Source organism: Streptomyces sp. UC4497 (assembly GCF_054871485.1).
On the sequence record NZ_JBTYHB010000006.1, the window covers coordinates 288,050 to 330,324 of the forward strand.

A 42,275-nucleotide genomic window follows, 5' to 3' on the forward strand; every position below is an offset into this window, starting at 1 on the left:
GATCGGTGTCGCGCAGGACGCCATCGGCACGCTGCCGGGCCTGTCCTCCGGGGCGGCCAAGAACGAGGAGAACCTCGTCGCGATCGGCTACGCGGTGACGTATCCGCTCGGCACCATCCTGTGCGCGATCCTGCTCGCCACGATCCTGCCGAAGCTCTACAAGAGGGACCTCGCCGCCGAATCGGCCCAGCTCGCCGCGGAGTTGGACGCGCCCGAGAACGACCCGGACCTGGCCGAGGGCTACTACGAGGTGGTGCTGCGCGCCTACACCATCGAGCGCCCCGACATCGTCGGCCGCACCATCGACGACTTCGAGAACCAGCAGAAGGAGCTCGGCCACCGCATCTACATCACGCGGGTGCGCCGCGACGGGCAGATCCTCGACCACACCCAGCGGACCACGCTGCGCGAGGGCGACGTCGTCGCGCTGAGCGCGCTGCGCGGCTCGCTCGTCGACTACGACGCCCGCACCCACATCGGCATGGAGACCGACGATGTGGAGCTGCTCGGCTACGAGACGGAGTCGCTGCACGTGGTGGCGTCCGAGAAGGCCCAACTGGGACGGACGGTAGCGGAGCTCAGGCGCGAGCCGTTCATGGTCGGCGTCTACATCGACAAGATCTACCGCTCCGGCGCCGAGTTCCCCTACCGCCTCTCCACGAAGATCGAGCGCGGTGACACGCTGATCCTCACCGGGCCCAAGCGCCTCGTCGACCCGGCCGGCGCGGCCATCGGCAAGCCGGTCCCCACCTCGTTCGCCACCGACATGATCTGGGTCGGCATCGGCATCTTCCTCGGCGGCTGCATCGGCATCCCGGCGCTCACCGTCTCGGGCGTCCCGATCTCGCTCTCCACCTCCGGTGGCGCGCTCATCATGGGCCTGATCTTCGGCTACATCCGCGGCAAGTACCCGACGTACGGCAATGTGCCGCCCGGCGCCCAGTGGTTCATGGACACGCTCGGCCTGTGCATGTTCGTCGCGATCGTCGGCATCAACGCGGGGCCGAGCTTCACCTCGGGTCTGTCCGAGGCCGGCTGGGGGCTGTTGCTCTTCGGCGCGGTCGCCACCGTCGTCCCACTCCTGATCGGCTTCGTCTTCGGCCACTACGTGCAGAAGATCCGCTTCCCGATCCTGATGGGCGTCCTCGCGGGCGGCCAGACCACCACCGCGGCGATCGGCGCGATCAACGAGTCCTCCCGCTCCCAGGTACCGACGCTCGGCTACACGATCCCGTACGCCGTCGGCAACGTGCTCCTGACCATCTGGGGCGCCGTGATCGTCCTCCTCCAGCACTGAGCCCCCGCACCGCACTTAAGGACCCCTCATGACCAAGACGACGTTCACGCGCGAAGAGATCCAGCAGTACGCCCAGCTCTCCCCCTTCGAGCTGAAGAACATCTTCATCGACCTCGCCGAGCAGGCGCAGGCCGACAAGCCCGGCCAGAAGGAGAAGTCCAGCCGCCAGATGCTCAACGCGGGCCGCGGCAACCCGAACTGGATCGCCACCGGCCCCCGCGAGGCGTACTACGCGCTCGGCTACTTCGCCCTGGAGGAGTCGCGGCGCGTGTGGACCGCCGACAACCTCGGCGGGATGCCGGAGAAGCACGGCGCGTACGAGCGCTTCGACGCGTTCGTGCGCCGCCACCCCGACCTGCCGGGCATCGAACTGCTCGCCCAGTGCGTCCAGCACGGCATCCAGCGCTTCGGGTTCGACAAGGACGAGTGGGTGCACGAGCTGACGGACGGCATCACGGGCGACAACTACCCGGTGCCCGACCGCATGTTGACGCACGGCGAGCAGGTGGTGCGCGGCTACCTCGCGGACGAGATGTTCGACAAGAAGGCGCCCGCGGACAACAACTTGTCGCTGTTCGCCACCGAGGGCGGCACGGCGGCCATGTGCTACATCTTCGACTCCCTCATGAAGAACGGGCTGTTGAAGAAGGGCGACAAGATCGCGCTGATGGTCCCGGTCTTCACGCCGTACATCGAGATCGCCGAGCTCGACACCTACGAGTTCGACGTCACGTACATCTCGGCCAGCAAGTTCGCCGAGACGGGCGTGCGCGAGTGGCGGTACCCGGAGGAGGAGGTCGCCAAGCTGGAGGACCCGGAGATCAAGCTGGTCTGCCTGGTCAACCCCTCCAACCCGCCCTCCCTGGCGCTGAGCACCCGCGTCGCGAACCAGATCAAGGAGATCGTCGCGACGAAGAACCCGAACCTGCTGCTCGTCACCGACGACGTGTACGGCACGTTCGTCGAGGGCTTCCGCTCGATCGCCGCCGACCTGCCGCGCAACACCCTGCTCGTCTACTCGTACTCGAAGCACTACGGGTGCACGGGCTGGCGGCTCGGCGTGATCGGGCTGCACGACGACAACATCATCGACGAGCGGATCGCCCAGCTCCCCCAGGAGGAGAAGGACCGCCTCAACAAGCGCTACGGGTCCCTCACCCTGGAGCCCGAGAAGATCAAGTTCATCGACCGGCTCGTCGCGGACTCCCGGCAGGTGGCGCTCAACCACACGGCGGGCCTGTCGCTGCCGCAGCAGGTGATGATGACGCTCTTCTCCCTGTTCGACATGCTGGAGGAGGGCCAGGCGTACAAGGAGAAGATCCGCTCCATCGTCCACCAGCGCCTCGACCTGCTCCTCGAAGGCGCCCAGATGAAGATCCACGAGGATCCCCACCGGGCGGCCTACTACATCGAGCTGGACCTCCTCGCCGAGGCCGAGCGCGTCCACGGCAAGGAGTTCGCCAGCTTCCTGGAGAAGAACTACGAGCCGGTCGACGCCCTGTTCCGGCTCGCCCAGCAGACCGGCGTGGTGCTCCTCAACGGCGGCGGCTTCGAGGGCCCCACGTGGTCGGTCCGCGTCTCGCTGGCCAACCTCGACAACCTGGACTACCTGAAGATCGGCCACCATTTGCGCAGCATCTTCAACGACTACGCGGAGGAGTGGCAGGCCTCAAAGGCGTAGCCCCAGCGGTCAGTTGAGCGAGGCGAACGCCTTCTGGAAGGCGTTCGCCTCCTGCTCGATCGAGCTGCACGTCGGCTGCGCCGAGTCGGAGGCCCCGCCCTCGCAGGCCTTGTCGCGGGTCGCCGACCACATCGACAGGCCGCCGAGGCCCTTCTCCTTCGCGAAGGAGACGAGCTGCGTGGCGTCCTCGACCTTGAAGACCTCGGACGAGACGTCGTTGACTCCGATCATCGGAGTGATCGCGAGAGCCTTCCAGGCGTCCGCGTCCGACAGGCCGAGCGCCGACTTCACCTGCGCCTGCGTGGCGGTCGCCGCCTGCTCGGCGTAGTCGCCCATGTCGCCGCTGTACGACGCCCCGTAGTCCATCGCCATGATGTTGACGAGGTCGGGCGAAGCGCCGTTCTCCTTGGCGTTCTTGAGGAAGTTCACGCCGTCCTGGGTGAGCCCCTCGGGCATCACCGGCAGCGTCACCGACACGTTCAGGTCGGGGTTGTTCTTCTGCAGCGTCGCGATCGCCTCGGCGCGCTCGGTGTTGGCGGCCGTGTCGGGCAGCGCGCCGCCCTCGATGTCGAAGTCGACCTTGGTGAGGTCGAACTGGTCGATGACCTTCTGGTACGCCGCCGCAAGATCGCCCGCCGAGGAGCAGGCCTGGGCCAGCTCGGTGCCGGACGCGCCACCGAAGGAGACGCGTACGTCGCCGCCCGCCGACCTCAAGTCGCCTATCTGCGCCGCGACTTCATCGCTGCCGAGGTCGGTGACGCCGCCCCACTTCGGGGCACAGTCGCCGCCGGAGGTGATGAAGGCGAGGTTGTACTCCTTGACGCCGGTGACCTTGGAGGAGTCGACCAGGTCGAACTTCGGCTGCAGCGAGGTGTCGACGTACGGAGCGAAGGAGGCGCCCGCGTCCGCGTCCGTCACCTCGGCGGAGGCGCCGGAGGCGAAGAGGAACGCGCCGCCGCCCACGAGGGCGGCGGCCACGACACCGCCCACCGCCTTCTTCCTGCCGCTGATCCTGCGCCGGTGCATGCTGCTGCTCATCGCGTGCCTGCCTTAGGTCTACGTGGGGGGTGGATGCGCCCACGAGGAGGTGGGGCGCAGCAGCACGCTAGCGATCGACAACCCCGCAATTCGGGCAAGCGGCAGGGGCGTTGAGGATCTTAGGGTTGGCTTAAGTGAGGGATCGGGACCGGTTAAAGGTAGATACCAATCCTTTGCGTTCCCGGCCCCGCCGCCCGTGCCCGCGGCGCCCCTGGGCGGGCCTGCACCCCTCCAGCTGCAGCCAGATCCGCACCTCGGTGCCGCCGAGCACGGACGAGCCGATCCGCACGTCGCCACCGGTGGACTCGGCGACCCGGCGCGCGATGTCCAGGCCGAGCCCGGTCGAGCCGACCTCCACACCCTCCGTGCCACGAGCCAGCGCGGCCTCCGGGTCGGCGATGCCGGGGCCCGCGTCGGAGACGAGCACGATCACGGCGCCCTCGGCCCGGTGCACGTCGACCGCGAACGCCGTGCCCTCGGGGGTGTGCCGGAACACGTTGCCGAGCAGTGCGTCGAGCGCGGCCGCCAACTCCCCGCGGGCGACCGGCAGTCGCACGGGCCGGTCGACTCCGGCGACCCGCACCTTGCGCCCCTCGTCCTCGGCGAGCGCCGACCAGAAGTCCATCCGCTCGCGGATCACCTCGGCGGCGTCGCAGCCCGCGCCGGGCCCGGCCGCGGCGGTCTGGGGCTTGGCCTCCCTGGCCGTACGGATGATGGTGTCGACCTCATGCTCCAGCTGTTCCACGGCGGCCCGGGTCTGCTCGGCGGCGGGCCCGTCCCCGAGCGAGGCGGCATTGAGCCGCAGCACGGTCAACGGAGTCCGCAGCCGATGCGACAGATCCGCCGCCAACTCACGCTCATTGGCGAGCAGTTGAACAACCTGATCAGCCATCGAGTTGAACGCCACGGCGGCGAGCCGCAGCTCGGTCGGACCGTCCTCGGGCACCCGCGCCCCGAGCTTCCCGTCCCCCAGATCGTGCGCCGCGCCCACGAGCCGCTGCGCCGGCTGCACCATCCGCCCGCCGAGCCGGTCCGCGACCGCCACGGACCCGATGATCAACGCGATGCCGACACCACCGAGCACGACCCACGCGGTCGTCACACCATTGGTGACCTCGGCCTCGGGCACGTACACCTCGACGACGGCGATCTTGCCCGTGCTCACCGCGATGGGCTGGAGCCACACCGAGCCGCCCGGCACGTCCACGACGGTGGCCTGCCGGATGTCGAGCCGGTCGGCCCCGACCCGCTGCTCCCCGAGCCGGATCGCCTCGTTCCCGCCGCCGGCCGGGACGTACACCGACATCCGGTCCTCGCCGCCGGTCTGCGCGGTGGCGAGGGCGCGGGCGAGCTGGTCGCGGTCGGTGGTGATGGAGAGGGTGGGGCCGATGGCGGCGGCGGTCCGCTCCGCGTTCGAGAAGGCCCGGTCCCGCGCCATCTCCTTGATCACGAGGCCGAGCGGTACGGCGAAGGCGACCACCACCATCGTCGTAACGGCGAGGCACACCTTCACCAGAGCCCACCTCATGCCGGCGGCTCCACGCGAGGGGGCTCCAGCTTCACGCCGACGCCGCGCAGGGTGTGCAAATAGCGCGGCCGCGCGGCGGTCTCCCCGAGCTTCCTCCGCAACCACGACAGATGAACATCAATGGTCTGGTCATCGCCGTACGACTGCTGCCACACCTCGGCAAGCAGCTCCTTGCGCGCGACGACCACGCCGGGCCGTCCGGCGAGGAAGGTCAGCAGGTCGAATTCGCGCCGCGTCAGATCCAGCGGCGCACCGTCGAGCTCGGCCTGCCGCCGCAGCGGATCGATGGCGAGCCCCCCGACCCGGATCACCCGCGAGGGCGGCTCGGCGCCCGTGTTCCCCCGCGAGCGGCGCAGCACGGCGGCCATCCGGGCGGACAGGTGCTCGGGCGAGAACGGCTTGGTCAGATAGTCGTCGGCGCCGTCGTTCAGCAGCCGCACGATCTCGGCCTCGTCGTCCCGCGCAGTGGCGATGATCACGGGTACGTCGGTGATCCCGCGCAGCATCTTGAGCGCCTCGGCCCCGTCGAGATCGGGCAGACCAAGATCCAGAATTACGACGTCGAACCGGAAATGAGCGACCTCGCGCAGCGCCTCCAACGCGGTGCCGACGCTGCGCACGGTGTGCGCGGCGTCGGTCAGGTGCCGGATGAGGGCTGAGCGTACGAACTGGTCGTCCTCGACCACGAGCACACTTGCCATGGGACGGCACCGTACGCCATCCGGCGGTTTTCGGGCCTCTTCCGGGTGACTGCGGGACCTGCGGGACAGCCGGGGCCGGTGTGGTGCAGTATGGCCCGCGATGCACGAGAGCCCGCCCCCGCCTTCCCCGAGCCAGGACCACCCCGGCCGCCGACGGCTCACCCACGGCGCCGCATGGCTGCTCGCCACCGGGGCCGCGGTGACGCTGTCGTGGTGGGGCGTCCACACGGTGATGTCGGGCACGGTGTACGACCCGCCGCAGGCGCTCCCCGTCGCGGCGACGCAGGACGAGCCGGATGCGAAGCCGCCGGTGTCCTCCTCGACGCACCGGCCGTCACCGTCGACGTCGACGCGCAAGCCGTCGGCGTCACCGAGCCGTACGTCACCGTCCCCGTCGAGGTCGGCGTCGTCCTCCTCGCCCACCCCTCGTACGACGTCCCCCGCGTCGCCGGCCTCCGGCTCCGTCAAGAGTTACGCGACGACCGGCGGCCGCGCGGTCTTCGACCTCCAGAAGACCTCGGCCACCCTCGTCTCCGCGACACCCGCCGCGGGCTGGTCGGTCCAGGTCTGGAAACAGCCGACGTGGATCCGCGTCGAATTCACCTCGGGCGAGAAAAAGGTCTCAGTCTTCTGCACGTGGCACGACCACGAGCCGACGGTGGAGATCGCGAAGTACTGAGCCATTCCAGCCCCGCCCTGGGACGAGAGCCCGCGGGGTCCGGGGCTTTCAAGCCCAGCGGCGGGTGGGCAAATCCAGCCCCGCCGGCGATTGAGGCGCGGGGCCCGGGGCGGAGCCCCGCGACGTGGGCCACGACTAGCGAAACACCGACGGCGGCGGAGCCGGAGACGCCTTCGCCGACGCGTCGGTGACCGCAACCACCCCACCCGCAAAGTCCACAAGCTCCTTGCCGTGCAAGACCCGCCCGGGATGCGGATCCCCCGCCGCCCGCCGCGTCAACTCCGCCACCCCCAACACCCCCGCGGACGCGACCAGCACCGCATTCCCGAACCGCTTCCCCCGCAACACCGTCGGATCGGCGACGAGCGCAAGCTCGGGAAACACGGCCGCCGCGGTGGCGATCTGCCCCCGCAGATACGCGAGCGGCGGCCCGTCCGCGATATTCGCGACGTACGTCCCCGCCGACCGCAACACCCGCCGCACCTCCGCCAGGAACTCCGTACTGGTGAGATGCGCGGGCGTCCTGGCCCCACTGAACACATCGGCCACGAGCACGTCCGCCCAGTCGTCGGGCAACTTGGCCAGCGCCTCACGCGCGTCCGCGGTCCGCACCCGGATCCGCTGCCCCGGGTCCAACGGCAGCGTCCCGCGCACGAGTTGGATCAGCGCCCCGTCGCGCTCCACGACCTGCTGCGTGGACCGGGGCCGGGTCGCGGCGACGTAGCGGGCCAGAGTGAACGCCCCGCCGCCGAGGTGCACGGCCTGCACGGGACGGCCCCGCTCGGCGGCCAGATCGATGACGTGCCCGATGCGGCGCTGGTACTCGAAGGAGAGGTGGCCCGGGTCGTCGAGGTCCACGTGCGACTGCGGCGCACCGTCCACGAGCAGCGTCCAGCCGGCCGGGCGGTCCCGGTCGGGCACCAGCTCGGCGAGCCCGCCGTCGACCTTCTCGACCACGGCTTCCCGCCCCGCGCGCCCCTGCCCCTGTTTCCCTCGCGACCTTCCCATTCGGCCATTATCGACGGCCAGGCCCGGAACGGCTCAGCGGTGGTTGTCCGCCGCCTCGATCATGCGCGCCGCCTCGTCGAGCGCGGCCCGCAGCACCGCGGGGTCGGTGACCAGGTCCGTGGGCCGTTCCACGGGGTCCGGCGGGAGCAGCCAGCCCGTGCCCTCGACCGGCGGGTCGGGCCGGGCGCCGATCGAGAGGCCGCGGCCCTGCGTGTGCGTGCAGTCGCTGCCGGGCAGGTCCCAGCCGTCGGCGGTGCCGGGCGGGACGAGGAAGCCGAGGGTCTCGCCGCCCCCGTCGTGCAGCACCGGGCCAACCGTTTCCGTACAGCCGCGGCGCAGGATGTCGACCGCCTCCAGGCCCTGCCGGGCCGGCACGGTGACCAGGTCGCAGTCGCCCGGCGGCGATGCGCTGCACTCCTCGCTCGGTCGATGCCGCACCGTCGTGGGGGTCGTTGGGGTCGTGGGAAGTGACAGCATGGGCTTGGTCGCGTCCAACACGTCGGTCCCTCCTCGCTCGTGGGGTTCCGCCGCAAGGTTCAACGCGTACGCGCCGTCAACAGCTACGGCGGCACGCCGCCGCAAAGGATGGCAGTTCATGGCGGATCGTGGGTGAGATATCCGGTTTGTAGCCAAACCCAGCGTGTCGCGGTCGTGACAGCCGGTACCTTCGAGCCTCGCCGGAACAAGGAAGTTGCGGCTGCCCTCCCCCTCCCGGGATCTCCGGGATGCCGGGCGCGCTCCCAACTTCCCTGCCGTCCGGCACGGTTCGCACGGGAGGACCCGCTCATGACGTCGTCGCCGATCGCCTCGGACATCTCGACGCCGCAGTCTCCACGACCGAACCTCGCCTTCCGGGAGCTGCGCGGTCAGCGCTCGCCGGGCGAGTTCGCGGCCGCGGTGCGGCGCGCGGCGCGGGAGATCGGTGAGCAGGTCAGCTGCGACGCGCGCTACATCGGACGTGTGGAGGCCGGCGAGATCCGCTGCCCCAACTACGCGTACGAGCGGGTGTTTCTGCACATGTTCCCGGGCCGGACCCTCGCGGACCTGGGGTTCGCGCCCCGCTCTGCGGTACGTGGCCGGGGTGCGCGCCCCGCCGCTGCCACCGCCGACCCGCAGTATTCGTACGACGAGGAGAGCGACGTGCGACGTCGCGCATTCATGACCGGCATGACCGGCTCGACTGCCACCGTGGCCGTCGCCGCCCTGGCCCCCTTCGGCGTCCCCACGCTTCCCGCGGACCTCGACCGGCATCCGGCGCGGGCCGGGATCAACGCCGTCGAGGAGGCGATCCGGCGGATCCGGCTGCTCGACGACCGGCACGGCGCGGACGGCCTGTACCGGCGGGCCTCGACCCCGCTGCGGACCGCCTTCGAGCTGCTCGACGCGGGTCCTGGCCGACGCGAGGTCACCGAGCGGTTGCAGGCCGGGGCGGGTGAACTGGCCATCTCCGTCGGCTGGTTGGCCCATGACTCGGGCCGTTTCGACGACGCGCGCTCGCACTACGCGGAGGCGCTCGCGACGGCGCGGATGGCGGGCGACGAGGCGCTGGAGGCGCACGCGTTCTGCAACACGGCGTTCCTGGCGCGCGACGCGGGGCGCCCCCGCGAGGCGGTACGCGCGGCCCAGGCGGCGACCCGCGTGGCGTCCCACCTCGGTTCACCCCGCCTCCTGTCCCTCCTCGCGCTACGAGAGGCAGGCGGCTGGGCGGGGTTGGGCGACCAGCCGTCCTGCGAACGCTCCCTCGCCCGCGCGCAGGCGCTGTTCGCGCGGGGGGCGTCGGACGCGGATCCGGAGTGGATGTCGTTCTACGGCGAGGCCGAGTTGGAGGGCCTCGAGGCGCAGTGCTGGTCGGCGCTGGGCGGCTGGGACCGGGCGTCCCTGCACGCGCGGCGCGCGGTGGCCCTCCAGGATCCGCACTTCACCCGCAACATGGCGTTGTACACGGCCGAGTTGGCCGACGACCTGGCGCGCGCGGGCCACCCCGACGAATCGGCTGCCGCCGGTCTGCGCGCCCTCAACCTGCTCCAGGACGTCCGCTCCTCGCGCATCGAGGGCATGCTGGCCACGACGGCCCGCGTCCTCCTCCCCCACCGCCGCGCATCAGGCGTCTCCACGTTCCTGACCACCCACGCGACATCGCGGCGCTCGGCTTGACCACCCGTCCCCTACGCCACGGGCCTCCACCCCGGCCCCCGCGCCTCAATCGCCGGCGGGGCTGGAAAGATCGGGGCTCCGCCCCGTAGTACCCCGCGAGTCTCATCCGTAGAGCGAGCCTTCAAAGACCGGGACTCCGCCCCGTACCCCGCAGGCCCCCGTCCGTAGAACGGGACTTCAAAGATCGGGGCTCCGCCCCGTACCCCGCGCCTCAATCGCCGGCGGGGCTGATTGTGCCGAACCGGCGTTACGGCCTCGGGGCCCCGCCCCGAACCCCGCGAGTCTCGTCCGTAGAGCGGGGCTTGAAAGATCGGGGCTCCGCCCCGGACCCCGCGGGCTCCCGTCCCAGAGCGGGGCTGAAAATGCCCACCCGCCGCGAGGCTCGAATTGCCCCGCCCGCAGGCAATCACCCGGCTCCCGCCCATCTCCCACCACCCGCCCCCTCCGGGGGCGTCGGCCCGACGGGGTATCGCACCACGCCTTGGGCGACCCGGCGACGGCCACGGCTCCCCACCCGCCGCAGTCGACACCGCACCCCGCCTCGGGTAACGCCACCCACGGCTCCACACCCCCTGCGGTCGACCGCACGCGCCTCGGGCAACCCGCCGCCAACCACGGCTCCCCACCGTCGCGGTCGACACCGGCCCGCATTGGGTAACACCAACCCCGGCTCCCCACCCGAGACGGCGAGGACCGCCCCCTCCTTGGGCGACCTGCCGCCCAGCACGGTCCCCCACCCGCTGCGGTCGACCGCACGCGCCTTGGGCAATCGGCCGCCGCCCACCACGGCTCCCCACCCCGGCGGCTGGCGCCCCCGCCTTGGGTAACACCCACCACAGCTCCCCAACCGCTGCGGTCGACCGCACGCGCCTTGGGCGACCTGCCGCCTGGCACGGTTCCCCCCTGCGGTCAGCCGCCCCCGCCTTGGGCAATCCGCCGCACGCACGGCTCCCCACCCACTGCGGTCGGCCGCACCCGACTTGGGCAATCTGCCGCCTTGGGCGGCAGGGTGGGCAAGGCGGCACCCCGGTGCCGCGCACCCCTCACAACGGGCCCCGCCCCCGGCACAGCAACCCGGACCCGGGACGGGCCGAAGCCCCCGGAGGGGGCGGGCGGGTGGGAGACGACTGGGCAACCGGCACAGCCGGACAAGGACCGATGCCGCGCGCCGAGCGCAAGGGCGCCCACCCCGGCACAGCGACCCGGCCCCAGGCGGGCCGAAGCCCCCGGAGGGGGCGGGCGGGCGGGAGATGACCGGGCACCGGCACAGCCGGACATGGACCGATGCCGCGCATCGAATGCAGGGGCGCCCGCCCCGGCGCAGCAGGACAAAGACCGGTGCCGCGCGCCTAGGACGGGAGGCGCCGACCACGGCACGGCAAGCCCCCGGTGCCGCGCAACAGTTACGACAGGCGCCCACCCCGGCACAGCAACCCGGCCCCGGACAGGCCGAAGCCCCCGGAGGGGGCGGGCGGGCGGGAGATGACCGGGCACCGGCACAGCCGGACATGGACCGATGCCGCGCGCCGAGTGCAAGGGCGCCCACCCCGGCACCGCCGGATAAGGACCGGTGCCGCGCACCCAGGACGGGAGGCGCCGACCACGGCACGGTGGGACCACGGTGCCGCGCAACAGCTACGACAGGCCCCGGCCCCGGCCCCGCTCAGCCCACCGCCAGGTGCCCCGTCTCGTTCCACGACTCCAACGCCGGCTCCCCATACGCCCACCCGAGCACCGACAACGACGTCGGGTTCAGCCGGATCCGCGCCGCGAAGTCCAGCGGGAAACCGAGCCACCGCGCCCCGATCGACCGCAAAATGTGCCCGTGGGCGAAGACCAGAACGTCCCGGTCGGCCGACCGCGCCCACTCCACGACCTCGTCCGCCCGCGCCGTCACCTCCGCGAGCGACTCCCCCTCCGGCACCCCGTCCCGCCAGATGAACCAGCCGGGCCTGCGCTCCTGGATCTGCGCCGGCGTCAGCCCCTCGTACGCCCCGTAGTCCCACTCCATGAGCGCGTCCCACGCACTCGCCCGCTCCCCGAACCCGGCAAGCTCGCACGTCTCGCTCGCCCGCACCAGCGGCGACGTCCGCACCTCCACCCCGTCGAGCCCGTCGTACGGCGCACGCCCGAGTCGCTCACCGAGCAGTTTCGCGCCGCGCCTGCCCTCTTCGAGGAGGGGAATGTCCGTCCGCCCGGTGTGCCGTCCGGACAGCGACCATTCGGTCTGTCCGTGCCGGGCCAACAGGATGCGCGGTGCCATGAGCGGGGCCTCTTTCGAAACTGCAAGCAACTACAAGGGTTCAAGGGTGAACATAGGGCGAGCGGGAAGGATCGCCCCGTCCATCATCGCGCAACCCACAGGGAGGACGCCCGGCGGGCAACCCGCAGCGTGATCGCTGCGTCTAGGAGGGTCAAGGGTCGCCCACGCACAGGCCCATGTACACCGTAAAAGTGAGGCCGTGGCCAGAGGCCGCCGCACGAACGAAGAGGGGGAGCGGCCCGCATGTCGCAGACCGACGAGGCACCGCGCACGGAAGCGATACCCGGCGCCGGGCTCCGCTGGTGGACGGAACTGCCGCTGATCCTCCTGGTGTACGGCGCGTACTCGGCGGGCCGACTGCTCGCCCGTGGCGACGTGGAGCAGGCCGTCGACCACGGCCTCGCGATCCTCCGGGCCGAACAGGCCGTCCACCTCAACCTCGAGCACCCGCTGAACCGTCTCTTCACCCGCGAACCGTGGATCGGCATCCCCGCCGACTTCTGGTACGCCTCGCTGCACTATCTGATCACGCCGATCGTGCTCGTCTGGCTGTTCCGCCGCCGCTCCGAGATCTACCGCACGGCCCGTACGTGGCTGATGACCTCCACGGTGATCGCCCTCGTCGGCTTCGTGCTGCTGCCGACCAGCCCGCCCCGGCTGCTCGCCGCGCACCACGGCTTCATCGACACGATGGCCTACTACAGCTCGTACGGCTGGTGGGGCGGCGCGGCCAGCGCCCCCAAGGGCATGGGCGGCCTGACCAACCAGTACGCGGCGATGCCCAGCCTGCACGTCGGCTGGGCGCTGTGGTGCGGCGTCCTGCTGTGGCGGCACGCCCGCTCCCCGTACGTGAAGGCGATGGGCGTCGCGTACCCGCTGCTCACCACGGTCATCGTGATGGGCACGGCCAACCACTACTTCTTCGACGCGCTCGCCGGGGTCGCGGCGATGGCCCTCGGCCTGCTCCTGACCAAGCCGGTACGGATCGTCGCGGCACGCCTGAAGGACCGCGCGTACACCGTGTTCGCGGGGGCGCAGGCCACCCCTTCCGCCACGCACGCCCCGATTGTCAGTGGAGAATGCCAGACTTCCCAGGGTGAGCGAATTCCCCGACAGCGCAAGGCAGCCGCATCGCAGGACAGCGACGACGGGGCTGCGGCACCGGCTCGCTGAACTGCGCGGCCCGGACCATCCGCCGCGTCCACTGGACGCCCGGGCCCTGGCCGCGCTCGCGGCGAACCCGGGCTGCCGAAGGCGGGCGCTCCTGGACGGCGCGGGGGTCGACAAGGCGCGCGTAGCGGATGCCCTGGGCTCACCGTCCTCGTTCGGCCAGTCCCAGTTCGCCCTGGCCCGCGGCAATGTGTTCGAGGCGCGGGTGAAGTCGGACGGCGGCGCGGAGCTGCTGGGGCTGGTCCACGCGCGCGTGGACGGCACCGCGCCCGAGCCGACGCCCGATGTCGTACGGGCCCCCGACCTGTCGGCGATCGGTCCCGAGGGCCGCACGGCGCGCACCGCGCTCGCCCTCCGGGAGGCCGTCGGGTCGCCGGGGACCTGGACGTTCCTCGACCACCCGATGCTGGCGCTCGACGTGGCGGGCAGCCCGGCGTTCCTGGAGCCGGACGCGGTGGTGGTGCATCCGGACGGCAGCTGGACGGTCGTCGAGATCAAGTCGTTCCCGATGATCGACGGCGCGGCGGACGCGTCGAAGGTGGGCGCGGCGGCCCGCCAGGCGGCGGTGTACGTGCTGGCCCTTGAGGAGGTCGCGGCGCGGATGCCGGACGCGGAGGTGCGGGTCAGGGACCGGATCGTCCTCGTCTGCCCCAAGGACTTCTCGAACCTGCCGGCGGCGTCGGCCGTCGACGTACGTAAGCAACGGTCGGTGACGCGGCGCCAGTTGGCACGCCTGACCCGCGTGGAGGACATCGCGGCGGAGCTCCCGCCGGGCACGGTCTTCGACCCGGAGCTGCCCGCGGCCGAGCTGACGGCGGCGGTCGAGTCGGTTCCGGCGACGTACGCGCCGGAGTGCCTGGCCGCATGCGAGCTGGCCTTCCACTGCCGTGACCACGCGCGCGGGGAGGGCGCGGTGACCGCGCTCGGCCGCCCCTTGCGCGCCGAACTCGGCTCGCTGACCTCGGTCGACGAGGTGCTCGCCGCCGCCCACGGCGAGGCGGGCGACCCCGCGGATCCGACGGTGGCGGCGCTGCGCCGTGCGGCGGCGCTGCGGGCCGAGGCGCTCGGAGGTGCGCACCAGTGAGCCTCATCAACCATCTGGCCCGGCTGGAGGCCACCCGATCGGGCCGCGCCCAGCGCACGGCAACGGTCCGGCACCGCCACTTGTCCCAGCGCCCCCTGGTGCTCGTACCGCTCACGACGGCCGGTGAGACCGGCGCTCCGCTCGGCGCGCTCGTCGGCACCGAGCGCACGTCACCGCGCCTCCTGGTCGTCCCGCAGCCCCGCGACCGCGACCTCCGCTTCGCGTTCCTGACGCAACTGGCCGATGAGGTCCTGCCGTACATCGACACGTACGCCACCGATGTCGAGGCCGCGGAGCGCAGCGAGGTCGACCCGGAGACCGGCAAGAAGGTCAAGGTCGAGGTCGAACTGTGCGCGGACGCACCGCAGTTGATCGTGCCGGGCCGCGCGGGCATCGAGTTCCTCCGTCTCCTCGGCCGCTCCATGCGCTTTCGCCGCACCGCCGAGCAGGACCCGGAGACGCCCTACCCCGCGCCGCCGCACGTCCCGCTCCTCGGCCGCTGGCTCACGCACTTCGGGGAGCGGGCGCGGGTCCCCGGCTCCGCCCTGCTCCTCGCGATGACCGACCTGCTGTCGCGGCACTGGGCGACGGGCCAGTCGAGCCTGGAGGACCAGCACTTGGGCGCGCTGCTCGCCTGGATCGAGGCACCGGAGGGCACCTCGGGCGCGGCGGCCGCGCTCAGCGCCGAGCTGGACCGCGACCGGCACGGGCAGCTGCTCTGCCCGCCGGCGGGTCCCGCCACGGACCCCGCATTCGACAACAAGCTGCTCGCGCCCGCGATCGAGCGCTACGACAAGGCCCGTACGCGGCACGCGGCCGCCGAGGACGCCGTCGAGGCGGAGGGCCGCCTCGCCGAACTGACCGCGGCCGAACGGGAGATCAACGCCCTGGTCGAGTCCCGTACGCGGCCCACGTGGGACGCGGTGTGGCGCGGCCTCGACCAGCTGTGCACGCTGCCCGAGGGCGCGTACGCGGCGGAGCGCTGGACCCGCGACCGCTGGTCGTTCACCGGGCACCGCGACCGGGTCCTCGCGGGCGAGCCCCCGCAGCCGCGCCGCGACGACGCGGTGACGGCGGCGAACAAGCTGGCCACGCGCGAGCGCGAGCAGGCCCGCCTGGACGCGCAGGAGGCGCTGGACGACCCGCTGGTGATGGCGGGCCGCCGCCTGGCGGGCGAGGCGTTCACCGGTGAGGTGACCGAGGTGGTGGCGGCGTACAACGAGAAGAAGCGGCCCCGCCCGCTCGTCACGCTCCGCACGCAGGACGGTCCGCGCCTCGGCGTGGGCGTGAAGGTGTACCGCACCCTCGAAGGCAAGCCGCAGACGGCCGAGTTCGTGGGATACGAGGACGAGGGAGCCGAGGGTGCCGAAGGCGGGGACGCCCCCGTCGTACTGCGGATCCTGGACAAGATGGGGCGCGGCAAGGAGCCGGCCGAGGGCTCGCTTCCGGAGAAGGGCGAGCAGGTGTGCTGGACGCTGTTCGAGCACGAGCAGCGCGGCGGCCCCAAGCTGCCGGAGCCGGAGGAGACACCGTGGACGCACGGCGGCCCGCCTGGGACGGGCGCGGAGTCGCCCGACACCGTGACTTCGGAGGACGTGCTGTGACCACGACGACCATGACCACGACCACCGCCCTCAGCCCGTCGGACGCGGCCGGGCAGGCGACCGCCGCCATCCTCCACGACACCCTGCACGGCACGGCGCGCGGCATCGTCGTCGACTCGCCTCCCGGCGCAGGAAAGTCCACCCTCGTGGTGCGCGCGGCGCTCGAACTGGCCGACGCGGGCCGCCCGTTGATGATCGTGGCGCAGACGAACGCTCAGGTGGACGACCTCGTCCTCCGCCTCCACGCGAAGAACCCGGAGCTGGCCGTCGGCCGGCTGCACAGCAGTGACCCGGACGCGTACGAGAAGGCGCTCGACGACCTGCCGAACGTCCGCCTGTCGACGAAGGCCGGCGACCTGGCCCCGCTCCCGATCGTCGTCTCGACGGCCGCGAAGTGGGCGCACGTCAAGGACGTCGAACCGTGGCCGCACGCGATCGTCGACGAGGCGTACCAGATGCGTTCCGACGCGCTGCTCGCCGTGGCGGGGCTGTTCGAGCGGGCGCTGTTCGTGGGCGACCCGGGGCAGTTGGACCCGTTCGCGATCGTCGGCTCGGAGCAGTGGGCGGGCCTGTCCTACGACCCGTCGGCCTCGGCGGTGTCGACACTGCTCGCCCACAACCCGGATCTGCCCCAGCACCGCCTCCCGGTCTCCTGGCGCCTCCCCGCCTCGGCGGCGCCCCTGGTCTCCGACGCCTTCTACCCGTACACGCCCTTCCGCAGCGGCACGGACGAGGGCGACCGGGAGCTGAACTTCACGGTGCCGTCGGACGGTTCGGGCCCGGACCTGGTCATCGACGAGGCGGCGGCCTCCGGCTGGGGCCTGCTCGAACTGCCCGCCGCGCACACGCCGCGTACGGACCCGGAGGCGGTACGGGCCGTGGCCCAGGTGGTCCGGCGACTACTCGACCGCGAGGGCGTCACTCGCTCCGAGTCCGGCGAGGGCTCCCTTACGGCCGACCGGATCTGCGTCGGCACCGCGCACCGCGACCAGGCGGCGGCGGTACGGGCGGCGCTCGCGGACCTCGACGTCCAGGACGTCACCGTCGACACGGCGAACCGGCTCCAGGGCCGCGAGTTCGACGTCACCGTCGTCCTGCACCCACTGTCCGGACGCCCCGACGCGACGGCGTTCCACTTGGAAACGGGCCGCCTGTGCGTCCTGGCCTCCCGGCACCGGCACGCGTGCGTGGTGGTGTGCAGGGCCGGGGTCGCGGACCTCCTGGACGAACACCCGTCGGCGGACCCGGTCCAACTCGGGGTGACGGTGAAATTCCCGGACGGCTGGGAGGCAAACCACTCGGTCCTGGCCCGCTTGGCGAAACACCGGGTCAGCTGGTCAAGCCCCTCCGGCACATCGGACCAATCAAGCCCCTCCGGCGGATCGGGCCAATCAAGCCCCTCCGGCGATTGAGGAGCGGGGTCCGGGGCAGCGCCCCGAATCTTTTACCCCGGACCAGCCCCACCCCACCACCCGCCCCCCGGCGGAGCCCCCCGCCCTCTTGCGGGCCGAAGGACAATGGAAGGTGGCCCGACACCGAACCGCGGGTCACCCCGGCAACAGGAGGCCGCACAATGGCGGAGCCCGACCGTACTCACCAGCCCCGGCTGCGACCCGCCCCGCTGATCTTCGAACCCGCGGAGGCGTCCGCCGACCCGGAGCACTTCTTCGACCTGGAGTCCATCGAGGACCCCCGCGACCTGCTCACCCGGGCCACGGAGCTGACGCACGCGTTCCGCTCCGCGGCGGACCGGTCCATGGAGTTCCAGGCCGTCGCCGCGGCGCAGCTCGCGGACCCGCGCCGCTTCGACCGGCTCACCACGGCGGACATCGCGGAGCGCGCGGACTGGACCGAGGACTATGCGAAGAAGATGGTCGAGTTCGGCCGCGATCTGCTGCGCGGGGCCCAGGACCGGACGACGTAAACGAGGCCGCGTCGGGGCCGCATCACGGGACCCTAAAGATCATTTGGCATATGCCAGGTGGGCAAGATACTCCACCCCGCCCGCCCCTGTCCCGATTTTCCGCAACCCTTGGCGATCGCCCCCTCACCGCCTGTAGATGTATGAGGCATGAGCACCGCGACGCCTCCGTACTCCCTCCGCGCCCCGTCGGCTACGGCCCCTGGCGCGCGTGACCACTTCGACATCTGCGACGTCACCCCCGAGGGAGCCGCCTGGCTCGCCTCCGCGGGGGCGTACCCCCGCTCCACGCTCGCGCACTGGGAGGCGCGGCCCACGGCCCCCGTCGTCCTCCCCTGCGGATCCGTCTTCGACGTGGTGAACGTGCCGGCGATCTTCGGCCGGCGGATGTTAGACCGTCTCTGGTCCGAGGGGCCCGGCTCCGGGCCCGTCGCCACGCACCGGGGCCGCATGCTCCTGTTCACCGCGCCGGGCACGGCCCAGCGCCTGCCGTCCCTCCTCCACTGGGAGGAGTGGGGCCACGCGGTGCCGCCGCTGCTGTACCACGGCGCCGGCGACGCGGTCACGGGCCCGGCCCCCACGACCAACGCCGCGCTCCGACCCGACCAGCGCCAGGAGTCCCGCTGGGTCGTCGCCCCCGACACCCGTCACCCCTGGCTCCCGGGACCCGAGGTCATGCGCTGGGCATGCGTCCGGGCGGCTCGCGCGAGTGCGCAGGCGGCGGTACGTATTTCGATTTTTCCTGCCCCGGATCCTGATGCTAATGTCTACGACGTCAACCGGCGCCATTAGCTCAGTTGGTTAGAGCAGCGGACTCTTAATCCGCGTGTCCGGGGTTCGAGTCCCTGATGGCGCACAGACCGAAGGCCCTCGCTTCCGCGGGGGCCTTCGTCGTTGTTGCTTCAAGCCCCGCGCTCGGACGAGAGCCAGCGGGGCCCGGGGCAGAGCCCCGAGGCCGCAACCACGGTGCCGTGTGGGATCACCCCGCCGTCGTCACCTTCACCGTCCACGCCCCCGAACCCGTACGGCCCTCCGCCTCGACGCGGATGTCGTCGCCCGGCACCGTGAAGGTTTCGCCCACGCCCACCGGGGCGTCGGCCAACGGGGGGTAGACGGATTCGCCGTAGCAGGCCTCCGTGCGGGGGTGCGCGTCGAGGACCTCCATGGGGCCGCCCCCGGACGGGGAGTCGCTGCGTACGCGGTAGACGAGAACACCCCGGCTGCAGGTCGCGGCGTCATTGCCGGAGCCACCTCGCGCCTCCAGGGCGATGGCACTGTCGACGCCCGTGCGGATGACGGCGAGCTTGGTGCCACCGCCCGTACCGAACGGGGAACCCGGCCCCCGCGACCCCGTACTCAGCGGTTCCAGGGTCAACCGGGTCTCACCACTGCGCTTCACACACGCCACCTGCCGCCGCTCCAGCCACCCCAGCTTCCACTTGTGCCAGCCGAACAGGTCCGGCGAGAGGCCGAACTGGCTGCCCATGACGTCCCAGTCACCGACGTACGTGTCCCAGTCCCCCTTGCCGTCGGTGGGCCGGTGGTAGAGGTCGGGCAGGTCGAAGACGTGACCCGTCTCGTGCGCGAGGACATTGCGGTCCGGCGGGTGCCGCTCGAAGACCGTCACGATGCGGCGGATGTCCGTGCCGTCCGCGCGCATCGGCCGGTCGAAGTTCACGACCTTCGTCGCGTCGGAGTCGACGCCCGGCGCGTCCGGGTCGGCGACGAAGTACACGACGTCGTACTTGCTGAAGTCCGTGTGCGGATCCGCCGCCTTCAGGGCGTCCTGCAGATACGCGCTGCGGTGCGCGGCGTCCCAGTCGCGCTGTATGGCGTACGCGGTCGAGGCCTGCGGCATCTGGACCCACTGCCGCTGCGGATGCGGCACCAGGGAGAACTTCCCGTACGAGGCCCGGTCGAAGAAGCGGCTGGTGGACGGGAAGTAGTCGGAGGCCAGCTCGTCGGGCGTGGTCAGGGGCTGCGAGTCGGGAAACGAGAGGAAGACCATCACGGCGTTGAGGGTCTTCTTCGGCTTCGGGTACGCCGGGTTCCAGGTGTCCAGGCCCTCGGAGTGGTGGGCCGCGGTGCGCTCCAGGGCGCAAGGCCCCGCGAACGGTACGGCCGCGGCCGGCCCGGCGACGAGCCCCATGGCCGCCACGGCCGCGAAGGCGGTGAGCCCCGCCGCGAGTGCGCGCGGGCGCGGCTTGTCCACTCCCGCGAGTGGCTGCGGACGCGGCAAGTCGACCTCCGGGACGGGAAAGCGGGACACCCAACCCAGAATGTTGGTGTTTGATGTGACTTGCCCTGTTTATCTGGCCCGGACGAGTGACCGGACGACACTCCGGTCGATCACGGAACGTCACAGTCGATCGCCTGCGATCGGGCCATGACAGAAGGTCGGTCCCCGGCGAGCAGAAACGATCTACCGGGGAGGGGTTCGGCGGCCCGGAACCCGGATGCACCGCGATCCAGGCTGGATAGGCCGTCCGACCTGCCTCTATGATCGGCACACTTTCCAGCCGGGACCCGGCGCAGCAGACCACGCAACCATCCGACGCACCACGGGAGCGAGCGGTGAGCGCACAGCCCGAAGGGCCCACGACCGCGCGCCGGGTGGCCCCGCCCGGCCTACGCCACGATCCCCTCGCGGGGATCCAGGGGCTCACTGAGACCTCGGAGATCACGGAGGGTGATGACGTGGGGTCGGCTTCACGGCCCCCTTCCGCCCAGGCCCTCTACCGGCCGGCGTTCGCGACGTCACCGCTGGCCATGGCGGTCGTCGACCGCGAGGGCGCGATCGTCGGCGCCAACGACGCCGCGTGCGCGCTGCTGTGCGGGGAGGACGCCGAACAGGACACCGGGCAGCTCGCCGGCCGCTCCGTCGACGAACTGCTGGACCTGCACTCGGACCCGCGCACCGCGGACGCCTACCAGGAGATCCTGCGCGGGCGGCAGGCCCGGCTCAGCCGCACCCGCCGCCTCAAGCACCCCTCGGGCCACTCGATGTGGCTGCGCGTCACGGTGTCACCGCTCCCGGACGCGGAGGCCGTGCTGCTCTCGCTCAGCGACATCACCGCGCACCGCGGCCTCCAGGACCGGCTGCACCACCTGGAGCTGCACGATCCGCTGACCCGGCTGCCCAATCGCGCGCTGTTCTTCGAGCGCGTCTCGGCGGCCCTGGAGTCCGGGACGTGCGAGAGCACGGGGGCGACCGGGCGCGTGGGGCTCTGCCTGCTCGACCTCGACGGGTTCAAGGCGGTCAACGACTCCCTCGGGCACCCGGTCGGCGACCGGCTGCTCGTCGCCGTCGCCGAGCGGCTCACGCACTGCGCGGACCGCGCGCAGAGCACCACGGGCGCCCCGCTGGTGGCCAGGCTCGGCGGCGACGAGTTCGCGCTGCTCGTCGAGGACTCCACCGGTACGGAGCAGGTGGCCGAGCTCGCCCGGGCCGCGCTGGACGCGCTGCGGGAGCCCTTCGACCTGGCCGGTGAGCAGGTGTCGGTCTCCGCCTCGATCGGCGTGGTCGAGCGGCAGGTCACGGGCGTCAGCACGACGGCCCTGATGCAGGCGGCCGACACCACGCTGTACTGGGCGAAGGCGGACGGCAAGGCCCGCTGGACCTTCTTCGACCCGGAGCGCAATGCCCACCGGATGACCCGCCAAGCCCTGTCGTCCAGCCTGCGGCCCGCGGTCGACCGGGGTGAATTCGCCCTGGAGTACCAGCCGTTGGTGGAGATGGCGGACGGTGCGCTGCGCGGGGTCGAGGCGCTGGTGCGCTGGCGGCACCCGCAGTTCGGCCTGCTGACGCCGAATCGGTTCATCCCACTGGCCGAAGAGGACGGCTCCATCGTCGAGTTGGGGCGGTGGGTGCTGCGGACGGCCTGCGCGCAGGCGCGGCGCTGGCAGGTGGAGCACCCCGAGACGCCGCCGGTCTTCATGAGCGTCAATGTGGCGGTGCGTCAGATGTGGGACTCGGACCTGGTGGCGGACGTCGCGCAGATCCTCGCCGAGACCGGACTCCCGCCGGAACTCCTCCAGTTGGAGCTGATCGAGTCCGCCGTGATGGGCTCGACCGGGCGGCCGCTTCAGGCGCTCCGGGCGCTGAGCGACATGGGTGTGCGCATCGCCATCGACGACTTCGGCACCGGGTACTCCAACCTCGCGTACCTCAGCCGGCTGCCGGTGTCGGTGCTCAAGCTCGACGGGGCGTTCGTGCGGGGGTTCCAGGACGACGGTTCCGCGCCCGCGGAGCCGGCGGACGCGATGATCGTCGAGGCGCTCGTGCAGCTGGCGCACCGGCTCGGGCTCACCGTGACCGCCGAGTGCGTGGAGACGGCGGAGCAGGCGGAGCGGCTGCGCCGGCTCGGGTGCGACACCGGGCAGGGGTGGCTCTACTCGCGGCCGGTGGCGGCGGATCGTATCTCTGGGCTCCTGGCCGAGCGCAAGTGAAGCGCAGATGATCCGCCGCCGGGGAGCGGTCAGGGGCGCGGCAACTCGTAGGCGTCCGCGATGAGTTCGTAGGAACGCAGGCGTACGTCGCCGCCGTGGGCGTTGGCCGTGAGCATCAACTCGTCGGCGCCCGTGCGCTTTTGCAGCTCGTCGAGGCCGGAGCGGACCTCGTCGGGGGTGCCGTGGATGACGTTGGAGTTCCAGGACTGGACGAAGTCCCGCTCCATCTCGTTGAACTGGTACGCCTCCGCCTCCTCGGGCGTCGGCACGAGGCCGGGGCGGCCGGTGCGCAGCCGGACCATGTTGAGGGCGGCGGCGAGCACCTGGCGGCGGGCCTCGGTGCCGTCGTCGTCCGTCGCGAGCGCCGATACGCCGATGAGGGCGTAGGGCTCGGAGAGGATCTCGGACGGGCGGAAGTTCTCGCGGTACAGGTCGAGCGCCGGGATGGTGTTCTGCGCCGAGAAGTGGTGCGCGAAGGCGAACGGGAGGCCGAGGGTCGCGGCCAGGCGGGCGCTGAAGCCGGAGGAGCCGAGGAGCCAGACCGGCGGGCGGTTCGGGTCCTGTACGCCGCCGGGGGACGTGGCCTGGACGGGGCCGGGGACGGCGTGGATGCGGGAGTACGGGTGGCCGTCGGGGAAGTCGTCGTCGAGGAAGCGGGTGAGCTCGACGAGCTGCTGCGGGAAGTCGTCGGCGCCTTCGTTGAGGCGGTCCGATCGGCGCAGGGCGGCGGCGGTCGCGCCGTCCGTGCCGGGGGCGCGGCCGAGGCCGAGGTCGACGCGGCCCGGGGCCATCGCCTCCAGGGTTCCGAACTGCTCCGCGATGACCAGCGGGGCGTGGTTCGGGAGCATGACGCCGCCGGAGCCGAGGCGGATGCGGTCGGTGTGGGCGGCCAGGTGGGCCAGGATCACGGCCGGGCTGCTGGACGCCACGCCGGGCATGGAGTGATGCTCGGCGACCCAGTACCGGTGGTACCCACGGTTCTCCGCGAGGCGGGCGATGTCGACGCTGGTGCGGAGGGCGTCGGTGGCCGTGCGGCCCGCTCCGACGGTGACCAGGTCCAGGACGGAGAGGGGGGTCGGGGCAGTGCCCTGGGCTGCGCCGCGGATCACGGGTCCTCCTGCGTACGTACGGGTGTATTGCTTGACCCCGTGGTAACGGAGGCCTACTCCGCTTTATTCCCGCACCGTGGCGGGGCCCCTCTTAACTGTCACGCCGCACCGGGGCGCCGCCTTGCCCACCCTGCCGCCCAAGGCGGCAGATTGCCCAAGGCGGTGGCGGCCGACCGCAACGGGTTGGGAGCCGTGGTGGGCGCTGCCCAAGGCGGGGTGGCGCCGACCGCAACGGATTGAGGCCCGTGGTGGGCGCTGCCCCGGGCAGGGGCGGCCGACCAGGCGGGGAGTTGTGGCCGCCGCCGGATCACCCAAGGCGGTGCGGAACCCCGTCGGGCCGACGCCCCCGGAGGGGGCGGGTGGTGGGAGGTGGGCGGGGCACATCAAGCCCCGCTCCGGGGGCGAGACTCGCGGGGTAGGGGGCCGAGCCCTGATCTTTCGAGCCCCGGCGGCGCGTGGGCAAATCAAGCCCCGCCGGCGATTGAGGCGCGGGGGCCGGGGCGGAGCCCCGTGGCGTAGGACCGGGGGCCGCCACCCGCCCCAGTCACACCTGCACCACCGGCTCCTTCGTGAAGAGCGCGCCCAGGGCCGGCGCGTTGACTCGCCGGTCCACGAGGCGCAGCGCCTCCCAGACCGTGACCTGGTTCGCCGTGAGGACCGGCTTGCCGAGCTCGGCCTCCAGGTCACGGACGAACGCCGCCGTGTGCAACGCCGTATCCGGCAGGAGCACCGCGTCCGCGTCGGGGTGGTCGCCGCCCCGGGCCATGGCGAGGACCTCGTCCCACCCCCACGTCCCCACCTCGGCCGCCGTGATGATCCCGCTCCCCCGGACGGACACGACCTCCGCCCCGCCCGCCTTGAGGAACGCGGCGAAATGGTCCGCGACGTCCTCCGGATAGGTCGCGGCGACCGCCACCCGCCGCGCCCCCACCTCCCGCAGCGCGTGCGCGAAGGCGAAGGACGTACTGGAAGCGGGCAGCCCCGCCGCCCTCGCGAGGCCACGCACCTGCTCGTGCGCGCCGTCCCAGCCGAAGACGAAGCTCCCGGACGTGCACGCCCACACCACCGCCTCCGCGCCGGAGAGCCGCAGTTCCTCGACCCCCGCGGCGAGGCGGTCCGGCGCGCCCATCTTCAGCAGCGCGTCGACACGGTGCGCGTCCTCTCCGATGTCGGTGTGGACGACGGGCAGCCGCACATCGCTGTCGATCAGCATCTCGATGCGCGGGTAGTCGTCCTCCGCGGAGTGTCCGGGGTAGAGAAATCCGAGCGAGGTCATGCGCTATGCCCACCCTTCCTGTTCCTTCGACCGTTCCCGCGGCAGATCCTCCGGAGGCAGCGCCTCCGGCACGTCCGCCGGGGGCCACACCCGCGCCGCCGGATCGAGCAGCGCCTGGTAGGGCCCCACGGCACGGGTACCCAGTCGGGCGAGGGCTGCCCACATCGTGACTTGATTGGCCGAGATCACCGGGATCCGCAGCTCCGCCTCCAGTTGCGGGATGACGTCGTACGTCGGCAGGTTGGTGCAGCTGATGAAGAGCGCGTCGGCGCCGGAGCGCCCCGCTTCCCTGGCCATCGCCGCCACATCCCGGTAGGGCACCTTCCAGATGTGCCGGGTCAGACCGAGGTAGGCCCGGCCGGTGACCGTGATGCCGGCCTCCGACAGATACTCCTCGAGCGATTCGGTGACCGATCGCGTATAGGGCGTCACGAGAGCGATGCGCCGCGCGCCCAGTTCGGACAGGGCCTGGAGCAGGGCCCCTGATGTGGTGACGGCGGGCAGCTCCCCGGCCCGCCGCATCGCCGCGCACATCGCCCGCTCCCCCGCGAGACCGCCGACGAAGCTGCCGGAGGCGCAGGCGTACGCGAGGACTTCCGGCCCGGTCGCACCGAGCGCACGGACCGCCTCACCGAGCGTCTCGTGCTCGCTGACCAGGCGCGCCAGGTCGAGGCCGACCTCGACGGGCACGTAGGGAGTACGGGTGAGGTGGAGGGATACATGGTCGGGCACCCAACGCCACAGCTCGCGGTCGAGAGCGAAGTCGAACGGGGCGACGACGCCCACACCGCGCTGCGGTTTCGGTCCCCCCAGGAATGAGACGTCCATGAGCAGGCCCCATGTTCAGCTGACTGATTCAATGCCGGGGTGGTGCTTGAGCCGGCGAACCGCCGGGACGTCGGGACAGCGACACAGCGCGAAACAAGGTGCAGGAACCCTAGTGGTGTCCTCTGTTGTCGACGGTAGGTTCCGGTGCCTGCGGGGTCAATCCGCGCATGTCGGCAGGTGCCTTTGAACTTTCCGTTGTTCGTGAAATGGGTGGCTGTTCCCGACTTCTCGCGCCCAGGAAAGCGGATCTTCATTGCCGGACGGTTTCCCCGCGATGTCCGTGCCTGACGAGGTGATCCTGGGTAGGTCCCCGGCAACATATCGCTGGTGCTGGAGGGCGGATGACGACCGAGCTCATCGGACTGACCGCGCAGGACCTCATCGAGGGATATCGCAAGGGAGAGTTCAGCCCCGTCGACGCGACCCGCGCCGTGCTCGCCAGGATCGAGGAGACCGACCCTGTACTGAACGCGTTCGTGCGTGTCGACGCGGAGGGGGCCCTCGCCCGGGCGGAGGCGAGCGCGCGGCGGTGGCGCGAGGGCGAACCGATGGGCCTGCTCGACGGGGTGCCGGTATCGGTGAAGGACATCCTGCTGCAGCGGGGCGCGCCCACGCTGCGCGGCTCGAAGACCGTGTCGGAGCAGGGCAGTTGGGACGAGGACTCGCCGTCGGTGGCCCGGCTGCGCGAGCAGGGCGCGGTCCTCGTCGGCAAGACGACGACGCCCGAGTTCGGCTGGAAGGGCGTGACCGACTCCCCGCTGTCGGGCGCGACCCGCAATCCGTACGACACCTCGCGGACGGCGGGCGGTTCGAGCGGCGGGAGCGCGGCGGCGGTCGCGGTCGGGGCGGGGCCGCTGTCGCTCGGTACGGACGGCGGGGGTTCGGTGCGGATCCCCGCCGCCTTCTGCGGGATCTTCGGGCTCAAGCCGACGTACGGGCGGGTTCCGCTGTACCCGTCGTCGGCGTTCGGGACGCTGGCGCACGTGGGGCCGCTGGCCCGTACGGCGGCCGACGCGGCGCTCATGATGGATGTGATCTCGGGCCCCGACCCGCGGGACTGGTCGGCCTCGGGCCCGCCGTCCGGCGGCTTCCGGGACGCGCTGCACGGCGGGGTGCGCGGGCTGCGCGTCGCGTACTCGCCGACGCTCGGCGGACAGGTGGCGGTGCGGCCCGACGTCGCCGCGGTGGTGCGCGCGGCGGTGACGCGGCTCGCCGAACTCGGCGCGTACGTCGAGGAGGTGGATCCGGACTTCTCGGATCCGGTCGAGTCCTTCCACACGCTGTGGTTCAGCGGCGCCGCGCGCGTGGTGCAGCATCTACCGGCGTCCAGGCGGCAGTTGCTCGACCCGGGGCTGCGGGAGATATGCACCCTGGGTGCGCGGTACAGCGCGCTCGACTATCTGGCGGCGGTCGACGCGCGGATGGCGCTCGGGCGGCGGATGGGCGCCTTCCACTCGACGTACGACCTTCTGGTGACGCCGACGGTGCCGATCACCGCGTTCGAGGCCGGAGTTGAGGTTCCGCGCGGCTCCGGTCTGCGCCGATGGACGGGCTGGACGCCGTTCACGTACCCCTTCAACCTGACCCAACAGCCCGCCGCCTCCGTGCCCGTGGGGCTCGACGGGGGCGGTCTGCCGATCGGCCTCCAGCTCGTGGCGGCGCGGCACAGGGACGATCTCGTACTCCGGACCGCGCACACGCTCTACGAGGCCGGAGCGGCGAGTCACTCCAGTCCCAACACGGCCTGAATCGCGTGAAGTGAGGACATGGCCGTATTGGCTGTGAATTCAGATCTCGGCTTTATCAAGGGCCGAAAACGACAGGCATATCTCTCGGGGCTTCGGGTAATGGCGCGCCATGGCTCCACCACTTGGTAACAATGAGGGATTCATCGCCAGACCAGTCCGCCGCCGCTCCCTGCTCTACGGTGCGGGGGCGGCGGCGCTGGGTGTGTTCGGCGCCGCGGCCTGTACCCGCGTGCCGGAGGAGGGGAAGGTCGAGGGCGGGGACCTGCTGGACCGGCTGCGCGACGCCGGAGAGGTCAAGATCGGTGTGGCGGGCGAGGTCCCGTACGGCTATATCGACGAGAACGGCGAGGTCACCGGAGAGGCGCCGGCGATCGCCAAGGTGATTTTCCCGCGCCTCGGGGTTCCCAAGGTGAAGGCGGTGCCGACGCAGTTCAGCGCGCTGATTCCGGGATTGACCCAGGCCCAGCAGTTCGACGTGGTGTCGGCGGGGATGTACATCAACCCGGACCGCTGTGCGCAGGTGCTGTTCTCGGACCCCGACTACTTGATGCCCGACTCGTTCATCGTGCGCAAGGGAAACCCGCACGGCATCAAGACGTACGAGGAAATCGCGAAGAAGAAGCTGAAGTTCGCGACGGGCACGGCCTACGCGGAGATCGAGTACGCCAAGGCCTACGGCATCAAGGACATGCTGATCCTGCCCGACCAGGTGGCCGGCCTCGACGCCGTGCGCCAGGGCAGGGTCGACGCCTTCGCCGGCACGGCCGTCACGGTCCGCACGGTGATCAAGGGCAAGAGCGGGGTCGAGGGCGTCCCGCCCTTCCAGCCCATCGTCGACGGCAAGCCGGCCTACGGAGCGGGCGGGTTCGCCTTCCGGAAGTCGGAGATGAACCTGCGCGACGCGTTCAACAAGGAGCTGCACAAGCTCAAGGACAGCGGTGAACTCCTGCGCATCATGGCGCCCTTCGGCTTCACGAAGAAGGAGATGACCGACCTCACGGTCGAGAAACTCTGCCCCCCTGCCAAGGGAGCCGCCTCATGATGTCCGCCAAGTTCTTCGAGAACTGGTTCCTGCCGGGCATCTGGATCACGCTCGAGGTCACGGTCCTCAGCGCGATCATCGCCTTCGTCATCGCGTTCATCATCGGCGTCCTGCGCACGTCCAACGTGTGGTTCGTGCGCTTCCTGTCCGGCGCTTACTTCGAGATCTTTCGCAGCACGTCCTCGCTGGTCTTCATGTTCTGGATCGCGTACACCGTGCCGATGCTGTTCCACATCAACTTCGAGCCCATGTTCGCGGGCATCCTGGCGCTCAGCATCACCTACGGCGCCTACGGTTCGGAGATCGTGCGCGGCGCACTCGCCGCGGTGCCGCCCGCGCAGCGCGAGGCCGGCATCGCCCTCAACTTCACGCGCACCCAGCGCCTGCGCCGCATCGAACTCCCGCAGGCCTGGCCGGAGATGATCCCGCCGTTCAACAACCTGCTGATCGAGCTGCTCAAGGGAACCTCGCTGGTCTCCCTCATCGCGGTGGCCGACATGACGTTCGCGGGCAACCTCAAGCGGCTCGTCTCCGGCGACAGCGCGCCGATCTACACGCTGCTGCTCGTCCTGTACTTCGTGTTCGCCTTCATCTTCACCCGCCTCATGCGCCTGCTTGAGCGGCACGCCAAGAGCCGAGTCGGCCAGGCGCCCGAGAAGGGCGGCCTGCGCGTGCTCCTCGGCGGTATGCGCTCCAAGTCGACGATCGACGCCGTCACCGGTGCCGGAGGTGCCAAGTGAACTGGGACTGGTCCAACGTCGCGGACTTCATGCCGCAGTTCTGGGACGGCCTGCTCGTCACGCTCCAGGCGCTCGTCGGGGGCACGATCATCGCCTTCACCCTCGGCCTGGTGTGGGCGATCGCCCAGCGCTCGGAGCAGAAGTGGATCAGCTGGCCGGTGACGGCGGTCACCGAGTTCATCCGGAACACCCCGCTCCTGGTGCAGCTGTTCTTCCTCTTCTACGTCGTTCCCTCCTGGGGCATCTCGATGTCCCCGCTGGTCACCGGCATCGTCGGACTCGGCCTGCACTACTCGACGTACACGTCCGAGGTCTACCGGGCCGGTATCGGCGGCGTGCCCGTCGGCCAGTGGGAAGCCGCCAAGGCGCTCAACCTGTCCAGGGGCCGCACCTGGCGCGCGGTGATCCTGCCGCAGGCCGTCCGCCGCGTGATTCCCGCGCTCGGCAACTACGTGATCGTCATGCTGAAGGAGTCGCCGCAGATCATGGCGATCGGCGCCCTTGACATGCTGGGCGAGGCCCAGGGCTTCAGCCAGACCACCTTCACCTACGAGGCCATCAGCATCGTCGGTATCGCCTTCATCGTCATCGCCTACCCGGCTTCTCTTCTTCTGCGAGTTTTGGAGCGTCGTCTTGTCCGCTGACAGCAGCACTTCCCAGGAAATTCCCAATCCTGCCGTCGACGGCAGCGAGCTCATCCGCTTCGACAAGGTCACCAAGCGGTTCGGCAGCAACACCGTCCTGGACAACCTGGACTTCTCCGTCGACTCCGGCAAGCACGTCACGCTGATCGGCCCGTCCGGATCCGGCAAGACCACGATCCTGCGGCTGCTGATGACCCTGATGAAGCCCGACGAGGGCACGATCAAGGTCGGCGGCGAGTACCTCACGCACGAGCAGAAGGACGGCAAGCTCGTCGAGGCCGGCGAGAAGCACATCCGCGAGATCCGCAAGAACATCGGGATGGTCTTCCAGCAGTTCAACCTGTTCCCGAACATGAACGTGCTGCGCAACATCACCGAGGCGCCGGTCAACGTGCTCGGCCTGTCCAAGGACGAGGCGGAGCAGCGGGCCAAGGAGCTGCTCGACATGGTCGGCCTCGGCGACCGCTGCGAGGCGTACCCCTCGCAGCTCTCCGGCGGCCAGCAGCAGCGTGTGGCGATCGCCCGCGCGCTGGCGATGCGGCCGCAGGTGCTGCTCCTGGACGAGGTCACGTCGGCGCTCGACCCCGAGCTGGTGGCCGGTGTCCTCGACGTGCTGCGGGACATCGCGCACACCACGGACATCACCATGCTGTGCGTGACGCACGAGATGAACTTCGCCCGCGACATCTCGGACCAGGTCCTGATGTTCGACTCGGGGCGGATCATCGAGTCCGGTACGCCGGAGAAGATGTTCGGGGAGCCGGAGCACGAGCGCACCAGGGAGTTCCTGAGCGCGGTCCTGTGACCAGTCACTCCCTGAATGGTGCATGACTTTGGCATATGCCACGGTGGCGCGTTCCTGCTGAGAGGCATGGAACGCGCCATCAATCTTGCCAACCGCCGCCCGCAAAGGGGGTGTTGGCGGCTATCGTGGACGGAGCCCAGCTGTCCGGAACCGGTCCATGCAGGGGGAAGAACCGTGGCGCTGAAGCACGAGCAAGGTGCGTCCCCGCACCAGCCGCACGAGGCGGTGCAGCACGCGTTGCGCGTGCTGGAGACCGTCGCACACCGAGGCGTGGGCGTCACCGACACGGAGCTTGCGCGCGTCACAGGACTCCCCGCCGACCAGCTGACGCCCCTGCTGCGCATGCTGCGCAGGGAGGGCTACGTCCAGCAGAGCACCGACGGGGCGTACACCACCGGCGAGACCCTGACCAGGCTCGGCGCCGCGGACGGCCAGGCGGCCGCCCTCACGGCAAAGCTCCAGCGGACCCTCGACCGGCTGCGCGACGACGTGGGCGCGGCGGTCTACATGAGCCGTTACGTCGACGGGGAGATCCGGATCACGCAGGTGGCGACGGGGCCCGAGACGCCCGCGGTCAACGAGTGGGTGGACTTCCGCGTCTCGGCGCACGCGAGCGCCATCGGCAAGAGCCTCCTCGGCCAGCTCGACATGAACGGGCGGCGGGATCATCTCTCCCGCCACAAGATGGCCCGGCTCACCTCGCGCACGATCACCAACGAGAAGGTGCTCCTGTCCCGCCTCGCGGCGCAGCCGGCGACGGTTCCGGTCCTCGACCTCCAGGAGTACGCGGTGGGCACGGTGTGCGCCGCGGTCCCCATCACGGCGGGCGCATCCGTCGGCTGCCTGGCCCTCTCCCTCCCGGTCGAGCACGCACACCGCTTGCACGACGCGGCGGAGCAGCTGAACAAGGAGGCGGCGCCGGTCCTCTTGTCCATGGCCATCTGACCCGGCACCGGCGCCCCGGCCTCGGGGCTCCGCCCCGGACCCCGCGGGCTCTCGTCCAAGTGCGGGGCTCAATTTGCCGCACCGGCGTTGCACTCACGGGGCTCTGCCCCGGACCCCGCTGCTCAATCGCCGCAGGGGCTTGAATTGCCCACCCGCGAGCCGAGAGTCCACGCGCACCGGCGTGGCGGCCTTGGGGCTCTGCCCAAACCCCGCTGGCTCTCGTCCAAGTGCGGGGCTTAGAACAACAACGACGAAGGCCCCCGCGGTAGCGGGGGCCTTCGCTTCTGTGCGCCATCAGGGACTCGAACCCCGGACACGCGGATTAAGAGTCCGCTGCTCTAACCAACTGAGCTAATGGCGCCGGTTGACGAGGTAAATACTACCTGGCCCCAGGGGGTGCTTTTGACCACCGGAGGCACAGGCGTCACGTGGGGGTGATCAGGGGCTCGCGGCCGTGCTCCCGGTACTCCGTCGCCAGGTCAGCGCGGTCCTGGCCGGTCAGGCGGCGGTGGGTGGGGGCGCCCGGGGGCCGCCACCAGAGGTCGCCGCCGCTCCAGAAACCCTCGCGGCGCAGCTCCCCGCGGCGGACCTTGTTCGTCGCGGTGACCGGCATGCGGTCCACCACACGGAGGAAGCGTGGGGACATCTTCGTGCCGAGGTCGGGCTGGGAGGCGAGGAAGGTGTCGAAGGCCACCGGGTCGAAGGCGCGGCCCGCGTGGAGCGCGATCGTTGCCATCACCTGGTCGCCCGCCACCGGATCCGGCACCCCGTAGACCGCGACCGCCGCCGCGTCCGGCCAGCGGGCGAGGATGTTCTCGATCATGGCGGGGGCGAGGTTCTCGCTGTCGACGCGGATCTTGTCGTCGCCGCGCCCCGCGAAGTACAGGTACCCGTCGGCGTCCCGGTAGAAGTGGTCGCCGGTCCAGTACCAGCCGTGCTCCCGGACGCGTTCCGCGTACGCCGCGTCGTTGCGCCAGTAGCCCTCGAAGGGCGAGCGGCCACGGTTCACCAGCTCCCCTATCGCCGACTCCCCGTTGAGGAGGCGGCCGCCCTCGTCGAAGCGGGCCGGCGGGCACTCCGTCCTCGTCTCCGGGTCGAGCACCGCGAGGTCGCTGCCGGGGGCCGCCAGGCCGATCGCGCCCGCCGGGGTGCCGGCCGTGCGCTGCACCGCGGCGCCGCCCTCCGACGACCCGTACCCCTCGACGAGCCGCACCCCGAACCGCTCCTCGAACCGCGCCGCGTCCACGGCCCCCGCCTCCGTACCGAACCCGACCCGGAGGGGGTTCTCGCGGTCGTCCGGCCGCTCCTCGGTGGACAGGATGTACTGAACGGCCCGGCCTACGTAAGTGAAGTACGTGGCGCCGAACCGGCGTACGTCACCCAGGAAACCGGACGCCGAGAAGCGGCGGCGCAGCGCCACCCCGGCGCCCGCCGCGACGGCCGGCGCCCAGTCCGCGATGACCGCGTTGCCGTGGAAGAGCGGCATGCAGATGTAGTGCACGTCGTCCGCGCGGACCCCGAAGTTCGACACCAGGGACTGCCCCGCCGCCGCGAGCCGCCCCTGCGTGCACAGCGCCGCCTTCGGGGCCCCGGTCGACCCGGAGGTGAAGTAGAGCAGCATGCGGGTGCCGGGTCCGACCCGGTCGTCCGCCTCCGGCTTGGCCCCTTCGTACGGCGTGAGCAGCTCCTCGTACGCGCCTGTGTCGGTCACCAGGATCCGGACGCCCGGCAGGTCGAGGCCGTCGAGCAGCGGGAGGTGGGCCCGCTCGGTGACCAGGACCCGGCACTCGGTGTGCGTGATGTCGCGGGCGAGTTCGGCGCCGCGCCGGGTCGGGTTGAGGCCGGCGACGGCGGCGCCGGAGAGCGCGGCGGCGCCCAGCCACTGGGGGAATTCGGGGGTGTTGTCGAGGAGCAGGCCGACGTGGGGCTCCGCCGCCCGCGGCAGCAGTTCGCCGAGCAGCGCCGCACGGGCCGCCGCTCCGGCCGCGACCTGGTGATGGCTGAGCACCTGATCCTCGTACGCGAGTCCGGGCCTGTGGTCGCCCCAGCGCTCCTGGATGAGTTCCGCGAAGGTGCGCGTCGTCATGGATCCCATGCGAGCGCACCATAATTGACGCCTCGTCAGATGTGGAGAGCGCCGACGAAGCGGCCGACCGGAACCCCGGCGCGCCGTGGGGCGACGCACCGGGGCAGCCGGAGACTCAGAACGTGACGTCCGAGCACGCATAGAAGGCGTTCCCCGTGTCCGCGACGTTCCACACCGCGAGGATCACGTGATGGCCCGACTTCCCGGAGGGCAACGTGCCGGAGTGCGAGAGCGTCGCCGGCGGCTGGCCGCTGAACGGGACCGTGAGGAACGGCGTGGTCTGCAGGGCCGACCGGGTCAGCGGCTGGCTCTGGTCCCAGCCGTCCTTGGTGATGTAGTAGCGGAAGTCCGCCGTGGAGTGCCGCGCGGTGAACTGCCAGCGGAAGGTCTGGCTCTGACCGCCCGTCACCTTCGTGGTCGGCCAGGCGTTGCCGTTCGGCTGCTTGGCGGCGTCGAGCGCGCTGAAGCCGCCGTTCCCGGCCGAACAGAGCTTGCCGTCGGCGGGGCCGGCCGCCGGGAAGCCCTTGGGGCCCTCGACGCTCTGCGGCTCCCACTGGATGCTGCCGCAGCCGCTGACACCGCCGTTGGCGCACAGCTTCTGCCTGCTTACGGGCAGGTCGGTGTAGCCGTGACCGCTGGCGCCGCCCGCGGAGAGCGCGAACGCCCCCGCGGTCGTCAGGCCGAGCAGGGCCGCGTACGCCTTCGTACGCTTCGAGGTTTTTCGCATGCTGCCGCTCCTGGGGGGTGTTGGGAGTGCCGGAAGCCGTGCGCACAGCGATAGTTCAGGTCTAGACCAACGCACAATGTAGAACCGTGGGTTGAGCATGTCCAGACCAATCGCAATACCCGGCACGAGCGCTTCCGCTCACCCCCAGGGCGTCATTCCCCTCGACCCGTGTAGAACGCGACGGTCAGGTCCTTCACGAGCAACTTGCGCTCGTAGTCGTCGAGTTCGACGAGCCCCCGTGCGGTCAGCCGCGTCACGGTGTCCTCCACCGAGTCCACGACCGTGGTGAGGACGCTGTCCCGGCGCCGCGCGTCGAGCGCCGCGATCCGGCGGCGCCGCATCGCCGCGGCCACCTCCGGCTCGTACTCGATCCGCGTGGGCTGCGCCGAGAACACCTCGATGCCGACCGGTCCCGCGTCCTCGGCGAGGCGCCGGGTGAGCAGATCGCCGATGGCCTCCGCGTTGCGCAGCACGGGCGCGTCCCGGTCGCCGACCACGGCGGGCAGCCGGGACAGCACGCGCGCGAGGCCCGCCTCCACGCACTCGCGCAGATACGTCTCGTGGTCCTCGGTCCCGAGCGTCGCCCGCGCCGTGTCCTTGATCCGCCAGGCGACGAGCACGACGACGCGCAGCGCCTCGCCATTGGTGTCGACCGCCGGCATCGGCTCGCTGCGCCAGTGCCGCAGCCGCAGGTCGACCCGGCGGCGCACGAGCAGCGGGTTCAGCCACAGCAGCCCCGCCCTGCGCACGCTCCCCCGGTACCGGCCGAAGCGCGTGAGCACCCAGGCCCCGCCGGTCCGGCCGCGCGCGAGCCCGCCGACGCCGAACAGGGCGAGCGCGCCGGACCCGGCGAGCGCCGCCCACTGGGCGGGCCCGAACCCGGCGCCCGCGTATCCGTCGAGGCCGGCGAGGTCGGTCATGATCCGGGGCAGCATCCCCGCCCAGCCGAGCGTGGCCCCGGCCCCGGCCGCGCCCACCGCACCGCCGAACACCCCGAAGGCGCCGGGCAGCGCCCGACCGGCCCGCTCCTCCAGGTCGGGGTCGACGGATACCGCGGGCCGGCTCGGGGCGGGTCGGAGCGCCCGGCCAGGGGTCTTCGCGCTCGCACGCTCGACCTGGGCCTTGGTGACCACCGCGGGCCGCAGCGGCACGGCCACCGGGTCCGGGTCGTCGCGGAAGAGGAGGTGGACCGGGATCTCGGTGGTGGACTCGTTGCGGATGAGCCGCGCGGCGCGCGCCCCTCCGTCGGTTTCGGTCATGGAACCCTCCGCGTTGCGCGTCATGAGAACAGCCGGCGCCAGGTCTCGGGGCCGGGGTAGCCGTCGGCCGCCTTGCCCCGCCAGCCCTGGGCCCGCTGGAAGGCCTCGACATTGCGCCGGTCCGCCTCGCTCCAGCGCGGTCCGGGGCCCTTGGTGTAGAACTTGCCGAATCCTTTCTTCACGAGCTGCTTGCCGAGCCGCGTGACGTCGGCGTTCTCCGCGCCGGGGCGGAACTTCGCCTTGCCCGGGAAGCCGGAGGAGGACGGGGAGCGCTCGGCGCCGCCGCTGCCGGCGGACGGGATGCTCCGGCCCTGCCCGGTCGACAGATACGCCCAGGTCTTGGGGCCCGGGATGCCGTCCGCCGCCTCGCCGCGCCAGCCCTGCGCACGCTGGAACGCGCGCGTGGCCTTGCTGTCGGCCTCGCTCCACCGCGGTCCAGGACCGACCTTGTAGAACCGCTTGCCGCCGCGCTCGACGAGCATCTTGCCGAGCCGTGTCACGTGCGCGTTGTTCCTGCCGGGGCCGAAGTACTTGGCGCCGGGGAACTTCGTCGTCGACGCGCCCGAACCGTAACTGCCGTCCGTGACGGCCCTGTAGCGGTACGCGACGTAGCTGCCGCTGTGGCTCCAGTACGCGTACGGGGTGGACTGCACCCGCGTGCCCGGCCTGGTCTGCTCGTACGCGATGTACCGGGTGCGGGACGCGTCCGTCCAGCCGCCGAAGATCGTGACGTGCGAGCCCTTCTCCGGGTCGGCGGGGTTGTGGAAGAGCAGCATGTCGCCGGGCTGCAGCTGCGACTTGGTGATCCGGGTGCCGTACTGGGCGAGGCTCCCGGTCCACTCGTTGCCGGGCAGGCCCCACGCCATGGAGACGAAGCCGGAGCAGTCCTGGCGGTAGCCGTCCTTCCAGTACTTGTTCATGTTGTACGGGACCTTGGCCTCGACCCACTTCTTGGCGCGGTCGAGGATCGCGGTCCGGGAGGTCTTGCGCAGGGTCGTGGACTGGACCATCGAAACGGAGCCGGCGGCCGGGGCGGGCGCTCCGTGCAGCGGTCCCGTGCCGCCCTGCGGCGCCGTGCTCCCGTCGCCGGGGGGCGGGGTCAGTGGTCTGGCCTCGTGGTGTTCGGACGCGGCCGCCGGGGTGGTCTGGAGGCCGCCGATGACGGTGCCCGCGGCGGCGGCGAGGACGAGGGCGTGGCGGGCGCCCACCTTGGTGCGCACCGGGTGCGGCACGGCGCGCCGCCACTCGGCGCAGCCCGCGCAGTCGCAGTCCTCGGCCGGGTCGACGTCCTCGAAGACCGGGGCGCCCATCGGCTCCGCCGTGTCCCCCTGCTCCATCCGCTCCATGCGATTCCCCTCACACTCCGGTGCCGGACTTTGGAATAACGAGCCTCGATTCCGCACGCAGGAAGCGTCTCAACTCTCATGACAAATCGCATGTTGACGGTCCAAATGATTGAAACCCCCAGATTTCACCCACCTCCCCGGCGTGTCGAGTGGTCAGAAGCACCCCAGGGGGTCGGGTAAAGTTATGCAGGTCGACCGGCGCCATTAGCTCAGTTGGTTAGAGCAGCGGACTCTTAATCCGCGTGTCCGGGGTTCGAGTCCCTGATGGCGCACAGACCGAAGGCCCTCCGCGAATGCGGGGGGCCTTCGTTGTTGTTGCTTTAAGCCCCGCTCTACGGACGAGACTCGCGGGGGTCCGGGGCAGAGCCCCGAGGCCGCCACGCCGGTGCGCGTGGACTCTCGGCTCGGGCTGCCGGCGACGCCGACAAGCACGGCTGGGGGTCCGGGGGTTATCCCCCGGGGAACACAGCATCCGCGTGTCCGGGGTTCGAGTCCCTGATGGCGCACCTAAAGGTGAGAGCCCTCCGCAACAGCGGAGGGCTCTTGTCGTGCGTCGAGCGCAGGTCGGCAGATCAAGCCCCTGCGGCGATTGAGCAGCGGGGTCCGGGGCAGAGCCCCGAGGCCGCAACGGCGGGGTGGCGCAACCCGTATCAGACCAGTAAACACCGCGTGTTCGCGGCGTATCGGCCTTGCGATCATGAACCGGGGCACAGCACTCTGTCATGGAGCCATTGGCTCCCAAGAGGCTTACGGTACAAGGCACTTGAAATGGGCACCGTGTCACACCGGGCCCGAGCCGGTTGCCGAGCGCGCGGGGAGGGGGCCCCGCTCATGAAGCGATGTCGAGGGGGGCATCATGCAACCGGAAGGCCGTCGTTCCAGTCTTAGGTAGGGGTGGGACGGTGGCCCGCCAGTGATACGTCCGGGGGCACGGTCAGGGGGCCCGTTCCCGGGCGCAGGACCGACGACCACGCGGTGACGCGTGCGGGGGGATGACTCATGACGTCGACGCCGACGGGCGCCCGGCCGGAATTCGACCCGTCCGAGACGACCCAGCTGCGAGTGCCACCGCACCGCACTGGCGGTTTCCGGCGCATCAGAAAATCGTTGCCGCGCTACGACTACGAGCACTACAGCCGGCTCGCCGGGCCACTGACCCAGCCCGATCCGAACCAGCCGTACAAGGTGCGCTACCGCTCACTGCTCTCACAGGAGCCGCACAGGATCCGGGCCGCGCTGATGCTGGGCGCGGCCCCACTGCTCTCCCTGGTCCTGCTGTTCTGGCTGATGCAGCCCACGCACTGGACCGAACGGGACTACCCCGCCTACGACTTCCTGCCCGCGCTCGACATCGTGATGCTGGTGTCCATCGGGCTCATCGAGTTCTTCCGCTGCATGAACGTGCTGTCGAACGCGCACGCGACACTGGTCGCCCGCGACCCGATCCCGGTCGTGCCGGAGACCGGCACGCGCGTCGCGTTCCTCACCTCGTTCGTGCCCGGCAAGGAACCGCTCGAGATGGTGACGAAGACCCTGGAGGCGGCAGTGAAGCTGCGCCACCGGGGCCTGCTGCACGTCTGGCTGCTCGACGAGGGCGACGACCCGGAGGTCAAGGAGGTCTGCGAGCGGCTCGGCGTGCACCACTTCTCCCGCAAGGGCGTCGCGAAGTGGAACCAGCCGAAGGGCCCGCACCGCGCCAAGACCAAGCACGGCAACTACAACGCCTGGCTGGACGCGCACGGGGACGCGTACGACTTCTTCGCCTCCGTCGACACCGACCACGTGCCGATGCCCAACTACCTGGAGCGGATGCTCGGCTTCTTCCGTGACCCCGACGTGGGCTTCGTGATCGGCCCCCAGGTCTACGGCAACTACGACAACTTCATCACCAAGGCCGCCGAGTCGCAGCAGTTCCTCTTCCACGCGCTGATCCAGCGTGCGGGCAACCGTTACGGCTCGCCCATGTTCGTCGGCACGTCCAACGCCGTACGCATCAGCGCGCTCAAGCAGATCGGCGGCCTGTACGACTCCATCACGGAGGACATGGCGACCGGCTTCGAGATCCACCGGCACCGCAACCCCTCCACCGGCAAGAAGTGGCGTTCCGTATACACGCCGGACGTGCTCGCGGTCGGCGAGGGCCCCAGCGCCTGGACGGACTTCTTCACCCAGCAGATGCGCTGGTCGCGCGGTACCTACGAGACGATCCTCAAGCAGTACTGGAAGGGCTTCTTCACGCTCCCGCCGAGCAAGCTCTTCAACTACACGATGATGATCATCTTCTACCCGATGGCGGCCATGAACTGGATCCTGGCGGCGCTGAGTTGCGCGCTGTTCCTGGGTCTGGGCGCCTCGGGTGTGAACATCGACCCGACGATCTGGCTGATGCTGTACGGCAACGCGTCGGCGCTGCAGATCGGCCTGTACATCTGGAACCGCCGGCACAACGTCTCGCCGCACGAGCCGGAGGGCTCCGGCGGTGTGGCCGGCATGGTGATGTCCGCGCTGTCGGCGCCGCTGTACGCGAAGGCCCTCTTCGACGCCGTGCTGCGCCGCAAGAGCAAGTTCGTGGTGACCCCCAAGGGCGATTCGGCGAGCCCCGACCGCTGGTTCGGGACCTTCCGCTACCACTGGTACTTCATCCTCATCTTCGGCGGCTCGATCGGCGCGGGCTTCTACTTCGGCCACTCCCACCCGGCGATGATCACCTGGGCCTGCTTCGCCCTGCTGATCACCGCGGCCCCGATGTTCGCGTGGCGCTACATGCTCCGCCAGGACAAGAAGAAGCCGAAGCCGCCCGCGCAGGACCCACAGCCGGAGCGTCCCGCGCAGCCGGAGCCGGCGGCGCCCGCGCCGCGGACGCACACCGCGCCCCAGCACAAGCCGAGTTGGGCCGCGCAGCCGAGCGGCAGGAGCGACGTCGTCAGCTGGGGCAACGACCAGAACACGCAGATTTCCCTGGGGGGACCTAACAAGTGAAAGACGGTGCGAGCCGCCGCCGTGCCCGGCGCATAGTCATCGGCACAGTGGTGGTCCTGGCGCTGGCCGGGATGAACGGACCCTGGCTGTACCGCTTCGGATCGGCCAAGTATCACGAGTACAAGATCAACAAACCGGAGTACAAGGCCGAGAACGGGCACTGGGACGTCATCGATTTCCCCCAGAACATGCGCCTGAACACGATTCACGCGGCGCTGTTGCACACCGGGAAGATCCTGCTCGTCGCCGGGTCGGGGAACAACCAGAAGAACTTCGACGCGAAGAAGTTCGACACCCGGCTCTACGACCCGGTGAAGAAGACCATCAAGAAGATTCCCACGCCAACGGACCTGTTCTGCACGGGACATACGCAGCTGGCGAACGGGAATCTGCTGATCGCGGGCGGCACCAAGCGCTACGAGAAGCTGAAGGGTGACGTCACCAAGGCCGGCGGCCTGATGATCGTGCACAACGAGGACCCGGACGCGCCCAAGACCATCAAGGCGGGCACGGTCTTCACCGGCAAGGAGAACGGCAAGTCGTTCGTCGCCAAGGACAACATCACGGTCGAGCGCGCCAAGAAGGTCTTCGACAAGGCGACCGGCCGGTTCCTGCGCAATGAGCCGGGCCTCGGCCGGGTGTACGTGGAGGCGCAGCGCCGCGGCGCCAAGTACGAGACCGGCACCCAGGACAACTACCGGGTGCAGGGCCTGACCGGCCAGGAAGCGCGCAATGTGTACGGCATCGCGCAGAAGCTCGCCCTGGACAAGAAGGACTTCCAGGGGATCAGGGACAGTTACGAGTTCGACCCGGTCGCCGAGAAGTACATCAAGGTCGACCCGATGAACGAGGCGCGCTGGTATCCGACGCTGACCACGCTCTCCGACGGCAAGGTCCTGTCCGTGTCCGGGCTCGACGAGATCGGGCAGCTGGTGCCGGGCAAGAACGAGGTGTACGACCCGAAGACGAAGAAGTGGACGTACCTGAAGGACGTCCGCCAGTTCCCGACCTATCCGGCGCTGTTCCAGATGGAGAACGGGAAGATCTTCTACTCGGGCGCGAATGCCGGATACGGCCCCGACAACGTTGGCCGCAAGCCCGGTATTTGGGACCTGCAGACCAATAAGTTCCAGAAGATTCCCGGGCTTTCCGATCCGGACCGCCTCGAGACGGCCAATACCGTCGAACTGCCGCCCGCGCAGGACCAGAAGTACATGGTGATCGGCGGCGGTGGCGTCGGCGAGTCCAAGCTCTCCAGCGCGAAGACCCGGCTCGTCGACCTGAAGGACACGGACCCGAAGTTCGTGGACGGGCCGAAGCTGGACAAGGGCACGCGGTATCCGCAGGCCTCGATCCTCCCCGACGACTCGGTCCTCGTCTCCGGCGGCTCGGAGGACTACCGCGGGCGCGGCGACACCAACATCCTCGAGGCCCGGCTCTACGACACGAAGAAGAACACCTTCAAGCGGGTCGCCGACCCGCACGTGGGCCGCAACTACCACTCGGGCTCGCTGCTCCTGCCCGACGGGCGGGTGCTGTTCTTCGGTTCGGACTCGCTCTACGCCGACAAGGCCAACACGAAGCCGGGCACGTTCGAGCAGCGCATCGAGATGTACACGCCGCCGTATCTGTACCGGGACTCGCGGCCGGCCCTTGAGGGCGGCGAGAAGACGCTCCGGCGCGGTGGGTCTGCGACGTACAAGACGGAGCACGCCTCGTCCATCAAGACGGCCCGGCTGATCCGGCCGAGCGCGTCGACGCATGTGACGGATGTGGACCAGACGTCCATCGCGCTCGACCTCAAGAAGTCGGCGGACTCGGTCTCGGTGACGGTGCCGAAGAGCCGGTCGTTGGTGGAGTCGGGCTGGTACATGCTGTTCGTCACGGACGACGAGGGGACGCCCAGCAAGGCGCAGTGGGTTCACGTGCCGTAGGGCGCGCCACGACGTGCGAGGGGGGGGGGGGGGGGGGGCCCCCCCCCCCCCCCCCGCCGGGCCCCGGGGGGGGGGGGGGGGGGGCGCGCCCCCCCCCCCGCCCCCCCCACCCCCCCCCCAGGGCCCCCCCCCGGCCCCCCCCCCCCCCCCCCCCCCCCAAACACCCCCCCCCCCCCCCCCCCCCCCCCCCCCCCCGCCCCCCCCCCCCACCCCCCCCCCCACCCCCCCCC

At 71.0% G+C, this 42,275-nt stretch carries 33 protein-coding genes and 3 tRNA genes (1 of these 36 cut by a window edge); 21 read left to right on the top strand and 15 right to left on the bottom strand.

Annotated elements, in window-relative coordinates:
• Positions 1 to 1,297 carry the 3' portion of an aspartate-alanine antiporter gene (aspT, locus tag ACYSUO_RS11680; RefSeq protein ID WP_461775988.1) on the top strand. Its footprint begins 407 nt before the window's first position, so the window shows 1,297 of its 1,704 coding nt (coding positions 408-1,704); the start codon falls outside the window, past its left edge; its stop codon occupies positions 1,295 to 1,297.
• Positions 1,298 to 1,325: 28 nt separating this feature from the next.
• Positions 1,326 to 2,978 carry a bifunctional aspartate transaminase/aspartate 4-decarboxylase gene (locus tag ACYSUO_RS11685; RefSeq protein ID WP_461775989.1) on the top strand — a complete coding sequence of 551 codons (1,653 nt, stop codon included), beginning with the start codon at positions 1,326 to 1,328 and terminating at the stop codon, positions 2,976 to 2,978.
• A gap of 9 nt (positions 2,979 to 2,987) precedes the next feature.
• Here ACYSUO_RS11685 and ACYSUO_RS11690 read toward each other — a convergent pair whose 3' ends face one another.
• The 3 genes from ACYSUO_RS11690 to ACYSUO_RS11700 all read right to left on the bottom strand — a co-directional run bounded on the left by ACYSUO_RS11690 (position 2,988) and on the right by ACYSUO_RS11700 (position 6,245).
• Positions 2,988 to 4,016 carry a chitinase gene (locus ACYSUO_RS11690; RefSeq protein WP_461775990.1) on the bottom strand — a complete coding sequence of 343 codons (1,029 nt, stop codon included), beginning with the start codon at positions 4,014 to 4,016 and terminating at the stop codon, positions 2,988 to 2,990.
• A 130-nt stretch (positions 4,017 to 4,146) separates the two neighbouring features.
• The gene (locus ACYSUO_RS11695; protein ID WP_461775991.1) at positions 4,147 to 5,544 is read right to left on the bottom strand and encodes a sensor histidine kinase; all 1,398 of its coding nucleotides are present in this window, start codon (positions 5,542 to 5,544) and stop codon (positions 4,147 to 4,149) included.
• Positions 5,541 to 6,245 carry a response regulator transcription factor gene (locus ACYSUO_RS11700; protein WP_461775992.1) on the bottom strand — a complete coding sequence of 235 codons (705 nt, stop codon included), beginning with the start codon at positions 6,243 to 6,245 and terminating at the stop codon, positions 5,541 to 5,543. The genes ACYSUO_RS11695 and ACYSUO_RS11700 overlap by 4 nt, the downstream gene beginning before the upstream one ends.
• Before the next feature lie 100 nt (positions 6,246 to 6,345).
• Between ACYSUO_RS11700 and ACYSUO_RS11705 the strand changes: the two genes are divergently transcribed.
• Positions 6,346 to 6,924: a hypothetical protein gene (locus ACYSUO_RS11705; protein ID WP_461775993.1), complete on the top strand. Its 579-nt coding sequence runs from the start codon at positions 6,346 to 6,348 to the stop codon at positions 6,922 to 6,924.
• Between the two features lie 135 nt (positions 6,925 to 7,059).
• Here ACYSUO_RS11705 and ACYSUO_RS11710 read toward each other — a convergent pair whose 3' ends face one another.
• Positions 7,060 to 7,932, bottom strand: coding sequence for a spermidine synthase (locus ACYSUO_RS11710; protein WP_461775994.1), 873 nt, complete (start codon positions 7,930 to 7,932; stop codon positions 7,060 to 7,062).
• A gap of 33 nt (positions 7,933 to 7,965) precedes the next feature.
• The gene (locus ACYSUO_RS11715) at positions 7,966 to 8,409 is read right to left on the bottom strand and encodes a hypothetical protein (protein WP_461776028.1); all 444 of its coding nucleotides are present in this window, start codon (positions 8,407 to 8,409) and stop codon (positions 7,966 to 7,968) included.
• 309 nt (positions 8,410 to 8,718) lie between these two features.
• On the opposite strand from ACYSUO_RS11715, the gene ACYSUO_RS11720 reads away from it, so the two are divergent.
• Positions 8,719 to 10,086 (top strand): tetratricopeptide repeat protein, encoded by a 1,368-nt coding sequence (locus tag ACYSUO_RS11720; RefSeq protein WP_461775995.1) that lies wholly within the window; start codon positions 8,719 to 8,721, stop codon positions 10,084 to 10,086.
• Positions 10,087 to 11,749: 1,663 nt separating this feature from the next.
• Here the strand turns inward: ACYSUO_RS11720 and ACYSUO_RS11725 are convergent.
• On the bottom strand, positions 11,750 to 12,349 hold the full coding sequence (locus ACYSUO_RS11725; RefSeq protein WP_461775996.1) for a histidine phosphatase family protein: 600 nt from the start codon (positions 12,347 to 12,349) through the stop codon (positions 11,750 to 11,752).
• A 243-nt stretch (positions 12,350 to 12,592) separates the two neighbouring features.
• Between ACYSUO_RS11725 and ACYSUO_RS11730 the strand changes: the two genes are divergently transcribed.
• From ACYSUO_RS11730 to ACYSUO_RS11760, 7 genes are all read left to right on the top strand, one after another.
• A complete protein-coding gene (locus tag ACYSUO_RS11730) occupies positions 12,593 to 13,522 on the top strand; it encodes a phosphatase PAP2 family protein (RefSeq protein WP_461775997.1) in 930 nt (309 codons plus the stop codon).
• Positions 13,446 to 14,603, top strand: a complete 1,158-nt coding sequence (locus ACYSUO_RS11735; RefSeq protein WP_461775998.1) for a hypothetical protein — start codon at positions 13,446 to 13,448, stop codon at positions 14,601 to 14,603. Before ACYSUO_RS11730 ends, ACYSUO_RS11735 begins: the two co-directional genes overlap by 77 nt.
• The gene (locus ACYSUO_RS11740) at positions 14,600 to 16,207 is read left to right on the top strand and encodes a hypothetical protein (RefSeq protein WP_461775999.1); all 1,608 of its coding nucleotides are present in this window, start codon (positions 14,600 to 14,602) and stop codon (positions 16,205 to 16,207) included. Before ACYSUO_RS11735 ends, ACYSUO_RS11740 begins: the two co-directional genes overlap by 4 nt.
• 11 nt (positions 16,208 to 16,218) lie before the next feature.
• Positions 16,219 to 17,619: an AAA domain-containing protein gene (locus ACYSUO_RS11745; protein ID WP_461776029.1), complete on the top strand. Its 1,401-nt coding sequence runs from the start codon at positions 16,219 to 16,221 to the stop codon at positions 17,617 to 17,619.
• A 161-nt stretch (positions 17,620 to 17,780) separates the two neighbouring features.
• Complete coding sequence (locus ACYSUO_RS11750; RefSeq protein ID WP_461776000.1) at positions 17,781 to 18,131, top strand: hypothetical protein; 351 nt, start codon at positions 17,781 to 17,783, stop codon at positions 18,129 to 18,131.
• 147 nt (positions 18,132 to 18,278) lie between these two features.
• Entirely contained in the window at positions 18,279 to 18,920 is a 642-nt protein-coding gene (locus tag ACYSUO_RS11755) for a bifunctional DNA primase/polymerase (protein ID WP_461776001.1), read from the top strand.
• A tRNA-Lys gene (locus ACYSUO_RS11760) sits at positions 18,911 to 18,984 on the top strand. Before ACYSUO_RS11755 ends, ACYSUO_RS11760 begins: the two co-directional genes overlap by 10 nt.
• 123 nt (positions 18,985 to 19,107) lie before the next feature.
• Here ACYSUO_RS11760 and ACYSUO_RS11765 read toward each other — a convergent pair.
• Positions 19,108 to 20,397: a M6 family metalloprotease domain-containing protein gene (locus tag ACYSUO_RS11765; protein WP_461776002.1), complete on the bottom strand. Its 1,290-nt coding sequence runs from the start codon at positions 20,395 to 20,397 to the stop codon at positions 19,108 to 19,110.
• Positions 20,398 to 20,702: 305 nt separating this feature from the next.
• On the opposite strand from ACYSUO_RS11765, the gene ACYSUO_RS11770 reads away from it, so the two are divergent.
• The gene (locus ACYSUO_RS11770) at positions 20,703 to 22,577 is read left to right on the top strand and encodes a putative bifunctional diguanylate cyclase/phosphodiesterase (RefSeq protein WP_461776003.1); all 1,875 of its coding nucleotides are present in this window, start codon (positions 20,703 to 20,705) and stop codon (positions 22,575 to 22,577) included.
• A gap of 29 nt (positions 22,578 to 22,606) precedes the next feature.
• On the opposite strand, the gene ACYSUO_RS11775 is transcribed toward ACYSUO_RS11770, so the two are convergent.
• The 3 genes from ACYSUO_RS11775 to ACYSUO_RS11785 all read right to left on the bottom strand — a co-directional run bounded on the left by ACYSUO_RS11775 (position 22,607) and on the right by ACYSUO_RS11785 (position 25,790).
• Positions 22,607 to 23,686, bottom strand: coding sequence for an LLM class flavin-dependent oxidoreductase (locus ACYSUO_RS11775; RefSeq protein ID WP_461776004.1), 1,080 nt, complete (start codon positions 23,684 to 23,686; stop codon positions 22,607 to 22,609).
• Between the two features lie 544 nt (positions 23,687 to 24,230).
• Complete coding sequence (locus ACYSUO_RS11780; RefSeq protein ID WP_461776005.1) at positions 24,231 to 24,962, bottom strand: maleate cis-trans isomerase family protein; 732 nt, start codon at positions 24,960 to 24,962, stop codon at positions 24,231 to 24,233.
• Between the two features lie 3 nt (positions 24,963 to 24,965).
• Entirely contained in the window at positions 24,966 to 25,790 is an 825-nt protein-coding gene (locus tag ACYSUO_RS11785) for a maleate cis-trans isomerase family protein (protein WP_461776006.1), read from the bottom strand.
• A gap of 341 nt (positions 25,791 to 26,131) precedes the next feature.
• On the opposite strand from ACYSUO_RS11785, the gene ACYSUO_RS11790 reads away from it, so the two are divergent.
• From ACYSUO_RS11790 to ACYSUO_RS11815, 6 genes are all read left to right on the top strand, one after another.
• Positions 26,132 to 27,538 (top strand): amidase, encoded by a 1,407-nt coding sequence (locus ACYSUO_RS11790; protein ID WP_461776007.1) that lies wholly within the window; start codon positions 26,132 to 26,134, stop codon positions 27,536 to 27,538.
• Positions 27,539 to 27,647: 109 nt separating this feature from the next.
• Positions 27,648 to 28,580 (top strand): ectoine/hydroxyectoine ABC transporter substrate-binding protein EhuB, encoded by a 933-nt coding sequence (gene ehuB / locus ACYSUO_RS11795; protein ID WP_461776008.1) that lies wholly within the window; start codon positions 27,648 to 27,650, stop codon positions 28,578 to 28,580.
• A complete protein-coding gene (ehuC, locus tag ACYSUO_RS11800) occupies positions 28,577 to 29,320 on the top strand; it encodes an ectoine/hydroxyectoine ABC transporter permease subunit EhuC (RefSeq protein WP_461776009.1) in 744 nt (247 codons plus the stop codon). The genes ehuB and ehuC overlap by 4 nt, the downstream gene beginning before the upstream one ends.
• The gene (gene ehuD / locus ACYSUO_RS11805) at positions 29,317 to 29,964 is read left to right on the top strand and encodes an ectoine/hydroxyectoine ABC transporter permease subunit EhuD (protein ID WP_461776010.1); all 648 of its coding nucleotides are present in this window, start codon (positions 29,317 to 29,319) and stop codon (positions 29,962 to 29,964) included. The genes ehuC and ehuD overlap by 4 nt, the downstream gene beginning before the upstream one ends.
• Entirely contained in the window at positions 29,954 to 30,769 is an 816-nt protein-coding gene (ehuA, locus tag ACYSUO_RS11810) for an ectoine/hydroxyectoine ABC transporter ATP-binding protein EhuA (RefSeq protein ID WP_461776011.1), read from the top strand. The genes ehuD and ehuA overlap by 11 nt, the downstream gene beginning before the upstream one ends.
• Before the next feature lie 174 nt (positions 30,770 to 30,943).
• On the top strand, positions 30,944 to 31,714 hold the full coding sequence (locus ACYSUO_RS11815) for an IclR family transcriptional regulator (RefSeq protein ID WP_461776012.1): 771 nt from the start codon (positions 30,944 to 30,946) through the stop codon (positions 31,712 to 31,714).
• 287 nt (positions 31,715 to 32,001) lie between these two features.
• Here the strand turns inward: ACYSUO_RS11815 and ACYSUO_RS11820 are convergent.
• The 5 genes from ACYSUO_RS11820 to ACYSUO_RS11840 form a co-directional block, all read right to left on the bottom strand.
• Positions 32,002 to 32,075 (bottom strand) — tRNA-Lys (locus ACYSUO_RS11820).
• Between the two features lie 63 nt (positions 32,076 to 32,138).
• The gene (locus ACYSUO_RS11825) at positions 32,139 to 33,809 is read right to left on the bottom strand and encodes an AMP-binding protein (RefSeq protein WP_461776013.1); all 1,671 of its coding nucleotides are present in this window, start codon (positions 33,807 to 33,809) and stop codon (positions 32,139 to 32,141) included.
• A gap of 106 nt (positions 33,810 to 33,915) precedes the next feature.
• Positions 33,916 to 34,527 (bottom strand): lytic polysaccharide monooxygenase auxiliary activity family 9 protein, encoded by a 612-nt coding sequence (locus tag ACYSUO_RS11830; protein WP_461776014.1) that lies wholly within the window; start codon positions 34,525 to 34,527, stop codon positions 33,916 to 33,918.
• Between the two features lie 152 nt (positions 34,528 to 34,679).
• Positions 34,680 to 35,786: an SPFH domain-containing protein gene (locus tag ACYSUO_RS11835; RefSeq protein ID WP_461776015.1), complete on the bottom strand. Its 1,107-nt coding sequence runs from the start codon at positions 35,784 to 35,786 to the stop codon at positions 34,680 to 34,682.
• A gap of 20 nt (positions 35,787 to 35,806) precedes the next feature.
• Positions 35,807 to 37,096: a peptidoglycan-binding protein gene (locus ACYSUO_RS11840; protein WP_461776030.1), complete on the bottom strand. Its 1,290-nt coding sequence runs from the start codon at positions 37,094 to 37,096 to the stop codon at positions 35,807 to 35,809.
• A gap of 234 nt (positions 37,097 to 37,330) precedes the next feature.
• Between ACYSUO_RS11840 and ACYSUO_RS11845 the strand changes: the two genes are divergently transcribed.
• From ACYSUO_RS11845 to glxA, 3 genes are all read left to right on the top strand, one after another.
• Positions 37,331 to 37,404, top strand: a tRNA-Lys gene (locus ACYSUO_RS11845).
• 727 nt (positions 37,405 to 38,131) lie between these two features.
• Positions 38,132 to 40,111 carry a glycosyltransferase family 2 protein gene (locus tag ACYSUO_RS11850; RefSeq protein WP_461776016.1) on the top strand — a complete coding sequence of 660 codons (1,980 nt, stop codon included), beginning with the start codon at positions 38,132 to 38,134 and terminating at the stop codon, positions 40,109 to 40,111.
• Positions 40,108 to 42,045 carry a radical copper oxidase GlxA gene (glxA, locus tag ACYSUO_RS11855; RefSeq protein WP_461776017.1) on the top strand — a complete coding sequence of 646 codons (1,938 nt, stop codon included), beginning with the start codon at positions 40,108 to 40,110 and terminating at the stop codon, positions 42,043 to 42,045. The genes ACYSUO_RS11850 and glxA overlap by 4 nt, the downstream gene beginning before the upstream one ends.
• Positions 42,046 to 42,275: the final 230 nt, after the last annotated feature.

Coding starts and splice junctions, on each gene's coding strand:
- ACYSUO_RS11780 (WP_461776005.1), bottom strand. CDS start 24,962: ATGACCTCGCTCGGATTTCTCTACCCCGGACACTCCGCGGAGGACGAC.
- ACYSUO_RS11730 (WP_461775997.1), top strand. CDS start 12,593: ATGTCGCAGACCGACGAGGCACCGCGCACGGAAGCGATACCCGGCGCC.
- ACYSUO_RS11830 (WP_461776014.1), bottom strand. CDS start 34,527: ATGCGAAAAACCTCGAAGCGTACGAAGGCGTACGCGGCCCTGCTCGGC.
- ACYSUO_RS11700 (WP_461775992.1), bottom strand. CDS start 6,245: ATGGCAAGTGTGCTCGTGGTCGAGGACGACCAGTTCGTACGCTCAGCC.
- ACYSUO_RS11685 (WP_461775989.1), top strand. CDS start 1,326: ATGACCAAGACGACGTTCACGCGCGAAGAGATCCAGCAGTACGCCCAG.
- ACYSUO_RS11695 (WP_461775991.1), bottom strand. CDS start 5,544: ATGAGGTGGGCTCTGGTGAAGGTGTGCCTCGCCGTTACGACGATGGTG.
- ACYSUO_RS11710 (WP_461775994.1), bottom strand. CDS start 7,932: ATGGGAAGGTCGCGAGGGAAACAGGGGCAGGGGCGCGCGGGGCGGGAA.
- ehuC (WP_461776009.1), top strand. CDS start 28,577: ATGATGTCCGCCAAGTTCTTCGAGAACTGGTTCCTGCCGGGCATCTGG.
- ACYSUO_RS11835 (WP_461776015.1), bottom strand. CDS start 35,786: ATGACCGAAACCGACGGAGGGGCGCGCGCCGCGCGGCTCATCCGCAAC.
- ACYSUO_RS11790 (WP_461776007.1), top strand. CDS start 26,132: ATGACGACCGAGCTCATCGGACTGACCGCGCAGGACCTCATCGAGGGA.
- ACYSUO_RS11825 (WP_461776013.1), bottom strand. CDS start 33,809: ATGGGATCCATGACGACGCGCACCTTCGCGGAACTCATCCAGGAGCGC.
- ACYSUO_RS11705 (WP_461775993.1), top strand. CDS start 6,346: ATGCACGAGAGCCCGCCCCCGCCTTCCCCGAGCCAGGACCACCCCGGC.
- ACYSUO_RS11725 (WP_461775996.1), bottom strand. CDS start 12,349: ATGGCACCGCGCATCCTGTTGGCCCGGCACGGACAGACCGAATGGTCG.
- ACYSUO_RS11785 (WP_461776006.1), bottom strand. CDS start 25,790: ATGGACGTCTCATTCCTGGGGGGACCGAAACCGCAGCGCGGTGTGGGC.
- ACYSUO_RS11690 (WP_461775990.1), bottom strand. CDS start 4,016: ATGAGCAGCAGCATGCACCGGCGCAGGATCAGCGGCAGGAAGAAGGCG.
- ACYSUO_RS11755 (WP_461776001.1), top strand. CDS start 18,279: ATGAGCACCGCGACGCCTCCGTACTCCCTCCGCGCCCCGTCGGCTACG.
- ACYSUO_RS11720 (WP_461775995.1), top strand. CDS start 8,719: ATGACGTCGTCGCCGATCGCCTCGGACATCTCGACGCCGCAGTCTCCA.
- ACYSUO_RS11750 (WP_461776000.1), top strand. CDS start 17,781: ATGGCGGAGCCCGACCGTACTCACCAGCCCCGGCTGCGACCCGCCCCG.
- ACYSUO_RS11850 (WP_461776016.1), top strand. CDS start 38,132: ATGACGTCGACGCCGACGGGCGCCCGGCCGGAATTCGACCCGTCCGAG.
- ACYSUO_RS11745 (WP_461776029.1), top strand. CDS start 16,219: ATGACCACGACCACCGCCCTCAGCCCGTCGGACGCGGCCGGGCAGGCG.
- ACYSUO_RS11715 (WP_461776028.1), bottom strand. CDS start 8,409: ATGCTGTCACTTCCCACGACCCCAACGACCCCCACGACGGTGCGGCAT.
- ACYSUO_RS11840 (WP_461776030.1), bottom strand. CDS start 37,096: ATGGGCGCCCCGGTCTTCGAGGACGTCGACCCGGCCGAGGACTGCGAC.
- ehuB (WP_461776008.1), top strand. CDS start 27,648: ATGGCTCCACCACTTGGTAACAATGAGGGATTCATCGCCAGACCAGTC.